At 71.6% G+C, this 56,535-nt stretch carries 52 protein-coding genes (1 of these 52 only partly in view); 17 read left to right on the forward strand and 35 right to left on the reverse strand.

Translation table 11 applies throughout. The annotated features are described in order from the left end of the window. Positions 1–394 precede the first annotated feature (394 nt). The 5 genes from ACIBP6_RS44475 to ACIBP6_RS44495 all read right to left on the reverse strand — a co-directional run bounded on the left by ACIBP6_RS44475 (position 395) and on the right by ACIBP6_RS44495 (position 3,865). The gene (locus tag ACIBP6_RS44475; protein WP_397060985.1) at positions 395–613 is read right to left on the reverse strand and encodes a hypothetical protein; all 219 of its coding nucleotides are present in this window, start codon (positions 611–613) and stop codon (positions 395–397) included. Between the two features lie 104 nt (positions 614–717). Beyond that, complete coding sequence (locus ACIBP6_RS44480; protein WP_397060986.1) at positions 718–1,152, reverse strand: cupin domain-containing protein; 435 nt, start codon at positions 1,150–1,152, stop codon at positions 718–720. A gap of 292 nt (positions 1,153–1,444) precedes the next feature. After that, the gene (locus ACIBP6_RS44485; protein WP_397060988.1) at positions 1,445–2,044 is read right to left on the reverse strand and encodes a TIGR03086 family metal-binding protein; all 600 of its coding nucleotides are present in this window, start codon (positions 2,042–2,044) and stop codon (positions 1,445–1,447) included. A gap of 125 nt (positions 2,045–2,169) precedes the next feature. Further along, positions 2,170–2,949, reverse strand: a complete 780-nt coding sequence (locus ACIBP6_RS44490) for a DNA-formamidopyrimidine glycosylase family protein (protein ID WP_397060990.1) — start codon at positions 2,947–2,949, stop codon at positions 2,170–2,172. Between the two features lie 37 nt (positions 2,950–2,986). Next, entirely contained in the window at positions 2,987–3,865 is an 879-nt protein-coding gene (locus tag ACIBP6_RS44495; RefSeq protein ID WP_397060992.1) for a DUF72 domain-containing protein, read from the reverse strand. Positions 3,866–3,985: 120 nt separating this feature from the next. Here ACIBP6_RS44495 and ACIBP6_RS44500 point away from each other — a divergent pair, with 120 nt between their 5' ends. Continuing rightward, positions 3,986–4,345, forward strand: a complete 360-nt coding sequence (locus tag ACIBP6_RS44500) for a hypothetical protein (protein WP_397060994.1) — start codon at positions 3,986–3,988, stop codon at positions 4,343–4,345. Positions 4,346–4,553: 208 nt separating this feature from the next. Then, a complete protein-coding gene (locus ACIBP6_RS44505) occupies positions 4,554–6,536 on the forward strand; it encodes a M64 family metallopeptidase (protein WP_397060996.1) in 1,983 nt (660 codons plus the stop codon). Positions 6,537–6,583: 47 nt separating this feature from the next. Here ACIBP6_RS44505 and ACIBP6_RS44510 read toward each other — a convergent pair whose 3' ends face one another. From ACIBP6_RS44510 to ACIBP6_RS44525, 4 genes are all read right to left on the reverse strand, one after another. Further along, entirely contained in the window at positions 6,584–6,934 is a 351-nt protein-coding gene (locus ACIBP6_RS44510; RefSeq protein WP_397060997.1) for a hypothetical protein, read from the reverse strand. Positions 6,935–7,038: 104 nt separating this feature from the next. Continuing rightward, a complete protein-coding gene (locus ACIBP6_RS44515; protein ID WP_397060999.1) occupies positions 7,039–8,859 on the reverse strand; it encodes a hypothetical protein in 1,821 nt (606 codons plus the stop codon). A gap of 152 nt (positions 8,860–9,011) precedes the next feature. Next, on the reverse strand, positions 9,012–9,893 hold the full coding sequence (locus tag ACIBP6_RS44520) for a trypsin-like serine protease (protein WP_397061001.1): 882 nt from the start codon (positions 9,891–9,893) through the stop codon (positions 9,012–9,014). 72 nt (positions 9,894–9,965) lie between these two features. Beyond that, positions 9,966–11,783, reverse strand: a complete 1,818-nt coding sequence (locus ACIBP6_RS44525) for an adenylyl cyclase (RefSeq protein ID WP_397061003.1) — start codon at positions 11,781–11,783, stop codon at positions 9,966–9,968. 117 nt (positions 11,784–11,900) lie between these two features. Between ACIBP6_RS44525 and ACIBP6_RS44530 the strand changes: the two genes are divergently transcribed. After that, positions 11,901–12,416 (forward strand): XdhC family protein, encoded by a 516-nt coding sequence (locus ACIBP6_RS44530; protein ID WP_397061004.1) that lies wholly within the window; start codon positions 11,901–11,903, stop codon positions 12,414–12,416. A 157-nt stretch (positions 12,417–12,573) separates the two neighbouring features. On the opposite strand, the gene ACIBP6_RS44535 is transcribed toward ACIBP6_RS44530, so the two are convergent. After that, positions 12,574–12,717: a hypothetical protein gene (locus ACIBP6_RS44535; protein WP_397061006.1), complete on the reverse strand. Its 144-nt coding sequence runs from the start codon at positions 12,715–12,717 to the stop codon at positions 12,574–12,576. 345 nt (positions 12,718–13,062) lie between these two features. Here ACIBP6_RS44535 and ACIBP6_RS44540 point away from each other — a divergent pair, with 345 nt between their 5' ends. Continuing rightward, on the forward strand, positions 13,063–15,231 hold the full coding sequence (locus ACIBP6_RS44540; protein ID WP_397061008.1) for a WD40 repeat domain-containing protein: 2,169 nt from the start codon (positions 13,063–13,065) through the stop codon (positions 15,229–15,231). A gap of 213 nt (positions 15,232–15,444) precedes the next feature. After that, positions 15,445–16,692 carry an MFS transporter gene (locus ACIBP6_RS44545; RefSeq protein WP_397061009.1) on the forward strand — a complete coding sequence of 416 codons (1,248 nt, stop codon included), beginning with the start codon at positions 15,445–15,447 and terminating at the stop codon, positions 16,690–16,692. Here the strand turns inward: ACIBP6_RS44545 and ACIBP6_RS44550 are convergent. The 3 genes from ACIBP6_RS44550 to ACIBP6_RS44560 form a co-directional block, all read right to left on the reverse strand. Then, positions 16,682–17,077, reverse strand: coding sequence for a carboxymuconolactone decarboxylase family protein (locus ACIBP6_RS44550; protein ID WP_397061011.1), 396 nt, complete (start codon positions 17,075–17,077; stop codon positions 16,682–16,684). The genes ACIBP6_RS44545 and ACIBP6_RS44550 overlap by 11 nt on opposite strands. Further along, positions 17,074–17,466: a MerR family transcriptional regulator gene (locus tag ACIBP6_RS44555; RefSeq protein ID WP_397061013.1), complete on the reverse strand. Its 393-nt coding sequence runs from the start codon at positions 17,464–17,466 to the stop codon at positions 17,074–17,076. Before ACIBP6_RS44555 ends, ACIBP6_RS44550 begins: the two co-directional genes overlap by 4 nt. 360 nt (positions 17,467–17,826) lie before the next feature. Beyond that, complete coding sequence (locus ACIBP6_RS44560) at positions 17,827–18,339, reverse strand: phospholipase (RefSeq protein WP_397061015.1); 513 nt, start codon at positions 18,337–18,339, stop codon at positions 17,827–17,829. A 361-nt stretch (positions 18,340–18,700) separates the two neighbouring features. Between ACIBP6_RS44560 and ACIBP6_RS44565 the strand changes: the two genes are divergently transcribed. Next, entirely contained in the window at positions 18,701–19,171 is a 471-nt protein-coding gene (locus tag ACIBP6_RS44565; protein WP_397061016.1) for a DoxX family protein, read from the forward strand. A gap of 22 nt (positions 19,172–19,193) precedes the next feature. Here ACIBP6_RS44565 and ACIBP6_RS44570 read toward each other — a convergent pair whose 3' ends face one another. After that, entirely contained in the window at positions 19,194–20,270 is a 1,077-nt protein-coding gene (locus tag ACIBP6_RS44570) for a hypothetical protein (protein ID WP_397061018.1), read from the reverse strand. Between the two features lie 197 nt (positions 20,271–20,467). On the opposite strand from ACIBP6_RS44570, the gene ACIBP6_RS44575 reads away from it, so the two are divergent. Beyond that, on the forward strand, positions 20,468–20,905 hold the full coding sequence (locus ACIBP6_RS44575; RefSeq protein WP_397061019.1) for a DUF1772 domain-containing protein: 438 nt from the start codon (positions 20,468–20,470) through the stop codon (positions 20,903–20,905). Between the two features lie 66 nt (positions 20,906–20,971). Here ACIBP6_RS44575 and ACIBP6_RS44580 read toward each other — a convergent pair whose 3' ends face one another. Both ACIBP6_RS44580 and ACIBP6_RS44585 read right to left on the reverse strand, forming a co-directional pair. Next, the gene (locus tag ACIBP6_RS44580; RefSeq protein ID WP_397061020.1) at positions 20,972–22,006 is read right to left on the reverse strand and encodes an NAD(P)-dependent alcohol dehydrogenase; all 1,035 of its coding nucleotides are present in this window, start codon (positions 22,004–22,006) and stop codon (positions 20,972–20,974) included. A gap of 107 nt (positions 22,007–22,113) precedes the next feature. Continuing rightward, positions 22,114–23,472: an acetamidase/formamidase family protein gene (locus ACIBP6_RS44585; RefSeq protein WP_397061022.1), complete on the reverse strand. Its 1,359-nt coding sequence runs from the start codon at positions 23,470–23,472 to the stop codon at positions 22,114–22,116. A 139-nt stretch (positions 23,473–23,611) separates the two neighbouring features. Here ACIBP6_RS44585 and ACIBP6_RS44590 point away from each other — a divergent pair, with 139 nt between their 5' ends. Together ACIBP6_RS44590 and ACIBP6_RS44595 are read left to right on the forward strand one after the other, a co-directional pair. Further along, entirely contained in the window at positions 23,612–24,577 is a 966-nt protein-coding gene (locus tag ACIBP6_RS44590; RefSeq protein ID WP_397061024.1) for a hypothetical protein, read from the forward strand. Between the two features lie 48 nt (positions 24,578–24,625). Next, positions 24,626–25,093, forward strand: a complete 468-nt coding sequence (locus ACIBP6_RS44595) for a PPOX class F420-dependent oxidoreductase (protein ID WP_397061026.1) — start codon at positions 24,626–24,628, stop codon at positions 25,091–25,093. Between the two features lie 4 nt (positions 25,094–25,097). Here ACIBP6_RS44595 and ACIBP6_RS44600 read toward each other — a convergent pair whose 3' ends face one another. Continuing rightward, positions 25,098–26,141 carry a tartrate dehydrogenase gene (locus tag ACIBP6_RS44600; protein ID WP_397061027.1) on the reverse strand — a complete coding sequence of 348 codons (1,044 nt, stop codon included), beginning with the start codon at positions 26,139–26,141 and terminating at the stop codon, positions 25,098–25,100. A 242-nt stretch (positions 26,142–26,383) separates the two neighbouring features. Between ACIBP6_RS44600 and ACIBP6_RS44605 the strand changes: the two genes are divergently transcribed. Then, positions 26,384–27,982 (forward strand): SLC13 family permease, encoded by a 1,599-nt coding sequence (locus tag ACIBP6_RS44605; protein WP_397061029.1) that lies wholly within the window; start codon positions 26,384–26,386, stop codon positions 27,980–27,982. Positions 27,983–27,986: 4 nt separating this feature from the next. On the opposite strand, the gene ACIBP6_RS44610 is transcribed toward ACIBP6_RS44605, so the two are convergent. The 8 genes from ACIBP6_RS44610 to ACIBP6_RS44645 all read right to left on the reverse strand — a co-directional run bounded on the left by ACIBP6_RS44610 (position 27,987) and on the right by ACIBP6_RS44645 (position 36,601). Further along, positions 27,987–29,177, reverse strand: coding sequence for a hypothetical protein (locus ACIBP6_RS44610; RefSeq protein ID WP_397061030.1), 1,191 nt, complete (start codon positions 29,175–29,177; stop codon positions 27,987–27,989). After that, the gene (locus tag ACIBP6_RS44615) at positions 29,174–29,728 is read right to left on the reverse strand and encodes a DUF6879 family protein (protein ID WP_397061032.1); all 555 of its coding nucleotides are present in this window, start codon (positions 29,726–29,728) and stop codon (positions 29,174–29,176) included. Before ACIBP6_RS44615 ends, ACIBP6_RS44610 begins: the two co-directional genes overlap by 4 nt. Positions 29,729–29,803: 75 nt before the next feature. Beyond that, on the reverse strand, positions 29,804–29,935 hold the full coding sequence (locus tag ACIBP6_RS44620) for a hypothetical protein (RefSeq protein WP_397061033.1): 132 nt from the start codon (positions 29,933–29,935) through the stop codon (positions 29,804–29,806). A gap of 63 nt (positions 29,936–29,998) precedes the next feature. Beyond that, on the reverse strand, positions 29,999–31,060 hold the full coding sequence (locus ACIBP6_RS44625) for a HesA/MoeB/ThiF family protein (protein WP_397061035.1): 1,062 nt from the start codon (positions 31,058–31,060) through the stop codon (positions 29,999–30,001). Between the two features lie 132 nt (positions 31,061–31,192). Further along, on the reverse strand, positions 31,193–33,016 hold the full coding sequence (locus tag ACIBP6_RS44630) for an ABC transporter ATP-binding protein (protein WP_397061037.1): 1,824 nt from the start codon (positions 33,014–33,016) through the stop codon (positions 31,193–31,195). After that, a complete protein-coding gene (locus ACIBP6_RS44635) occupies positions 33,016–34,848 on the reverse strand; it encodes an ABC transporter ATP-binding protein (RefSeq protein WP_397061039.1) in 1,833 nt (610 codons plus the stop codon). The genes ACIBP6_RS44630 and ACIBP6_RS44635 overlap by 1 nt, the downstream gene beginning before the upstream one ends. Before the next feature lie 95 nt (positions 34,849–34,943). Next, positions 34,944–35,753, reverse strand: a complete 810-nt coding sequence (locus ACIBP6_RS44640) for a fumarylacetoacetate hydrolase family protein (protein WP_397061040.1) — start codon at positions 35,751–35,753, stop codon at positions 34,944–34,946. Continuing rightward, positions 35,750–36,601: a dioxygenase family protein gene (locus ACIBP6_RS44645; protein ID WP_397061042.1), complete on the reverse strand. Its 852-nt coding sequence runs from the start codon at positions 36,599–36,601 to the stop codon at positions 35,750–35,752. Before ACIBP6_RS44645 ends, ACIBP6_RS44640 begins: the two co-directional genes overlap by 4 nt. Positions 36,602–36,672: 71 nt before the next feature. On the opposite strand from ACIBP6_RS44645, the gene ACIBP6_RS44650 reads away from it, so the two are divergent. Then, complete coding sequence (locus tag ACIBP6_RS44650) at positions 36,673–37,368, forward strand: FadR/GntR family transcriptional regulator (protein ID WP_397061044.1); 696 nt, start codon at positions 36,673–36,675, stop codon at positions 37,366–37,368. A 5-nt stretch (positions 37,369–37,373) separates the two neighbouring features. Here ACIBP6_RS44650 and ACIBP6_RS44655 read toward each other — a convergent pair whose 3' ends face one another. Beyond that, a complete protein-coding gene (locus tag ACIBP6_RS44655; protein WP_397061045.1) occupies positions 37,374–37,928 on the reverse strand; it encodes a YceI family protein in 555 nt (184 codons plus the stop codon). A gap of 123 nt (positions 37,929–38,051) precedes the next feature. Between ACIBP6_RS44655 and ACIBP6_RS44660 the strand changes: the two genes are divergently transcribed. From ACIBP6_RS44660 to ACIBP6_RS44675, 4 genes are all read left to right on the forward strand, one after another. Then, positions 38,052–40,031: a hypothetical protein gene (locus tag ACIBP6_RS44660; RefSeq protein ID WP_397061046.1), complete on the forward strand. Its 1,980-nt coding sequence runs from the start codon at positions 38,052–38,054 to the stop codon at positions 40,029–40,031. Continuing rightward, positions 40,028–41,434, forward strand: a complete 1,407-nt coding sequence (locus ACIBP6_RS44665) for a hypothetical protein (RefSeq protein WP_397061047.1) — start codon at positions 40,028–40,030, stop codon at positions 41,432–41,434. The genes ACIBP6_RS44660 and ACIBP6_RS44665 overlap by 4 nt, the downstream gene beginning before the upstream one ends. Positions 41,435–41,537: 103 nt before the next feature. Beyond that, positions 41,538–42,065, forward strand: coding sequence for a hypothetical protein (locus ACIBP6_RS44670; protein WP_397061048.1), 528 nt, complete (start codon positions 41,538–41,540; stop codon positions 42,063–42,065). Between the two features lie 117 nt (positions 42,066–42,182). Continuing rightward, on the forward strand, positions 42,183–43,475 hold the full coding sequence (locus tag ACIBP6_RS44675) for an ArsB/NhaD family transporter (RefSeq protein WP_397061050.1): 1,293 nt from the start codon (positions 42,183–42,185) through the stop codon (positions 43,473–43,475). A gap of 16 nt (positions 43,476–43,491) precedes the next feature. Here the strand turns inward: ACIBP6_RS44675 and ACIBP6_RS44680 are convergent, their stop codons facing one another. Further along, positions 43,492–43,950 carry a nuclear transport factor 2 family protein gene (locus ACIBP6_RS44680; RefSeq protein ID WP_397061051.1) on the reverse strand — a complete coding sequence of 153 codons (459 nt, stop codon included), beginning with the start codon at positions 43,948–43,950 and terminating at the stop codon, positions 43,492–43,494. Between the two features lie 80 nt (positions 43,951–44,030). On the opposite strand from ACIBP6_RS44680, the gene ACIBP6_RS44685 reads away from it, so the two are divergent. Then, the gene (locus tag ACIBP6_RS44685; protein WP_397061053.1) at positions 44,031–44,585 is read left to right on the forward strand and encodes a TetR/AcrR family transcriptional regulator; all 555 of its coding nucleotides are present in this window, start codon (positions 44,031–44,033) and stop codon (positions 44,583–44,585) included. On the opposite strand, the gene ACIBP6_RS44690 is transcribed toward ACIBP6_RS44685, so the two are convergent. The 3 genes from ACIBP6_RS44690 to ACIBP6_RS44700 are packed head-to-tail and all read right to left on the reverse strand — an operon-like array spanning position 44,563 to position 48,241. Next, positions 44,563–46,800 carry a xanthine dehydrogenase family protein molybdopterin-binding subunit gene (locus ACIBP6_RS44690; RefSeq protein WP_397061055.1) on the reverse strand — a complete coding sequence of 746 codons (2,238 nt, stop codon included), beginning with the start codon at positions 46,798–46,800 and terminating at the stop codon, positions 44,563–44,565. The two genes, ACIBP6_RS44685 and ACIBP6_RS44690, sit on opposite strands and share 23 nt — an antisense overlap. Beyond that, positions 46,797–47,792, reverse strand: a complete 996-nt coding sequence (locus ACIBP6_RS44695; RefSeq protein ID WP_397061056.1) for an FAD binding domain-containing protein — start codon at positions 47,790–47,792, stop codon at positions 46,797–46,799. Before ACIBP6_RS44695 ends, ACIBP6_RS44690 begins: the two co-directional genes overlap by 4 nt. Beyond that, the gene (locus tag ACIBP6_RS44700; protein WP_397061293.1) at positions 47,789–48,241 is read right to left on the reverse strand and encodes a (2Fe-2S)-binding protein; all 453 of its coding nucleotides are present in this window, start codon (positions 48,239–48,241) and stop codon (positions 47,789–47,791) included. The genes ACIBP6_RS44695 and ACIBP6_RS44700 overlap by 4 nt, the downstream gene beginning before the upstream one ends. 123 nt (positions 48,242–48,364) lie before the next feature. Here ACIBP6_RS44700 and ACIBP6_RS44705 point away from each other — a divergent pair, with 123 nt between their 5' ends. Next, on the forward strand, positions 48,365–49,018 hold the full coding sequence (locus ACIBP6_RS44705) for a TetR/AcrR family transcriptional regulator (protein WP_397061058.1): 654 nt from the start codon (positions 48,365–48,367) through the stop codon (positions 49,016–49,018). Here ACIBP6_RS44705 and ACIBP6_RS44710 read toward each other — a convergent pair whose 3' ends face one another. The 5 genes from ACIBP6_RS44710 to ACIBP6_RS44730 all read right to left on the reverse strand — a co-directional run. Continuing rightward, entirely contained in the window at positions 49,019–49,873 is an 855-nt protein-coding gene (locus tag ACIBP6_RS44710; protein WP_397061060.1) for a LysR family transcriptional regulator, read from the reverse strand. Beyond that, on the reverse strand, positions 49,870–50,565 hold the full coding sequence (locus ACIBP6_RS44715) for a CTP synthase C-terminal region-related (seleno)protein (protein ID WP_397061061.1): 696 nt from the start codon (positions 50,563–50,565) through the stop codon (positions 49,870–49,872). Before ACIBP6_RS44715 ends, ACIBP6_RS44710 begins: the two co-directional genes overlap by 4 nt. A gap of 69 nt (positions 50,566–50,634) precedes the next feature. Next, positions 50,635–52,683 (reverse strand): sensor histidine kinase, encoded by a 2,049-nt coding sequence (locus ACIBP6_RS44720; RefSeq protein ID WP_397061063.1) that lies wholly within the window; start codon positions 52,681–52,683, stop codon positions 50,635–50,637. Positions 52,684–52,870: 187 nt separating this feature from the next. After that, complete coding sequence (locus tag ACIBP6_RS44725; protein WP_397061065.1) at positions 52,871–54,085, reverse strand: MFS transporter; 1,215 nt, start codon at positions 54,083–54,085, stop codon at positions 52,871–52,873. A gap of 145 nt (positions 54,086–54,230) precedes the next feature. Then, a protein-coding gene (locus ACIBP6_RS44730; RefSeq protein WP_397061067.1) for an Ig-like domain-containing protein crosses the window boundary here: on the reverse strand, positions 54,231–56,535 show its 3' portion. 1,694 nt of this gene lie beyond the right edge of the window; only the last 2,305 of its 3,999 coding nucleotides appear in the window; the start codon falls outside the window, past its right edge; its stop codon occupies positions 54,231–54,233.

A 56,535-nucleotide genomic window follows, 5' to 3' on the forward strand; every position in this document is an offset into this window, starting at 1 on the left:
ATAGGCATGCTGGTCCGCCTCATCCGGCTCCGGTGTGCCAAGGCGGCGCCCGGACAGCTCGCCAGGGGTCCAGCTCATGCACTCGGGCCTCTGCCTGGTGCCGTTGCGGGAGAATTCCTCCACCGCGGCGCGGATCTGGCCGCCGGCAGGGTGCGGCGGGTGATGGTAGCCGGGGGAATCCCGACAGCAAGTTCCGCTTCCCTCAAGGACGCCCTTGACCAGATCGGCGCGGCCCTGTCCCTGCAGCGGGCGGCCACGGCGCACTCCGACTGAGGCGACGACTGAGGCGACGACTGATCGCGCCGGGCTTCTCCGGCCTGAGCGCCCGCATCGGCCAGGTCCTTTCGGCAGGGCAGAAGGCGGGAACCGAACCCGGTTCCCGCCTTCCTCACCTTCAGCGTGCGGTGGTGAACAGGAACGCGCAGTCCTCCACGGCCTCCACACGGTGGCGGCGTTCAGGCATGACCAGCAGATCGCCGGGCAGCCCGTCCCACGAGTCAGGCCCGGCGACCAGCCGCACCCGCCCGTGCAGCACGTGCACCGTCACCTCGCCGGGATGCTCGTGTTCGTGTATGTGCTCGCCCTGCCGCAACGCCATCACGGTCTGCCGCAAGGAACGATCATGTCCACCGTGGACCGTGGTGGCGCCGCGGCCGCTGTCCGCCTCACGGGCTTGCGCGAGCAGACTGCCGGCGAGCGCGGTCAACGAGACCTTGGTCACGACCGCGGCGCCCGACGGTCGCGCCGAGCCTCCAACTCCTCCGGGCTGACCACGGTCAACATCGGCTGCCCGGGCGCGCAGAACATCGTCACCACGAACGCCGACTCCTCGTCGGCGAGGTGGTTGCCGTCCTGGTAGTGGATCACGTCCCCACCGGGCTCCCAGAACGCCTCACCAGCCCGGACGACCCGGACGGGTTCCCCTTCGAGCTCGAAGTTCACGGCCCCCTTGATCACGTATCCGTACGCGGGCCCGGAGTGCCGGTGCGGCGGCGCACCGGGGCTGTTCGGCGGCAATGTGACCAGGATCGTCATGGCCTCGGCCCCCTCCGGCGCAGGCGGCGCCCCCGGCACGGTGGCGACCACGTCGATTTTCGGCGGTGGCCCGCTCTTGTCGGGGTTCTCGAGCTGGTGAGCGTGATCGGTGTTCATCAGGCTTCCTTCGTGTGACGGCGGCCGGCTCCGATCCGGCCGTGCACCAGCTCAGACCAGACAGCACCCGGATGTGTGACAACGCTGCGAAAAGCGCGCCCGCCGTGGACGCCCCCGCCCGCGGACGACATGATCACGGGCCTAGGCACGGCATGCTCGACGCGTCTACGTCTAGACGCCGTTCGCACCGAAAGATCAAATATCCGATCTTTGCTGAGGGCCGGAGGCAGGGGGTGGCCTGGGCGGTTCCCTGCCGTGGCGAAGGGCATGGGCTTTCGGGCTCACGGCGAGGTCACGCCGGCTTGGGGGTCCACGCTGGGTCGCGGCCTGCGAAGCCGAGTGCGCGGTCGAACGCCGGCGCGTCCTCGGGGACCTCGACCACCGGGCCGAAGAGACCTTCCCGGCCGGCTGCCTGCTCCGGTCGCGCTGCCTCGCTGGTGAACGCGAGAACGGCCGCCGTGTCGGCCGGGGCGCACGTGAACGGCTGGCCGGTCGCGCGGGCGAGGTCCCAGCCGTGCAGGACCAGTTCGTCCAGTGCGACCACGACCATCTGCTCGGCGGGCATCGTCACGCCGCCGGCCTCGGTCATCCCCTCCCGGGCGGCCGGGGCGCGCCAGGCCTCCACCAGCTCGTCGAGTCGCCGTGGAAGCAGCGTGCGCCACTGCGGATCGAGACGTTCGGCGCTCTCCGCTCCCGGCCGTGGTCCGCCTTCGGGCGGGGGTGTCTTCCGGGCCGCCCAGGTGAACGCCAGTGACAGGCCCATGAGGTGGTCGAGCAGTGCGGCGACCGAGGTGTCAGCGCACGGCGTCGGATCGTCCATCCGATCCTCGGTGACACCGTCCAGCAGCCGCACCACCTCGCGGGCAGCGGACTCCAGATCGATCGTCGGCATGGCGGTTCCTCTCCTTCGTACCTGACTCGTCGCTCTACCGTGCTGACTTCCCGGGATCGCAGAAGTCATCGGTCCGCGCCGGCTCGACGGTTCGTCGCCATGGGTGGATCGATGCCGGTGGGGAGCTACGCTCCGGACGCCGGAGAGGCCGGTCGACGCTGCTCCGGCTGATCCACGGGACAACAGTAGGCGGTTCTGCCGGCAAGTTGCCAGGTCAGTACGGGCGCAGCGCACCTGCGGCAGTGCTCGCGCCGGTAGACCCAACGCTCCGAGGGCGCTCCCGGGTCGCTGACCACCTGCCCGGCGTCCCGGCCGAGCGCGAGGTACGTGACCGCGATGTCCCAGAGCCGCCCTGCGGTGCCAGGAGAAACGTGGCGGGCGTTCGGATGGAGGCCGGCGAGGAAGAGCAGCTCGGCCCGCCACGCGTTGCCGATCCCGGACCAGACCTTCTGGTCGAGCACGGCCGCGCCCACCGGCCCGCGGAAGGCGATCAGCCGGGTGACGGCCTCGTCCGCGAACGCGTCCGAGCGCAGCGGATCCGGCCCGAGCGACTCCCGCAGCGCCGCCACCTGCGCCGGAGACAGCGCCTCGCAGCGGGACGGGGCGATGAGGTCGTACGCCACCTCGTGGGTCGCCAGCCGGAGCCGGGTCCCGGCCCGCGGCGGCGTGCCGGGGTCGTCGTACCGCAGGAAGATCCCTCGCATACCCAGATGTACGTGCACGGTGGGCGCGTCCTCGAAGTGGTAGAGCAGGTGCTTGCCTGCTGCCTCCACATCCGTGAGCGCCCGCCCGTCCCACGGCCGCGCGTCGAACCGGCCCTGCGGCCCGGATGCGCGCACCGCCCGGCCGGCGAGGTCCGCGTGCTGCGCGGCGGCGTGGCGGTGGATGAGGTGTCCTTCCGGCATGCCCTACGACGTACCCGGTGAGCTGGGGCGACGTCGGTCAGGCGTGGGCGAGGAGGCGGGCGAGCTGGGCGGCGTTGACCTGGGCGTGGTCTCGGTAGCAGTTGTTCATCAGGACGTGCGTGGTCTCGGTGTCCTCGGCGAGCCGCCGCAGCTTGGGCGCCCAATCCCGGAGCTCGTCCTCGCTGTAGAGGTAGCCGAACCGCTCATGGATGTCCTTGCTGGTCCACTTGGCCGAATGGCCGTGGAAGCGCACGACCGCCAGGCCGCCGGTGGCCGCCAGCACGGGCGGGATCGAGGTGGGATAGCCCTGCGGCATGTCCACGCTCACGTACGGCACCTCGTGTTCGCGCAGGAAGCCCAGGGTCTCGGCCTGGTTCTCCTCGCTCATCCATGTGTGGTTGCGGAACTCCACACTGATCGGCACCGGAGCGCAGCGTTCCTTGCACTCCACGATGTATTGCTTGTTGCTCCGGGCGATCGGGAACCACTGCGGGAACTGGAACAGCACCGCGCCCAGCTTGCCCGCCTCGCGCAGCGGCGCCAGCGCGGCGAGGAACCTGTCCCACACCTGCTCGGCGATATCGCGGTCCAGGTCGCGCAAGTAGACGTTCTTCTTCGCTTCCCCGATGCGCTCCCGCAGGTCCTTGTACAGCGCGCCGGGGCGGGTGGGGTGATGCGTCAGCAGCGAGAACGCCTTGACGTCGAAGGTGAACCCGACGGGGGTGCGATCGCGCCACAGGGAGACGGTGTTCTCCGCCGGTGGCGAGTAGTAAGAGGAGTCCACCTCCACCAGCGGAAACCGGCTGGCGTAGTAGCCGAGCCGCTCCTGCGCGGAGGTGACGTCACGGGGATACCACCCCGACTCCAGCAGCGTCTTGTCGGTCCAGGACGCGGTTCCCACCAGGATGGAACCCATGTGTCGCTCCTACCCCGGCAGGGAGGTACGACGCGCGGCCCGAGCGGGCTCGCCATGTCCGAGCTCCGGGGCGGCGTCTCACCGACGTAGGCTTGGGGCGCGTTCCAATCTTCGTCACCGATGCCCAGGCTCGGGAGTGTCCATGACGCACAGGAGCACGTTCACGCCCTCGGCCTTCAGCGGCCGCGCGCCGTGAGGCAGGAGAAGGAGCGAGACGACTCCGACGATTTCGGCGGGATGAGCCTCGGGAACATGATCCTGATGTTCGTCCTGGTGGCTCTGTCACGCCCCTGGGAAACGCTCAGGGCTCTCGTCGAACTGGCCCTTGGGCTTGGAGCCCGTGCGGGTCGCCGGCTGCTCGATCTCGTTCTCCTCCCTTTCCGATGGGCGGCCTTGATCATGTGGTCGCGTCGGGCGGACCGCCGCCCCACCTTCGAGGATTTCCTGCACGGCGACGAGGAGGACCGAGACCCCTCATGACCGAGCCGGCGGTCGCCGTGGAGGACAGCTTGGTACGACGCCGTCGGCATGGTGGCGCTGTGGTTCCTGCAGACGATGGAAAAGGGTGGGGGAATATCCGTCATCTGTCCGGTGATGTCCTGATGCATGGTGGCTAGCGTCCCTCTCGGGGGACCGAGGCTCGCTCTCCGCGTGGCTGGCCGTCTCTCTCAAGTGAGGGTGAGGTGCCATGGCCAAGCGGAAGGTCGCAGCCGCCGTGGGGGCGTTCGGGCTGATGGGGATGTTGCTGACGGGAGCGCCGCCGGCGGTCGCGGCGGCGGCGGCGGAGGTCGGGTCGGCGACGGTGGTGCCGTTGCAGGTCACCGGGCCGCCGCAGGACCGGCTGAACCTGATCATTTTAGGCGACGGCTACACCGCCGAGGAGATGCAGCAGTTCCGCGACGATGTGGAGCGGCACCTCAACGTGCAGTGGAGCATCGAGCCGTTCCGCAGTTACCGCGACTACTTCAACGTGTACATGGTCGAGGTCGTGTCGGGGGTGTCCGGCATCAGCTGTGATCCCGACGATGGCAACGTCCGCCGCGACACGCCGTTGAAGCTGCAGTACGCGGCCACCTGCCCCGCCGACCCGAACGCCCGCGGTGTCACGTTCGGGGCCGGTGGTCAGCAGGCGCTGGAGCAGTACGTCTCGATGATCCCGGGGGTGACGGCGCAGAACCGGCAGACGCTGACGATCGCCAACACCAGCACGTACGGCGGCATCGGCGGCCGCAACGCCACGACGACCGGGCAGGCGCCGCAGGGCCCGCTGGTCAGCCCGCACGAGCTGGGCCACTCGCTCGGCGGGCTGCAGGACGAGTACCCGTACAGCGCCCGCAACGTCCCCGGCGGCCGGCACCCGGACAGCGAGCCGTCGTCGATCCACCACACCCGGCTGACCGAGGAGGAGATGCGGGAGCAGCAGGCCAAGTGGTTCCGCTGGCTGGGTGAGGAGAGCCTGTCCGGCGGGACCATCGGCCGGTACGAGAGCGGAATGACCCGTTCGTCCAACGTGTGGCGGCCGAGCGAACACTCGATCATGCGCTGGATCGGCTTCCACTTCGACCAGGTCGGCCGCGAGCGGATGATCGAGCGCATCTCCGGCCGGCGCGACGTCGCCCAGATGACGGTGCACTCCACGCCGACCGACCAGCCGGTGTACGCGGGAGACGTGCTCTGGGTCGAGACGATGCACCCGCTGTACCACGAGCTCACGGTCACCTGGGCGGTCAACGGCAAGACCGTCAAGAACACCAGGAACAGCCGCGACTTCGACCTGGACGAGCAGCACGTACGGCCGGGCGACACCGTCACCGTCACCGTGTCCGACGACACCGAGGACGTGCGCGACCCCGCCGTGGCCGACGGCGGCGCGCTCACCCAGACCCGCGAGTGGGTCGTCGCCGAGGGGGCGGCGCCGGCGACGCCGAGCCCGTCCGCGGTCGAGTTCACGTCGTCGACGGCGACCACCCACCCCGTCGGCGGCCAGGACGTCGTCTACGTCGAGACCACCCACCCGCGTGACCGCGTCCTGGACGTCACCTGGGCGATCGACGGCAAGCCGCTCAACGTCAACAGGACCAGGAACAGCCGCAACCTCGACCTCGGCGAGCTGAAGCTGAAGCCCGGCACGTACGAGCTGACGGCGACGGTGTCCGACCCGGCGGTGCCCGGCTCCCCGACCGACACCCTCACCTGGACCGTCGACAACGTCGCGCCCGAGGTGACGTACGACTTGTCCGACCCGGTCTCCTCGGCCCCCGCCAAGGGTTCGCGTGCGCCGCACTACGCGTTCAAGGAGTGGTTCGAGATGGGGCTGGAGGCGACGGACGACCAGGAGGGCTACGTCGTCATCGAGTTCCGGCTCGACGGTGACGGCTGGTTCAACTACCACGGCTGGCCGGACGCGCCCGAGGGCACGCCGTACCGGTTCACGCCGTCCGGCACGGTCATCAAGGAGATCGCGTACGGCAACCTCGGCACCGGCGGTCTGACCAAGGCGCCGTTCGAGCAGTTCTACCCGGACTTCAAGCCGGGCTACGGCGACCACACGGTCGAGTACCGGGCCATCGACGCCGCGGGCAACATCAGCGAGCCGAAGAAGTTCACGGTGACGGTGAACGACACCGACGGCGCGACGCCGCTGCCCCCGGGCGCCATTGTCGTCGACTGACAGCCGTTCTCAGGTGGGCATCCCCGTACCCGCGGGGGTGCCCGTGGTCAGCCGGTGAAGCGGATCTTGGCGCCCTGGTCCGTGATGGACACGACGCGGAAGTTGAGCTTGTTGGCGGAGCCGCTGGCGCCCTCGCTCATCAGGACGTTGCCGTTGGGCACCGTCACCTGGACCACGTCCGTGCCGGCCCAGTCGCTCCACACCTTGGCCACGCGTACCCAGGCGAGACCGTACTTCTTGGCCACGCGGAACTTCACCGGCTTGGTGAAGGTGAACTGGCATGTGCCGTCGTAGCAGCCCCGGAGGGCCGGCGCGGCGGCGGCCGGGGTCGCGGCGAGGGCCGGGGCCGCGACCAGTGCGCACGCGAGGGTCAGGGAGCTGAGGGCAAGCCGGTTCACGGGCTTCTCCTTCTTCGGGGGGCGGCGCTGCTTTTGTCACATCCGCGTAGATCGCGCGGATGTGACGCATTTTTACGGCCGCGCCTCGGGAGGGGTCCCAAGGGTCAGCTCCGGGCCGCCGGGATGCCGCCGGCCGGGACGTCGCGCAGCAGCCATACGGGGTTGGACAGCGCGATGACCCGCCCGGTCCTGTCACGCACCTCGAGCCGCACGAAACGGGGTGAGCGGGTGTCGACGGGAAGGTCGACGTAGCCGCGGGACCACGCGGAGGCCGGCATCTCGGTGAACGTGGTCCCGGGCTCCGGCTTGGCGGGTCCGGCGAGGTCCACCGTTCCCTGCACGATGCGCACGACGCCGTCGGCGGGCAGGCCGGTGAGGATGGCCCGTACGGCACGGGTCGCGGCGGCCGATGTGGTGACGGACCCCATGGGAGCACCGCCGTCCACCTGGAGGTCGATGACGCCGGAGAACCGGGCGGGGTCGCCGAAGAAGACCCGCCCGGAGGCCAGGGCGGCGAGCAGGTCGGCGAGCTCGCGGCTGGGCGAGTGCGCCCAGGTGACGAAGTTGGACTCCTGGCCGAGCCAGTCCTGCCCGGAGTGGTCGTCGCTGACGCCGGTTCCGGTGAGGAAGACGGCGTTACGGGAGCAGACGTCCCACAGCTGGGAGTGCCGCTCGAGGTCGACGCCGCCGCGGCTGGGGTAGCCGACCTCGAGGATGTCGCAGCCCATGGCCCGGTCGGCGAGCACGGTCTTGGCGACCTTCGCGCGGAGGGCGTCCTGCTCGGCCGGCGGCAGCTCGGCGGGGTGCGAGGTGCCGAAGGGATGGTTGTAGGAGGCGAGGCCGCCGGTCGAGTGGATCATCTCGACGACCGCGAGCCCGGCCGCCGGGTCGGGGTCGGCCACCGGCTGCGGCTTGGCGAACGCCGGCATGGTGATCTCGGGCCCGAACCAGTTGACGTGCGTGGGCTTGACGAGGGAGACCTCCAGGCCCTGGTACTGGCGTACCGCGGGGAACCGCGCGGCGTAGCCGGCCATCAGCGCCGCCTGGACCTGCAGGACGGCGTCGGCCGAACGCGCCGGGCGGGAGATGCGCAGCAGGTCGAACCAGCCGTCGGCGAGGCGACCCTTCTCGCTGACGGCGCCGAGCGTCAGCGAGAGCATCGCGGCGTCACGGCTCTCCAGGTCCGGCCAGAATCGCGCGATGTCCTCGGCCGGGGACATCCGCACGGTGTTCCACCGTCCCTGCCGGGCGGGCAGGTGCACCACGCCTTGCAGCCCGGACGCGGTGCGGGACTTCCCCTGGGTGCCGTTGATGACGTAGGTGAGCTTGTACTGGCCGGCGGGGCGCCCGGTGGTCGCGGGCCGCCAGCTGGTGGTGATCTCCACGGTCAGGTACGCGTGCGGCGACACCTCCGCGGGGTAGACGTCGACCTCGATCGTCTGGTCGTACACCGATCTTTGGTGGACCGTGTTCGCGGCGGTGCCGGAGACGCGCACCGCGGCGGCGTCGGGGCCGGCGGAGGTCGCCGTGAGCCGTACGGAGCCGGGGGTGGCCGCGTCCGCCGGCGAGGCCGTCGTCCGGTCCCACCGGACCTGCGAGGACGCGAGGGTGCCCTGCCGCTGTTCGGCCCACGACCAGGCCACGCCGTTGACCTGCTCGGCGGGGCCGTTCATGTGGACGAGGCCGGGGTATCCGTGCTCGGCCATGCGGAAGTCGTGCTCGGTCCACCACATCACGTCGATGCCGGCGCGGGTGGCCTGTTCGAGGTGGCCCTGCATGCTGCCGACGCCCTCGCTCCAGGACGCGTGGATGTGCATCGCCATCGAGATCGGGCGGCCGGGAGCGCCGGCCGCCGCGGCGGGCTGGGGCCCCAGCGCGAGCCGTCCCGCGCCCACCGCGGCGACCGCCGCCGTGGCCTTCAACATGCTGCGCCGCGATAGCCGGCCCATCTTGCTCCCCCCGGTTCGTCTGTTGCGGGGAGAGCGTGGCAGGGACGAGTGAAAGCGACATTTCTCTATAAATAGGGATCTGCGAACACAGGATGACCGTTACGGGAGGGCCCTCGATCAGGAAACCCTCATGGCAGGGTGACGAACCGCTGGAGGAAGTTCCGGGCGCCGGTGGTGTCGGTGCGGTAGACCACGTTCGTGGCGTAGCAGGGGATGTCGCCGCTGATGGTCGTGGCGGCGAGCACCAGGTCGCCGCCGAGCGTGACGAAGTTCGGGCCGCCGGAGTCGCCGTAACAGGCGCCGCCGAGTTCGCGGCTCTCGTTCATCGCGAGCCGGACCCACGTCTTGTTGAGGGCGTTGAAGTCGACCGGGGCCTTCCTGCGCACGCCGCCGCCCGGGTGGGTGTGCCCGCCGGGGCCGGTCACCGCCTCCTGGCTGCCGTACCCCACGACCAGCCAGTCCTGGGCGTCGAGGGCGCGTGAGCCGAGTTCGGAGAGCTGGTCGTGCCGGGGCAGGGTCGCGGGGACGAACGTCCAGCGGCGCGCGAGTTCGGCGCTCCGGCCGGCGTCCAGCTTGATGACGGCGATGTCGCGGGAGTCCGCCTGGTTGCCGGGGTAGCCGGGATCGGCGTGGGCGACCCCCTGGACGCCGACGCGGGCGGCGATCTGGTCGGGCGTTCCGCCCTGGGCGGTCGAGGCGTCGATCTCGGCCTGCGCGTCCTGGGCGAGGGAGACGTAGAACTTGGTGCCGGGCGGCCGGCCGACGGTGCAGTGGGCGGCGGTGAGGAAGACGTCCCTGGCGATCATCGTGCCCGTGCAGCTCCACCGGACGGTGTCCGGCGTGGCGGGGTCGCGGTCGCCGTCGGACTGGACGATGAGCGCCCCGACCTCCGTACGCTCGGGCGCCGGCGCGGAGTTGTAGGAGTTGATCGCCGACGCGGGTCCGGGGGCGCTGAGGACGAGCGCGGTGGCGGCGGCGGTGATCGAGGCGAGCAGAGCGGGGCGTCGCACGTCTTTTTCTCCACTCATGAGGGGGTACGCCAGAAGCTGATCACATCTGACACAGAAAGTGAAGATTTGTGGCTAGGGATAGTCGAGGACGTACACCGGTGAGCCGACCCGCGTCGTGTCGGCCGCTTCGCCGACGCCGTTGACGACGTGGTCGATCGTGCCGGCGTCGAGGTTGACCGTCATGACGTGGTGCAGTCGGACGCCCGGCGTCTCGGGGACCTCGAAGCCGTTCTCGGTGTGGATCGACGGGTTGTTCTGGTTGAAGACGTACACGCCGCCGGCGTACAGGTGGTGGCGCTGCACGTCGTCGGCCACCTTGTAGCCGGCCCAGCCCTGCACGTCGCCGTTCATCCAGTCGGCCTGGGTCGGCGGGTCGTACGGGAGCTCGTTCTGGTAGAGGATCGTGGTGCCGTCCTCGCCGTTCCAGACGGTGTTGTGCTGCTGGAAGTGCTCGACGAACAGCCCTGTCGCGGTCACGTCGTCGCCGTTGACGACGACGCCGTTGCGGCCGATGTTGGTGTTCCAGCGTTCGGTGTCGGTGAAGCCTTCGACGCCGTGGTCGGCGCGCCACACCCAGGCGTGGTCGATGAGCACGTTGTCGCTGTTGACCTCCAGCGCGACGCCGGTCTTGCCGACGTGCGGCCCGCCGACGCGGAAGTACACGTCCGAGAGGGTCGTCGGGTCGTCGGGCGCGCTCGGCCGCTCGCCGTGCGGCTTGCCGACGCGGAGCAGCACCGGCGACTCCTCCAGGCCCGCGTCGATCGTGACGCCCGCGACGACGACGCCGGGGACGTCCGCGACGTCCAGCGGGGTCGAGCCGCCGGCGGCGGTGAGCGTGGCGTGTCCCAGGCCGAGGACGACCGTGCCGGGGCGCTTGACCTCGATGCTCCGCGCGATGTCGTACACGCCCGGCGTGAGCAGCAGGTGTTTACCGCGCGCGAGCTGGTTGTTGATGACCCGCACCGGGTCCGACGGCTTGGCGACGAAGAAGTCGGTGATCGGTAACGTCCGGCCCGGCGTCATGCCGCCGTCCCATGAGACGCCGCGGGTGTCCCGCCGCGCCGCGGGGACCCGCACGTTGTACGCGCCGTCCGCCCCGACGAACAGGTACGGCTTCTCGCGGCTCAGCGGCGTCGTGTCGAACGTCGTGTACGGCGGCGTCGGGAACGCCGTGTCGTCCGGGGCGCCGGCGACTCCGGTGAACACCTGGTTCCACACCCCGTTGGACCATCCCGCGACCTCGCTGTTGCGGGTCAGCCACTGCTGCTGCGACCCGTTGGTGACGGACGGCAGCCGCGAGTCGGCGATGAACCCGCCGCTGGCGTACTGAGGGCCGGCGGTGCAGTAGTCCATCAGCGACAGGGCGCCGCCGCTGATGTCGAGGCGGCGCATGGACACCGCCTGCGAGACGGCCCAGAAGTTCGCCGACGCCCGGCAGCCGTCCTGGCCGAGCGTGTCGATCCTGATCGACAGGTTGGACAGGGTGCGCCAGAAGTTCACCAGCGCCAGGCAGTTGCCCGTGCCGCCGTCCGCCAGGCAGCGGTTGTAGACCTCGACCTTGCCGTTGATGACCACGTCCGAGGGCGAGGCGCCCAGACCGGCGATCTCCGTGTAGTAACCGACCTTGATGTGCAGCGGGTCCTGCGCGGTGCCGTACGTTCCCGGTTCGAAGAGGTACGCGTGGCGCTCGCCGCCCATCTCGTCGTCGACCTGGGCGGCGTGGGCCGCGTCGAGGGTCGCTTCGATCTGGCTGACCGGCATGCCGGGGTGGAAGACGGTGACGTTCGCCCCGAGGGACGGCGCGTCGGCGTCCGCCGGGGCCGCCGTCGCGACGACGCCGGTCAGGACGAGGCCGAGCGCGTACATCCACCTGCCGGGCTTGGACGTCATCTGGTCGGCCTTTCGCCTCGGACGGCTGGACTTGGCCTGTTTCTACCGTGTGATCCGTTCTTCGACCAGACCCATTGCTGCTTGGTCGTGGGCGGCCCGGGATGTCAGAGTGCGGGTATGACGCACCTGCATGACGAAGATCCAGCGTGTGAGGTCGCCCACGGAGGCGGCCCCGAGGAGGAGAGCGGGCGGACGCTCGTGGCGGTCTTCGCCTCGCCGGTGGCCGGGTTCCTGCTGAAGTTCGGGGCCGACCTGGGGTTCCGTACGGTGCTGGTGGAGCCCGACCCCGAGCGGCGCCTCGACGGGTTCACGGCGGTGACCGAGATCGGCGACCACGTGGACGCCACGGCCGACGTGGTGCTCACCGACCATCACCGCGCGGAGATCGGGCCCGTCCTGCGCGACCTGCTCAAGTCGCCGGCCCGGTGGATCGGCATCATGGGCAGCCCGCGGCACACCGGGCCGCACGTGCGGGCGCTGACCGACCTGGGGGTGCCGCCGGAGGAGATCGCCCGCGTGCACCGGCCCATCGGGCTCAACATCGGCTCCCGTACGCCCGCCGAGATCGCCCTGGCCACCCTCGCCGGCCTCGTCGCCGACCGCAACGCCCGCCCCGGCGGCTTCACCTTCTGAAGGCTCCGGGTGGCGCCACCGCGCGGCGCGGAAGTAGGCGCGAGGTGCCCACCAGCCACAGGACGGCGGCGGCCAGGCCCAAGCCAGATCTTGATCGGGTGCGCCGGCGTGGTCTCCGCGTGAAGCGGACTTCACGTCCACGGGCGCCGTGTACGGATCAACGGCGCAGAAGAAGCCTCAGAAGTCGCAGGGCCCGAGAGCGGCGGCCGGCATCCGCCGAGAACAGGTGGACCAACGCGAGGGTGATCAGCAGCAGCGCGCCGAGCACGGCGAACGCGGTCAGGTTCAACATGATCGTCATGCCGTTTCATGAGGACGAAGAGCCCGCGTTCTTGCGAAGGGGCCCGCCGGCGGCCGGAATGCCGTGGCTCACGACCAGGATGGGGGCCGTACGAGCCCCGTTGACGATCTCTGCCAAGCTCTGACATGAATGGACCAAGAAGGACGTCAGCTGACAGCGGGCCGGCAGATTTGACAATTTCTGCCACTCCGCTCGCAACGCGTTGCGATGATCGCAGGCATGACGTGGCGGAGCCCACTGGGCGAGCACGAGGACGCCTTGGTGATCCTCCGTTCTCGCCTGGGAGACCTGTATCTGCGGGCGGGCGAACCGAGCTTTCGTACATTGGCCTCCCAGACGCACGCCATGAGTCACACGACCGCACATGCGGTGATCCGCTGCAAGAAGTTGCCGCGGTGGAACAACCTGGAACTCGTCGTCGAAGCGCTCGACGGCGACGTCCGGACCTTCCACGCCCTGTGGCTGGCCGCCCGAGCCGAGCGGAAGGAGCCGGCACCCGCTCCTGAGCCCGATCTCGTGAGCCCTGTGCGGCAGGACGAGGAGCGGCGCTGTCGGCCCACAGTGCGGATCGGCGACCGCACCCTCACCGTGGTGAGAGACATCGCCTTCCACCCGGACAAGGATCTGCTGGCCGGCGCGGGCGATGACAAAGCCGTACGCCTGTGGGACGCGACCACGGGACAGGCACGCGGCGAGCCGCTCACCGGCCACACCGCCGTGATCCGGGCCCTGGCGTTCCACCCTGACGGACACCTGCTGGTCAGCGCTGGTGACGACGCGACGGTTCGGCGGTGGGACGCGGAGAACGGACGGCCGGTGGGCAGCCCGCTGCTCGGTCACAGCAATGCCGTCATGGCACTGGCGTTCCACCCGGAGGGACGTCCGCTGGCCAGCGCGGGTGACGACAAAGCCGTACGCCTGTGGGACGCGACCACGGGTGAGGCACGCGGCGAGCCGCTCACCGGCCACACCGCCGGTTTGTGCGCGCTGGCGTTCCATCCGGACGGCCACCTGCTGGCCAGCGCCGGCTACGACAGAACCGTACGGCTCTGGGATGCCCTGGCTCGGCGGCCGGTGCGCGCGCCGCTGACCGACCATCCGGCGGTCCTGCGAGCGCTGGCGTTCCACCCCGACGGACATCTGCTGGCCAGCGCCGGCTACGACGGCACCGTACGCCTGTGGAACACGAGGACCTGGCGGACCGAGGGCGCCCCGCTCACGGCCAGGACCGCCCGGATCGTCGCAGTGGCGTTCCATCCGGACGGGCACCTGCTGGCCTGCGCCGATCGCGACGAGGGTGTGTTCCTGTGGGATGTCTCCACAGGGCAGCAGGTTGGCGGCCCGCTCGTCCCCCATGTCGGTCCCGTCAGAGCAGTCGCCTTCCACCCGGACGGCGTGCTCCTGGCCAGTGCCGGCAACGATTCGGTACAGCTGTGGAAGAGCGATCCGCCGGAGGCCGAGCAGCCGCTGCGTCAGCGGATCACGGGCTTGCGGGCTCGCCTGAGGGCCGTACGACGCGAGCGCGACGAGCTGGCGGCGCTGGTCGAACGACTCACCACCGCTGACCGACCGCGTCCTGCCGAGCGAGCTGTCGCCGCCCCCGTCACGAGGCATGTCCTGGCCGGCCACACTCCGCTGCGGGCGGTGGCCTTCCAGCCAGGTGGAGACCTGGTAGCCGCGGGAGGCTACGACACGGTGGTGCGGTTGTGGGACGTAGACACGGCTCAGTCGACCGGTCGTCCCCTGTTGGGGGCCACCGGCCCTGTCAGAGCGTTGGCGTTCTCCCCTGACGGGACGGTACTGGCCGCCTCCAGCGACGACGGGATGGTGCGGTTGTGGGACACCGCCAGCGGACGGCAGGTGGGCGATCCGCTCACCGGTCATACCGATGCCGTCATGGCGCTGGCCTTCCACCCGGACGGCATGGTGCTGGCCAGCGCAGGCTTCGACAAGAGGGTGCTGTTGTGGGACCCGGCCGGCGGGCGACCGCTGGGCGACCCGCTGACCGGTCACACCGCTCCCGTCCGAGCCGTGGCCTTCCACCGAGACGGAGCCTTGCTGGCCAGCGCGGGCGACGACCGAACTGTGCGGTTGTGGGACAAGGAAACGGGACAACCGGTAGGCGGCCCGCTCACCGGCCATACGGCCGATATCCGCGCGATGGCCTTCAACCCCGAAGGAACGTTGCTGGCCGGCGCCGACCTCGACGGAACGGTGCGGTTGTGGGACCCCACCAGCGGACGGCAGGTGGGCGATCCGCTCATCGGTCACAGCGATGCCGTCATGGCGCTGGCCTTCCAACCCGGCGGGAGTCTGCTGGCAACCGCGAGCGACGACAGAACGCTGCGGTTGTGGGACACGGAAACGAGGCAGCGGGTGGGCGGCCCGCTCACCGGCCATACCGCTGACGTCCGGGCAGTGGCCTTCCGCCTGGACGGGACATTGCTGGCCAGCGCCGGCAGCGACCACACCGTACGGCTGTGGGAAGTGCCCGGTACCCAAGAGCGGCAGTGACGCCGACGCCGGGCCGCAGGGACCACAGTGTGACGAGCGGCGACGCCTAACGCTGTTCGCCTTGCGGACATTCGTCCGAAAAGGCTCCCCGACGAGACCTTGACACGTGTGCGGGGGCAGATCATGCTGAGGCCAGCTCGCGTGCGACCGCTGTACGGACGAATGTCCGGTGGTCCCGTCCAGCCTCTGCCCCCCAGCTCAGAGGAGCGCTGAATGAGCAGCACCACCGGGCATTCCCCGGGCGACACCTCCCCCACGACCTCCCTGACGAAGACCTCGATCGCGATCGGGTTCGCGGTGCTGTGCGCCTCGTACATGCTCAACGCGATGGACCGGCAGATCTTCTATCCGCTCCTGCCCGAGATCCGTGCCGAGCTGGGTTTCTCCCTCGAACAGGGCGGGCTGCTCGCCACCGGGTTCACGCTGGGGCTGGCGCTCGCCGGACCGCCGGCCGGTTATCTGGCCGACCGGCTCTCCCGCAAGGCGATCATCCTGGTCAGCGTGCTGGTCTACTCCGTCGGCACGCTCGCGATCCCGCTGGCCGTCGGGTTCGCGGACATGAGCGTCTACCGGCTGGTGTCCGGGATCGGCGAGGGCGTCCAGGCCACCGCGCTGTACGCGGCGATCGGGGCGTTCTTCTTCCACCGGCGCGCGCTGGCGGCGGGCGTCGTGGGGGTCGCGTTCGGGCTGGGCGTGTTCCTCGGGCCGCTCATCGGGTCCGAGCTCGCCGAGGGCTGGGGGACGTGGCGGGCGCCGTTCTTCGTGTTCGCCTCCGCGGGTCTCCTGATGAGCCTGCTCATCGCGGTCACCGTGTCGCGCAACATGACCGAGGCCGTCACCGGCGCCGCCGCCCCGGCCGCGGGGACGTACGACCACGTGCCGGCGTCCCCGTACAACCGCAACACTCTGGGCGTGGGGATCGCCTGTGCGGTGTCCGGGCTGGTGTTCTACGGGTACCTGGGGCTGTACCCGACGTTCCTTCGCGAAGCGCTCGCTTTCACCGCGGACCAGGCGGCCTTCGCGGTGTCCATGGGCGGTCTGGGCGCCATGATGGCCCTGCCCGCCGGATGGCTCGGCGACCGGATGAACCAGGCCCGTCTCCTCATGCTCGCGATGGTCGCCACCGCCGTGACCGCGTACCTGATGTACCGGGTCGCCACCACGCCCTCGGCGCAGTACGTGCTCTCCTTCCTGATGGGGACGTTCGCCAGCGGCTTCCTGTTCACCAACTGCTCCACGGCCATGCAGCGCGCCGTACGCCCGGAGAGTGTGGGCCGCGGCGCAGGGCTGTTCATGTTCACCTACTACGTCGCCGCCGCGTTCTCCGGGCTGCTGTTCGCCCGCCTGGTGGGCTCACTCGGCTGGGGCGGCGCCGGCCTCTGGCAGCTCACCCTTCTGCCCGTCGTCGGCATCCTCGGCCTGCTCCTGGTCGACCCCTCGAAGATGGTGGTCAAGAGGTGACGGGCAGCAGGCCGCGTTCGGCGAAGACCTTCTTGGCGACGAACGTGGCGTTCAGTGACCGGGGCATGCCGCAGTAGACGGCGGCGTGCAGCAGCGCCTCGACGACCTCCGCGGGGCTGAGGCCCACGTTCAGCGCGGCCTTGATGTGCACCTCCAGCTGGGGTTCGCAGCCGCCGAGCGCGGTCAGCACGCCGAGCGTGACCAGCTGGCGGTCGCGCGGGGGCAGGTTCTCTCGGGCGTACATCTCGCCGTACGCCCAGGAGACGATCTGGTTGCCGAGTGCGGGAGAGACGTCGTCCAGGGAGTCGATGACCTGCTGCCCGGTCTCGCCGTTGACCTGCTGGAGCAGTTCCAGTCCGCGTTCGTACGTTTCGTCGGCGTTCATGTGTCCTCCAGGAGGCGCTCGTAGTGGTCGATCTTGTCGTCCAGCGCGCGGCCGCTGACCTGCAGGCCGTGGATCCGCCGGTGGAGGCGGACGCGATGCTCGCGGAGCATGGCCAGCCGGTCGGCGGTGGTGGCCGCGCCGTTGCGGCGCAGCTCGGCGAAGCGCTGCATGTCGGCGATCGACATGCCGGTGTCGCGCAGGCGCAGCAGGAAGTCGATCCAGTTCATGTCGGCGGCGGCGTACCGGCGCCTTCCGGACGTGGACCTGCCGACGGGGCTGATCAGCCCGGCCTTCTCGTAGTAGCGGAGGGTGTCGGGGGACAGCCCCGTCCGTCCCGCCACTTCGGTGATGCTGAGCGTTTCCGCTGGTAGCGGCGTGGCGCTGGTCATGAGAAGAACAGTAGGAGTTGGAGTGCACTCCACCGCAAACCGGCCCCAACGGGAGCGCGGTGCGGACGGGGGCAGGGCGGCGAGGTCGGTGGCGGCGTCGGGCACGCCGGTGTCGAGGGCCTGGCGGTAGAGGTCGGCGGCTTCGACCGGGGTGCGCCGACCGTCGGCCAGGCGGGGCCCGGGACAGGGAACGGGACGGCGTCGCGCAGGGCGTGAGGGAAGGCGGCGAACTCGAAGGCGATCAGGCGGGCCTCGGGATCGTCCGCGTGGAGGAGGACGTTGCCGGCCTCCAGGTCGCCGTCACTGAGCACCAGGAACGGCGACCGGACTGAGACGACCGGACTGAGACGGCCGGACGACTCAGTGGCCGGGTGCCCTTTCGGTGTCGTGGACGCGGGCGAGGCTGCCGAAGCGGTGGACGGCCTGGTAGTACGACCAGGCGATGCCGCGGCAGGTCGCCTCTCGGACTCCCCTGACGCGGGCGCAGACGGCGCGCATGTCGACGAGGAAGGCGCTGTCGACGCGCGCCTTGTGCTCGGCGAACAGGCCCACGTTCCGGTAGTTGCGGTACCCGAAGTCGTGCCGCCGGCAGGGCATGCGGAAGTCGAAGGTGAGCGGCATGTCGAGGCTGCCGGAGCACAGGTCGCTGGTCCAGTCGAAGCCGAAGTCGGTGAGGGCGGCCCGCTGTCGCCAGGCGGCGCGCCAGGTGATGGCGCTGGAGGTGGTGGGCTGGGTCAGCACCGCCAGCGCGGCGAGCTTCTGCTCCGTCGTCACCACCCGCGCCTGCGACTCGGTCGCGTGGGCGGGCGGCGCGATGACGGCCGTGGTGATCAGAGCGGCGGAGGCCAGCGCGGCGCGGGATCGTCCCACCATGAGAAACCTGCTTCGTGTGCCGGGAACCTGTCTCGGCCAGCTTCGCCCGGCTCCCCCGCCACACGGCCGAATGCCGCGTAATGCCGGAGCAGGTGTCCTCCAACGATTTCGTCTCAGGGCCAGGCGAAGGCCAGGACGACCTTTGTCCTCTCCGTTCGGCATATTTCACAACAAAGGCGGGCGTACGCGGCCGGTTGCGGGCTACTGCGCAGGACGTACGCGAGGAGACGGGACACCCGACAGGGGCGTAGCCGAAGGGCCGCCCACGGGGCGATGCCGGGAAGGGCGCGGCGGACGACGCTGGTCATGCAGGCAACCGGTCCAGGCGGACAACTGGACACGACAGGAAAGAAGGCACGTCATGAACGCCGCGTACACCAAGATGATCTCGACCGTCACCGACTGGCTGGCCCGTCACAGCGTCGACGCCCTGCGCGTCAGCGTGGGCCTGGTCTTTCTCGCGTTCGGCAGCCTGAAGCTCTTCCCGGGCGTCAGCCCGGCGGAAGGGCTGGCCGTGGGGACGCTGGAACGGCTGACGTTCGGCGTCGTGTCCGGGGGCGCCGCGCTGCTCGTGGTGGCGGTCCTGGAGGTGGTGATCGGCCTCACGCTGGTCACCGGGCGCTTCCTCAAGACGGGGCTGGTGCTGATGGCGGGCGCCATGGTCGGGTTCCTGGCGCCGCTGGCGCTGTTCTTCACCGACATGTTCCCCGGCGGGCCGCCCACCTTGGAGGCTCAGTACATCCTCAAGGACATCGTGCTGGCCACGGCGGCCATGGTGATCGCCGCCCGCGCCCTCGGCGCCCGGATGGTGGCGGCCCGTGAAGCCGTGTAAAGCCCGCCGCGAGGCCCGCTCCTCAGAGCAGGGTCTCGCGGCGGTTCGCGGCCTCCTCCCGGAGGTCGGCGAGGAACGCGCCGGTGTGGCCGTGCGGCCGCGGGTCGCCGGTGCGCCGGCCGTAGAGGATCCAGCAGCTGTGGATGCCCGACAGGAGGTTCTCCACCAGGTCGGGAGCCGGGCGGGCGGGGTTGAGCGACGTGATCGGCAGGTAGACGGTGTCGAGACTGAGGTCGAGGTCGTGGTGGTCGGCGTGTGCCTTGGCGATGAGCTCTTCGGCCGCGTCGATGCGGCGTTTGGCCGCCCTGATGCCGTACAGGTGGCCTTCGGCGACGTGCAGGGTGTGGCGGATCAGCGGCATGACGGCCTGGCGGGGCGCCGCGCCCGCGCTCATCACGCCGATGACCTCGGCGCAGCTGTCCTGGGCGAGGGCCTTGAAGCGATCGGCCTTCGCGACGGTCTGCACGGGTTGCAGGCCGGTACGGCGAGCGGTGACGGCGGCCGCCGCGTGCAGCCAGTGGGCGGCGGCGATGGCCGCGGCGGTGGGCTCGACCTGCGTGATCAGCGCTTCGGTGCCGAACGGCTGCCGGTGGAGCAGGGTGTCGGCCTGGGCCACCTGCAGCGGCGAGGCGTCCTCGCGGCTGAGGGTGACGGCCTGCTGGGCGCGCGCGGACAGGTCGCCGAGCTCGGCGTGCTCGACGGCGAGCAGCTCGTGGCCGATCTCGGCGGTCACGTCGGCGACGAGCCGCGGCAGGTCGATGGCGTGCAGGACGCGTCCGACGCGGTGGGCGGCCTGCTCGATCCGGGTGGCGGAGGACGGCGCGTCGGGCGTGGACAGCGCGGGCAGGACGCCGGCGAACGCGTCGCGTTCCCGCTGCCGGTGCCAGCCGACGCTGTGGGGGCCGTGCTGGTCGGCGGCGCTGGCCGGGTGGGTGTAGCAGCGCCAGCAGGTCTGCGACAGGTGGGTCAGGCACGAGGCCAGGTGCAGGGCGTCGCGGGTGGCGGGGAGCTCGGCCACGTTGGTGGCGATGTCGCCGATCCCGGTGCTCCAGTGCGCGACGAGGGTGTTGCGTGCCGGGTCGACGGCATACCGGGTCACGGAAGCTCCTCGAAACAGGGGTTGCCCTCAGGATGCTGGATCCGTGGAGGCCGTGGAGGGCGATCGCCGCTGTTGCGGTCACCGACCAGGGCTTTTGTACGAAATGCCGGGTAAATTCTCGCGGGCGTGGACGTACGCGTATGCGCCTGAGCGCACCGGCCATGGCGGTCCGGGCCGGCCGGCCGCACGATAGGGGCATGTTGATCCTCGCTCTGGTCACCCTCGTGCTGCACGGCGCCCTGGCGGGCCTGTTTTATGCTTTCTCCATGTCGGTCATGCCGGGCCTGAACGCGGTCGAGCCCGCTCAGGCCGAGGCGGCGATGCGGAGCGTCAACCGGAAGATCCTCAACCCGTGGCTCTTCGTCGTGTTCATCGGCTCGCCGCTGGCCGCGCTGGCCGCCGGGCTGCTCGCGGACGCTCCGGCGGCGTGGTGGTTCTTCGCCGCCGCCGGGGTCAACGCCATCGGTTCGTTCCTGTTCACGGTCGCGATCAACGTGCCGATGAACAACGCGCTCGACGCCGGCACGATGGCGTGGAAGGACTACTCGCCCCGGTGGACCACGCGGAACACCGTGCGCACGGTCGCCTGCCTGGCGAGCCTCGTCCTCGTCGGGGTCGCTCTGACGCAGCTGTGAGCCACCGCGAGGCGTCCTCCGCCGGGGATGGGCTCGCCCCGCTCGTCCAGCAGCTTCTCGTACGTCTCAGCTCTCGCCCGGTACGAGGATGCCGCGGCCCTGCAGCCGGCCGTTGTCGAGGTCGTCCATGGCCTCGTTGACCGCGTCGAGCGGATACGTCCTGGTGTGCAGGCGCACCTTGCCCTGCGCGGCCAGGGCCATCAGCTCGTCCAGGTCGTTGTAGGAGCCGACCAGGTTGCCGATGACGTTGATCTCGCTGGAGATGATGTCGATCGTCGGGATCTCCACCCGGCCACCGTAGCCGATCACGAAGTACGAGCCCGCGCGGCGCAACATCGCCACCCCTTCGCGCTCGGCCCCGCCCTCGCCGACGAAGTCCAGCACCACGTGGGCGCCCTGGCCGCCGGTGAGGTCGGCGACCGCGTCGACCTGGCCGCCGTCGGCGAGCACGGTGTGCGCGGCCCCGAGCTCCTTGACCAGGCTCAGCGCGGCCGGTGAGCGGTCCACGACGATGACCTCGGCCGGGGTCATGGCGGCCAGGCACTGCACGCCGATGTGGCCGAGCCCGCCGGCGCCGATCACGACGACGCGGGTGCCGGGGTAGAGCAGCGGCACCGCCTTGCGTACCGCGTGGTAGGCGGTCAGGCCCGCGTCGGCGAGCGCGGCGACGTCGGCGGGACGCAGGCTCTCGTCGAGCTTGACGACGGAGCGGGCGCTGGTGAGCAGCAGCTCGGCCATGCCGCCGTCGGTGTCGATGCCGGGGAAACGCTGGTTCGCGCAGTGCACGTCGTCGCCCGCCCGGCACGCCCGGCACAGGCCGCACGTGACGATCGGGTGCAGGATCACCGCGTCGCCCGGCCGGACGTTCGTCACAGCCGGGCCGATCTCGCGGACCCAGCCGGCGTTCTCGTGCCCGATCGTGTACGGCAGGCGCACGCCGGACTTCTCCGCCCACTGCCCCTCGACGATGTGCAGGTCCGTACGGCACAGCCCGGCTCCGCCGATCTCGACCAGCACGTCCAGCGGCCCTCGCACCTCCGGCTCCGGAACGTCCTCGACGACCGGACGCTTGGTGTACTCGTGCAGACGTACGGCTTTCATCGCCACTCCCTGGCCCGCGAAAGACTCTCTTTCGATCGTTGGTTCGGCCGGCGGCGACGGTCAACCCCGAAATCTCATAACACGGTAATTTCGGGCTGATTGCAGCTTCAGTCGGAGAAGTGTTCTTTGGGAATGACGCCGTGCACACCGGTCGTCCGGTCCACCACCTGCGACACCTCGAAGTTCACCGCCGCCGAAAGGTAGGCGTACGCGACGGCCCGGTCCATGCCCTGGTCCTGCTCCAGGAAGTCGAGCGCGTTCACCACCGCCCGCCGCATGGCGGTGTCGAGGTCACCGCCCTGGCCGTCGAGCGAGCCGTCGGGGTCGGACAGGCCGATCGGCAACCACGCCTCCGGCGTCTCCCCGAACGGATAGCGGAAGGCCACCTCCGGCGCGTCGCCGGACCCCGGCCTGCACACGCTGAGCCGGAACGTCACCCGCAACGACCCCTCCATCGCGGTCAGCGCCGCCTCGCCGCCGCCCATCGCGTGGTGCGGGTCGCCGGTGTAGAAGAGCGCGCCGTCGGCGAACACCGGCAGGTAGAACGTCGCGCCCGCGCCGAGCAGGTTGATGTCGATGTTGCCGCCGCCGAGGGTGGGCGGGATGGAGTTGAGCGCCGGGTCAGTGGGCCCGCTCCCCCGCGTGAACGCGACGCCCATCATGCCCATGAACGGCCGCAGCGGGAACGTCACCTCGCCGCGCCTGCCGCGCTTCATCACGCCGCTCGCCAGCCCTCGGCGGCCCCGCCGTACCGGGGTGAACACCGACACGTTGCCGTATCTGAGCGGGTCTCCGGTGGGGCGTCCGTCGGTGGCCACCGGGGGCATGACCTCGTCGAGGGTGATGCCGTCGGGCGCGCCGCCGCCCGCCGTGCGGGCCAGCGCGCCCTTGCCGTGACGGCTCGACACGACCCCGTACGGGACGCGCGGCACGAGCGAGAGGATCTCGACCTTCAGGACGTCGCCGGGGCGCGCGCCCTCGACGGCGATCGGTCCCGTCACGACGTGCGGGCCGTCCACGTCGAAGTCGCGGGGCGTACGGGCGTAGTCGCGGGCGATCGCGACGGCGTCCTGGAGCACGTCCGTGCGGCGCACGCCGTGCTCGCCGAAGTACGCGACCGGGTCGCGGCCCTGGTCCTCCAGGATGCCCTCGTGCGAGACAGAGTCGACCGTGACCGTCTCACCCGAGCGCACCCGCAGCACCGGGCGGGCGTCCAGCGCGGGGACGTAACCCCACGTGACCTGCTCGGGCGTCGAGGGCAGGTAGTGCCTGCCGGGGATCGGGCCCTTGCGGGGCTGCAGGATCTCCCGGGGAAGCGTCACCGGCGGGGTCGCGGCGGCGGCGCGCGCGCCGAGTAACGTCCCGCCGGCTCCGGTGACGACCGCGGCCGCCCGCAGGAAGTTCCGCCGCCCGAGTCCGGTGATCAGCGCGTCCCGTACGCCGGCGGGGCTTTTCGGCTTTCTCATGACACTCTCCCTCTGGCTCTTGCGGGCAGGTCGTCCTCGATCATGAACGACGCGCGTTACGACCGCGTTTCACCCGCCATGCGCAGCTCTGCGCACGCCAAGCGGCAGTCAGGGACGTCCGTCACCCGTCCTGCTGCTCGTGCTCACCCTGCCCGCCGCCGCCTGCGCCGTCGAGGGACGGGCGGCCTCCTCGCCCGCCTCCCCTGAGGCGGCCCCGCCGGCGCCGGCCGGCGTCGTGTCCGAGAAGGAGGCGCAGACCGTCCTCGACCAATGGGAGAAGGCGAGGGCGGCGGCCGTGCGCAAGGGCGGCACGGACTGGAGCCCGGCGGAGGCCGGCATGGCCGCCGAGATCACCACGGCGCAGTCCAAGGTGAACAAGATGATCGGCGAGCGCGTGGGCGGCACCCGCGAGCCCATTGTGAAGCCGCGCTTCGCCATCCCGGCGAGGGCCTCCGGCGAGCCCTGGTTCATGGCCGACTTCGCCCGCAAGGGCTCCTCCACGCGCTACCAGGGCATCTACCGCAAGACACCCGCCGGCTGGCGCCTGGTCGCCATGTCCGTCACCGCCGGCGAGTCCCGGCCGCCCGCCGTCGCCCGCGACCGGAACGGGCTCGCCACCGCGGTGGCCGCGGGCGACGGTGACGGACTCATCGCCTCGCCGCGGCGCATCGCCCAGGCCCACGCCCGCGTGGAGGGCACGTTGGGCGAGAACCGTGACGTCCGGCGGCTGTTCGCCGCCGACTCCCACGCCAGGCGGGACGCCGACGCCCTCCGCGACCAGCGCGCGCAGTTGGCACGCGGCAGGTGGACCACGACCGTGCGCACCGAGGTCGCGCCGGAGATCTACGCGCTCAGGACGTCCGCCGGCGGCGCCCTGGTCTGGTACGGCCTGCGGACCCGGCAGACCTTCACCGCGCGCCCCGGCAGCACGCAGACGCTGGGCTTCAAGGAAGCGGAGACCGCCGCCCTCAGTCACGGAAAGCGCTTCACCCGCGAAGCGGTCTACACCTCGGCCGCCCTCTACCTCGCCGTGGTGCCACGCTCACCGGGTCTCGTCCGCGTCCCCACCGCGTGGCACACCGAAGTCGCCGTCACCGGCTCATGAGCGGAGTGGAAGGATCAGAGGGTCAGTCTGATTCGAAAGGCATCTGAGATGGCTCCGAACATCGCGACCGCACGCCGGGTCGAACTGCCCGAACTGCTCGACTTCCTCCGTCCCCGGCACCACGGCCTGCTGTCCACCGCGCGCGCGGACGGCCGCCCCCAGCTGTCACCGGTCACCTGCGGTGTCGACGAGGACGGGCGGATCGTGGTGTCCACCTATCCCGACCGGGCCAAGGCCCGCAACGCCCGTCGTGACGACCGCGTGTCGATCTGCGTCCTGTCGGACGACTTCAACGGCCCCTACGTCCAGGTCGACGGGCGTGCGGAGGTGCTCGACATGCCGGAGGCGCTCGACGGGCTGGTGGACTACTACCGCTGCATCGCCGGCGAGCACCCCGACTGGGACGAGTACCGCGAGGCCATGCGCCGCCAGGACAAGTCGCTGATCCGCCTGCACATCGACCGTTGGGGCCCGATCGCGACGGGCGGTTTCCCCGCCCGCCTGGTCAACGACTGAACGCTCACAGGTGCGAGAGCACCGCCTGGGTGAACTCCTCGGTGCCCGCCGTGCCGCCCAGGTCGCGGGTGCGCACGTCGCCCTTGGCCAGCACCGCCGCGATGGCCGCGACGATCTCCTCGGCCGCCTGCGGATGCCCGAGGTGCTCGACCATCAGGGCGGCCGACCAGATCGCGCCGATCGGGTTGGCCACGCCGCGGCCCGCGATGTCGGGCGCGGAGCCGTGCACCGGCTCGAACATGGACGGGAACTCGCGCTCCGGGTTGAGGTTGCCCGACGGGGCGATGCCGATGCTGCCCGCGACCGCGGCGGCCAGGTCGCTGAGGATGTCGCCGAACAGGTTGGAGCCGACGATCACGTCGAAGCGGCCGGGGTCCAGGACGAGCTTGGCGCACAGCGCGTCGATGTGCTCCTGGTCCCACCGCACCCCCGGGTGCTCGGCGGCGCGTTCCCTGACGAGCTCGTCCCAGAACGGCATGGTGTGGACGATGCCGTTCGACTTGGTGGCCGAGGTGAGGTGGCCGCCGCGGCGGGCGGCGAGGCCGAAGGCGTAGTCGAGCACCCGCGTGACACCCGCCCGGGTGAACACCGACTCCTGCACCGCCATCTCCTCCGGGAAACCTCGGCTCATCCGGCCGCCGATCTCGCTGTATTCGCCCTCGGTGTTCTCCCGGACGACCACGAGGTCGATCCGGCTCCGTACGGGGCTGTCCAGGCCCTCGAAGAGGCGGACGGGCCGGAGGTTGACGTACTGGCGGAAAGCGCGGCGGATCGGGATGAGCAGCCCCCACAGGGAGACGTGGTCGGGCACCCCGGGCGCGCCCACCGCGCCGAGGAAGATCGCGTCGTGGCCGCTCAGCCGCTCCAGCCCGTCAGGGGGCATCATGGCGCCCTCGCGGCGGTAGCGCTCGCACGACCAGTCGTACTCGGTGAAGCCGAACCCGAAGCCGTGGCGCCGGCCTGCCGCTTGAGCGACCTGCAGGGCCGCCGGGGTGACCTCGAGCCCGATGCCGTCGCCGGGGATCACCGCGATGTCATGCGTCGTCATGCTGTCGATTCAACCGGGAGCCCGCCGAAAGGTCCAAGACGGGCGGGCGATCTCCTCCATGCGCCAGGAACACGGCCGTCGCGCCCGTGTCGAAGCCGCCGTGACCGACGACGGCAAGGAGACGCCCGGGCTGGCCGCTGCAGGCTCCTTATGAGTGACTTTCCTGACACCCATAGTTAACTGGTCCTGGACCTCCGCGTCATCCTGATCCTGTAGGGCGGCCACGACATGAGGAGCAGACCATGAACTCCGCCGGCCCGAGGACAGACGTCGACCAGGCCCTGCTGGGCCACGCCACCTACCGCAGCCTCGGCGAGCAGAAACTGAGCCCCGCCGAAGAGCGCTTCGAGAAGGGACGGCGCACGACCGGCATGTGGCTGGCGCCGCTCGTCACGGTCGTCTTCGCCCTGCTGCCGATCGGCATGCCCGCCCAGCAGCAGACACTGGCGGCCGTGCTGCTCGGCGTCATCGTGTTGTGGATCACGGAGCCGGTGCCCATCCCCGTCGGCGGGCTCATCGGCGTCGGCATGATCGTGGTGCTCGGGGTGGTGTCGGCGACGGACGCGCTGGCGCCGTTCGGCTCTTCCACGATCTTCACCTTCATCGGGGCGTTCATCCTGGCGCAGGCGATGCTCAAACACGGCCTCGCGCGCCGCTTCGCCTTCCGCATCCTGTCCCTGCCCGGCGTGGGGCGCTCGACGGTCCGGCTCGTCGTGGCGTTCGGCCTCATCACCGGCCTGCTGTCGGCGTTCGTCTCCAACACCGCGACCGTGGCCATGCTGCTGCCGACGGCGCTCGGCATGCTCGCCGTCATCGCCAAGCTGCTGCAGGACCGCGGGATGGTCGCGCCCGACTTCAACCCGCTGCGGCTGCGGGTCGGCGCCGCGCTCGTCCTCATGCTCGCGTACGGCGCCAGCGTCGGCGGCCTGCTCACGCCCGTCGGCAGCCCGCCGAACCTGATCGGGCGCGGCCTCATCGAGGAGGCGACCGGCCGGCGCATCTCGTTCGCGCAGTGGATGGTGACCGCGCTGCCGATCTGCGCGCTCATGTTCGTCGCGCTCGCCGCCGTGCTGCTGCTGCTCAACCGGCCGGAGATCCGCCGCATCGAGGGCGTCGAGGAGTACGTGCGCACCGAGCGGGCCACGCTCGGCAGGCTGTCGCGGGCCGAGAAGAACACGCTCGTCGCGTTCTCCGTCACCGTGTTCCTGTGGATCTTCCCCGGCGTGGTCGCGGTGTTCGCCGGCACCGACTCCGCCCTCTACACCACCGTCAGCGGCCGGCTCAACGAGGGCATCGTGGCCGTGCTGGGGGCGTCCCTGCTGTTCCTGCTGCCGACCGACTGGGGCAGGCGCGACTTCACGCTCAACTGGAGCGACGCCGCCCGCATCGACTGGGGGACGATCGTGCTGTTCGGCACCGGCATCATCTTCGGCTCGCTGCTGGAGGACACCGGGCTGGCCGAGACCATCGGCTCCTCGGCCGCGTCGGCGCTGGGGCTGAGCAGCGTGTTCGCGATCACGGCGTTCGCCGTGGCGCTGGCGGTGGTGGTGTCGGAGACCACCAGCAACACGGCCTCGGCCGCGGTGGTGGTGCCGATCGTCATCCCGATCGCGATGGCGGCGGGGGTCAACCCGTTCGTGCCGGCGCTGGCGGCGACGTTCGCGGCGTCGTTCGGGTTCATGCTGCCGGTCTCGACCCCGCAGAACGCCATCGCGTACGGCTCCGGCGTCGTGCCGATCACCAAGATGATCCGCTCGGGGGTGAGCTTCGACGTGCTCGGCGCGATCCTCATCGTCGTGCTCCTGCCGGTCCTCGTCACCCTCACCGGCATCGGCGGCTGAGCGGTCAGCCCGTCGCCCCGCCCCGCCGGGGCAGCCACCTGCCGAGCCACCTCACGGCGGCCACCCGGCGTCCGTGCCTGCGCCACCAGACGCGGGCCCACAGCAGGTCGGGGACGACGATGATCGCGAGCACCACGAGGGCGTCGGCGACCCCCGCCACGTCCTCCGCCGCCAGCAGGCTTTCGACCGCCCGCACGACCAGCGTGAGCATCAGCGGCACGGTCACCAGGACGGCGACCGCCAGGCAGACGACCGTGCCGACGGCCTGGAGCACCGCGTAGACCCGCACGCTGCGCCTCTCCCGCGGCGGCAGCGCGGCCAGGCTGCCGCGCCGGCCGCGCAGCAGGTGGCGTACGTACGCGGCGCCGTCGCCGTACAGGTTCCGGCAGCCGGTCAGGTCCTGCAGCAGGAAGTACAGGTCGGTACGCATGAACACGAGCAGCTGGCCGGCCACGCGGACGAGCTGGATGAGGATGACCAGCGAGGTGAGCGGGTGCGGGCCCGCGACGTACGCCCACACCACCGCGACCCCGCACAGCGCCAGGTCGAGGACCGTTCCCGACAGGTAGACGACGACGCGCACCCGCCTCGGGGCCGGCCACACGCCCGAGACGTCGGTCTGCGCCACCAGGAACTGCAGGCGCGTGCCGAGGCTCATCCGCGCGGGCACCCCGGCGGCGCGGGCGGTGACCAGGTGGGCCAGCTCGTGCAGGCCGATCGTCAGCCACAGGATCGCCGCCCACGTCAGCAGGACGACCGTGCCGGTGTCGCTCCAGAAGGCCGCCTCCCAGTCCGGGAAGATCGACGGGCGCAGCGCCAGGCAGACGGCTCCGGCCGCGATCGGCACCGCCAGGGCCAGGTGGAGCGCGGGGCTGAGCGTCCAGCGCAGGTGCCGGGGGCGCAGCCACGGCAGGCTGGGCCGCAGCGGCGGCGGGCTCGGCACCGGGCGTCCGCCGACCTCCGCCACCAGGCCGGCCTCCGACAGGGCGGCGACGAAGTCCGCGACGTCGAGGTCGGCTCCGGTCTCCCGCAGCAGGCGGGCCTCGACCTCCTCGACGTCCATCCCGTCCTGCAGCAGGCGGATCGCCCGCAGCCCCTCCTCGGGGACGGCCACGAAGTCGCCCGAGTCCACCCGCCCGACGATCCACTCGTCGCCGTCCCGGCGGACGCCGAGGGGATGGAAGGCGACGGTCAAGCCGCCCTCGTCCGCGTGCGGTAGGCGCGCAGGTCCTCGCCCTGCTCGAACAGGCCGGCCAGGACGGGGACGCAGGGCTCGATCACCTCACGATCGGTGATCCGGCGCGCGCCGGTGTGCCGGCCCGTCTCGTCGTAGAGCACCTCGTAGACCAGCTCCGGCCCGAACAGCACCAGCTCCGGCACCGGCCCGGCGCTCTCGTACGACCGCACCGCCGAGGCGGGCACCACCCGGCTGTTCTCGCCCTCCTCGGCCCGCATCGCCAGCAGCTCCAGCTCCCACCGCAGGTAAGGGGTGAGCGGCTCCTCGATGACCCTGATCCGCCGGAAATCCATCCGGCCCGGATTGTCTTCGCGGAAACCGGGGCGCATCTGCTCGGCCAGCTCGACCGCACGGTCCCAGTCGCCCGCGACCATCGCCAGATAGCTCGGCAAATCACCCTCGTCGAAATGCTGGGCGCGCTCGAGTTTCCACACGATCCCGCTCGTGGCCTCGAACTCGCGGGCGAAATCGGCGCCGTAATCCGCCGCGTCCATTGTTTTGGCGGGCACGGATCGCAAGCGATTCAGAACATCGTTCATCTGGTCTCCTGAAAGTGCGGGCAGGTCGCCCTGCCCGCACGAGAATCAGTTGGAGCTGCCGCCACTGGGCTGCGACCAGCCGGTGGTTTCGATCTTGTCAAGCCTGCGGACGGCGATCTTCTTCCGCGGCTTCTTGTCCTGCTGCGGCTGGGGCTCAGGTGCGGGGCTGCTGCTCATGGAACTCCTTACTGATGGAGTCAACAACGGTCAGCGGAAGAATATGATCGTTCAGCCCTTTGATCAAGAACAGAATTCGCAATCCGCTCTTGACGGGTAACGGGCGTACACGTGTTCGTCCGGGTCAAAGAGGGTGAGCCCGTGAAAATATCCGGGCGGTGTGACCATGAGCCCGGTTATGAGCGCGACCACATCATGGGCCACCAACTGACCGGAAATTCCGGCCGACGCCCCGGTGACCCCCGGCCAGGCGTAATCGGCTCCCGGTCGCGGCGGTATGCCGGCGCGTACACACTCGAAACACGGGCCGCCGGGGCCGAACACGCCCACGCTGACGAGCGGCCCGTCGTAGCCGCCGCTCACCCAGGGGATCCCGGCCACGGAGCAGACGCGGTTGGCCCAGGTACGGATCCCGCCGGGTTCGCGCGGGTGGTCGGCGCAGAGCGCGAGCACGTCGAAGCCGTCGACCAGCCGGGCCAGCCCCGCGGGGCCGTCCACGCGCGCGGCCGACGCGGTGACCTCGATCTCGGAGTTCACCGCCCGCAGCCGGTCGGCCGCCACCTCCGCCTTCGGCCTGCCGACGTCCGCCTCCGTGTAGAGGACCTGCCGGTTGAGGTTGGACAGCTCCACGACGTCGGGATCGACGAGGTGGAGGCGGCCGACACCCGAGGCCGCGAGCGACCAGGCCACGTGGCTCCCGGTGCCGCCCAGGCCGAGCACCAGGACGCCGGCGTTCTTGAGCCGCACCTGTGGTTCCCAGCCGTGGTCGCGGGGCGTCACGTCCACCCAGCGGAAGTAGTCGCGGCTGCGACTGTAACGTTCCTTCTCCCGCTCGCTCAGCGCCTCGCACGGCCCGGGAGCGGCCTCCTCCACATGCCCGGACCCGATCAACGTGGCGACGACCTCATCGGCCTCTTCCGCCGACAGGCCCGCGCAACGGGACCGCAGCTCGGCGGCGATCTCCGCGGGCGAGCGGGTGCCGTCCATGAGCGTCAACGCCGCCCAAGCCCACCCATCGGCGTCCGCGATCTCGGACGCGATCCCGTACAGCACACCGCCCAGCCGGACGCTCCCATCGCCGAGCCGGTGCGGGGCGTGCTCGGGTTTGACGCGAGGTAAGCGCATCCCCCGATGCTCAACACCGACGCCCCGCCCGTCAAGATCGGATCCACGCCCCATCGTCCCGCCCTCCGGCGCCGCCCTTCGACCAGCCGCCCGTCGACCAGCCGCCCGTCGATCAGCCGCCGGAGAAGGCCGTCAGTCGCCGCCGACCTGGACGAAGCCGGTGCCGGCGCGGTAGTTGGGGGACTGGTGGCGGAAGTAGGTGTTGTAGACCTCGCAGTAGCGCCCGCCGCGGGACAGCAGCGTCTGGTGGTCGCCCTCCTCCACGATGCGCCCGTGGTCGAGCACGATGATGCGGTCGACGTGCTCGATCGTGGACAGGCGGTGGGCGATGACGATCGACGTGCGGCCGGCCAGCACCACGTCGAGGCCCTCCTGGATCTGCGCCTCGGTCAGCGGGTCGACGCTGGCCGTGGCCTCGTCGAGCACGACGATGGCCGGGTCCTGGACGAGCAGCCGGGCCAGCGCCACGAGCTGCCGCTGCCCCATCGACAGGGCGCGGCCGTGCTCGCCGACGTCGGTCTCCAGGCCGTTCGGCAGGGCCTCGACCCAGTCGCCGCCGCCGACGGCCGCCGCGGCCGCCCGCACGTCGTCGTCGCTCGCGTCGGGGCGGGGGTAGCGGATGTTGTCGGCGACCGTGCCGCTGAACAGGAAGGGCGCCTGCGGCACCGCGCCGATCTGACGGCGGTAGGAGGTCAGGTCGAGGGTGCGGATGTCGCGCCCGTCGATCAGCAGGCTGCCCGCCTGGAACTCGTAGAAGCGGGTGATGAGCTTGCCGAGCGTGGACTTGCCCGCGCCCGTGTGGCCCACGAGGGCCACCGACTCGCCGGCCTCGATGGCCAGGCCGAAGTCGCGCAGCACGGGGTGGTCGGCGTCGTAGCCGAAGGTGAGGCCGCGGAACTCGATGCGGCCGGCCAGCCGACCGCACTCCTGGGAGTCGGTCTGCACCACCCGCGGCGGGGCGTCGATCAGCGCGAAGACCCGCTCGGAGGCCGACAGCCCCTGCTGGAACTGCGACCAGAACGCGGCGATGGACGTCAGCGGCATCCAGAACATCGCCACGCCCTGCAGGAACAGGTACCAGTCGCCGGCCGAGAGCCCGCTGCCGAGCACCGCCACGCCGCCGAACTGCACCAGCGCGACCGTGGCGAGCCCGGCCACCAGGAACAGCACCGGGAAGATGGCGGAGAAGACGAAGCCCTGCCGCAGCGTCACCTGGTAGCTCTGCCGGTTGATCGGCCGGAACTCGTCGTAGACCTGCCCCTCCTGGCGGAAGTTCTTCGCCACGGCGATACCGCCCATGGTCTCCTGCAGGTTGGCGTTGACCCGGCTGAGCGAGCGCTGCGCCCGCCGCGTGCTGAGCCTGGCCAGCCGACGGAAGACCAGCGCCAGGCCCACCACGATGGGCGCCACCAGCAGCGTCAGCAGCGCCAGCTCGACGCTGCGGGCGAACAGCAGGGCGGTGACGAAGCCGACCATCAGCACCTGGCTGATGAGGTCCATCGTCAGGGTGGAGACGGTGGCGAAGTCGTCGGTGTCGGACGTCACCCGGCTGACGATCTTGCCGGACGGCGTCTCGTCGTAGAAGGACAGGTCGCGCGCCAGCACGGCGTCGAAGGCGTCCTCGCGCAGCCGCAGCACCACGTCACCGGTGACCTGGGCGCTGTGTTTCTGCCGGATGTAGTTGAACACCCACGACACCGCGCCGGTGACGAGCACCGCGAGGACGAGCAGCGGGCCCACCTCGCCGATGGTGCCGTCGGCGATCGCGTCGACCGCGACGCTGACCAGCGTCGGGATGGCCGCCTGGCTCGCCGACACCAGCACGATCATGGCGGCGACCAGCAGCATCGCGCCGAGCTTGGGCCGGAAGTAGGACATGATCCGGCGCAGCAGGTCGCGGTCGTCATAGGTGCGGTCGTAGTCCTCGGCGTCGAGGCCGTCCATGATGAAGCCCATCAGCGCACCCCTCCCTGCTCGTTCGCCAGCACGGGCCCCTCCTCGACGGGGCCCAGCCCGGCCTCGTCGTAGTGGGCGAACACCCGCCGGTAGAGGCGGCTGCGCGCGATCAGCTCGTCGTGGGTGCCGAAGTCGGCCACCTGGCCGCGCCGCAGCAGCAGCACCTTGTCGGCCCAGCGGATCTGCGAGAGCCGGTGGGTGATCAGCAGCGTCGTGCGCCCCTCCTGGATGCGCTCGATGGCCTGCTGGATCTTGTCTTCGGTCGCGGAGTCGATCGCGCTGGTGGAGTCGTCGAGCACGAGGATCGCGGGGTCGGTGAGCAGCGCCCGCGCGATGGCCAGGCGCTGCCGCTGCCCGCCCGACAGCGTGACGCCGCGCTCGCCGATGACGGTGTCGTAGCCGTCGTCGAGCTCGGCGATGAACTCGGCGGCCTGCGCGTCCTCCGCCGCCCTGACCACGGCCTCGCGGTCGGCCCGCTGGCCCATGCTGAAGCCGATGTTCTCGGCCACCGAGCGGGAGAACAGCACGATGTCCTGCTCGATCGTGGAGATCTGGGAGCGCAGCGAGTCGAGGTCCCACTCGCGTACGTCGACGCCGTCGACCAGGATGCGGCCCGAGGTCACGTCGTAGATGCGCGGCACCAGCTTGGTCAGGGTGCTCTTGCCCGACCCGGTCTCGCCGACGACGGCCACCGTCTCGCCCGGCCGCACCGTGAACGACGCCCCGCGCAGCGCCGGCTCGCCGCCCTCGTCGTAGGCGAACGTGACGTCGTCGAAGACGATCTCGCCGCTGATCGGCGCGGCGTGCCCGGCGGCGGGCTGCTCGATCTCGCTGTCGGCGGTGATGATGCCGAGGATGCGGCGCGAGGAGACGATGCCGATCTGGATCAGCGAGAACGTGAAGATCGACATCTGGGTCGGGAAGCCGAGCTGCCCCATCAGGCCCATGAAGGCCACCAGCTCGCCGATGCTGATCGCCCCTGAGGCGTGCAGCGCGAGCGCGTGCCACAGCGCCGCGGCCATCGCGAACGCGAACAGCAGCGTCGGCAGGTAGCGCGCCTGCACCAGCCCGTTGCGCACGAACGAGTCGCGGTAGCGGCGGGCGCCGGCACGGAAGCGCAGCCGCTCCTGCCCCTCCTGCGCCGTCACCTTGATCACTTCGATGCCGCGCACGGCCTGGTTGAGCCCGGCGTTGAGGTCGCCGAACTCCTCCCGCATGCGCGTGGCCACCGGGTTGAGCCTGCGCATGTAGAGCCAGAGCGCGAGCACGAACACGATCGCGTAGACCCCGGGCACGAGCAGCAGGGACGGGTCGATGGCGGCCATGAAGAACAGCGGCACCAGCCCGGTCAGCCCGGAGTCGACGATGAGGTCGAGCCCGGGCGTGACCATGATGGACAGCTGGCGGATGTCATTGGCGGCCCTGGCCATCAGGTCGCCGACCCGCTGGCGGTTGTGGAACGTCTGGCTCTTGCCGAGCAGGCTCACGTAGAGCTCGTCGCGGGCGTCGCGCTCCAGCCGTTTGGCCAGCACCTCGCTCGACAGCCGCGCCACCATGTCGAGCGCCCCGCGCCCCACCACCACCGCGAGCAGCGTCAGCGAGATGGCACCGAGCAGGCCCATCGCCTGGCCGCGCTCGCCCAGCACGGCGTCGAAGGCCTCGCCGGTGAGCTGCGGCACCATGGCGTTGAGCACCGTCATCACCAGCGAGCCGCCGAGGAAGCCGAGCAGGTGGAGCGGATGGCGGCGCAGATGGGACCAGAGCCAGCGCACCGGACCACGCGGGTTGTACCGGGGGCCGGAGACGGAGAACTCCGAGCTGGTGGTAGTCACGGGCGTGGCCTCCCGGCCGGAGGTGGGTGGTGTCGGACCTGCTTTCTACCACCGGGGTCCGACAGTTTCCCAAGGATTTTCCGGCGGGCCCGCCCCTACACGATCGGGGTGCGCAGCGTGCCGAGCCGGTCGATCTCGACCTCCACCACGTCGCCGGGGCCGAGCAGCCACGGCGGCGTCCTGACGTACCCGACCCCCTCGGGCGTGCCGGTGGCGATCACGTCGCCGGGGTTGAGGGTGAGCGTACGGCTGATCAGGGAGAGCACCTCGCCGACCGGGAAGATCATGTCGCGGGTGTCGCCGTCCTGCACGATCGTCCCGTTGACCCGGGTACGCACCCGCAGCCCGTCCCGCAGGTCGCCCACCTCGTCGGCGGTGACGATCGGCCCCATGGGCCCGCTGCGGTCGGCGTTCTTGCCCAGCGTCCACTGGGAGGTGAGCTTCTGGGCGCGGCGCGCGGTCAGGTCGTTGAACGTGGAGTAGCCCAGCACCGCCGCGAGCGCGGTGCCGGGGTCGGCGTCGCGGACCGGCTCCGCGACGTACGCGGCCACCTCGCCCTCCCAGTCGAGCCCCGCCTCCCCGGACGGCACGGGAACCGGCACGTCGCCCACGCTCAGCGAGGCCGTCCACCGGCCGAACAGCGTCGGATGCTCCAGCACCTCGAAGGAGCCCTCGGCGGCGTGCGCCCGGTAGTTGAGCCCGACGCAGATCACCCGCGCCGACGCCGGCACCGGCGGCACGAACCGTACGGAAGCAGCGGGAACAGGGGAGCCTTCCCTGGCGAGGCAGCCGCGCGCGTCCGCCCAGAACTCCCCCACCTCGGCCAGCACCATGACCTCGTCGCCGGACAGGCGCGCGACGCGCACCGCGTCGTCGCCCGGCAGCAGCACTCCCGCGAGCTTCACCGGCCGTCCTTCCAGTCGAGCGGCACCATCCTGAGGTCGAACTCGATCTCCTCGTACGGGCCGTCCATCTCCCACCCGTCCGTACGCGGCCGCGGCTCGACGACGAGCTCCTGCTTGACCGCGTACGCCGCGTCGGACTCCAGGTACGGGTCGCCGGCCAGGAACACGTGCGTGGTCAGCGGGCGGTGGCCGCCGGCCGTGACGCGGTAGTGCAGGTGGGCAGGGCGCATCGGGTGGCGTCCGACGGCGCGCAGCAGCCTGCCGCCGGCGCCGTCGGTGGGCACCGGGTAGCTGCTCGGCCGGATGGTGCGGAACGCGTAGCGGCCCTCGGCGTCCGTGGTGAACAGGCCGCGCAGGTTGCCGGTGTCCTGGGCGTCGTCCTGCGTGTCGTACAGGCCCATGTCGCTGGCCTGCCACACGTCCACCCGCGCGCCCGCGAGCGGCGTGCCGTCGCAGTCGAGCACCCGCCCGTGCACCACTGTCGCCACCCCGCGCTCGCGCTCGGGGCCCGTGCTGATCCAGGCGCCGGGCTCGCGCTCGGGCGCCGGCGAGTGGAACGGCCCCTCGACCGACGACGGCGTCATGCCCTCGGGGCCCTCGTTGTTGACCTCGTCGACCGCGCTGGTCAGGCCGAGCATGTCGGACAGCAGGATGAACTCGTTCCTGTCGGGCGTGCACATCTTGCCGGTCTCGATGAGGAAGCCGATCCCCGCCAGCCATTCCTCGTCCGTCGGGCGCACCTCCTCCACGAAGGCGTGCAGGTGCTTGACGAGCCCGGAGACGAGCTCGTTCACGCGTGGGTCGGGCCCGTCGATCTGGCTCAATACCTGTCGTAGCAGCGGGGTCACGGCGTTTCTCCTCTGTCCAGTCCAGGCGGGAGCGTATCCCGAAATGACCACTGATAAATAGAATGGTTCGGGTGTTTACCGGAGTACCCCCCACCCGTGCCGAAGCCCTCGCCGCCGACATCGAGACGATGATCGGCGAGCGCGGCCTCGGACCGGGCGACCTGATCGGCACCCTCGACGACTTACGCGAGCTGTCCGGCTACGGCCGCGCGACGATCAGCGAGGCGGCCCGGCTGCTCAGCGACCGCGGCACGGCGGAGATCCGCCTCGGGCGCGGCGGCGGGCTGTTCGTGACCGATCCCAACCCGGTGGTCCGGCTGCGCCACACCCTGCTCACGGTGCGCTCGCAGCCGACGACGGTGGCCGACGCGATCGCCGTACGTGAGGCGCTCGAACCCCTGATCGCCGCGGACGCCGCCCGCCACCGTACGAAACGGGACGTCGCGGACCTGCGCCGGCTACTCACCGCGCTCGGCCGGGCGACGTCGAGCACCGACGCCTTCATGCGCGCCAACTGGGCCCTGCACGAACGCATCGCCGAGATCACCCCGAACCACCTGGCCAGGGCGGTCTACCTGGCGATGACCCGATACGTCCGCGAGCAGTCCGAGCACGCCGCCCCCGCCGCCCGCCCCGCCGGCTACCTGGAGCACCGCCTGGCCGTCCACACGGAACTGGTCGAGGCCGTCATCGACGCCGACCCCGCCCGCACCCAGACCGCCGTCACCCGCCACCACTCCCCCGGCGATCCCGGCACCACGTCGTGAGCCGGTCAGCCCTCCGGTGTGAGGTCGGCCTCGAAGCGGATCTCGACCTCGTCGTTGAGCTTGAGGGCGCCGAAGAACGCCGAGTACGGCTTGATGCCCCACTGGGACTGCACGATGACGGCGGAGCCGCGGGCGTGGGCGGCGTCGAGCGTGCCCTCCACCACGAGCGGCCGGGTCGCGCCGGCCAGCTCCAGGTCGCCCTCGATCCGGAACGACTCCGGGGTCCCCCCGATCCCGCGCGACCGGAACGTGATGGCCGGATGCCGGCCGACCTGCAGCACCTTCTCCCGCATGGCCTTCTCGATGTCGCGGCGGTCGGAGTCGGACAGCGGCTTGACGCCGCCGGTCCCCTCCCGAACGGCCAGCGACCCGGCCTCGACCTCGACGGTCACCGACGAGCCGGCCGGGTCGGCGGGATCGACCATGGCGACGCCGTGCCAGCGGGTGGCCTCGATGGTGAGATCGTGGCCGGCCTTCGCCCCCAGCCCCGTGCGGGTGGTGAGCACGACGAGCCGCCCCGTGTCGGGCCCCAACGCATAACGACCAGCAGAAATGCTCACACATCCAGCGTAACCGGGCGCTGACCGCAGGCAAGGGGCGGGGACTCACCGGCTTCACAGTCCAGAGGTGAAGCAATCGCACTAGTCTCGAAGTGATCCCGGTCACATGGAGGCGATCGGTGCATGGGCGATCTCGATGGGAACGAGGCTCCTTCGCAGGAGAACGGGAGCCCGCCGCGGGAGGACGGCTCCCCTTCACCGGGTGAGGCTTCGCGGCGGAACGAGGCCTCCTCATGGGAGGACCTCGGCACGGCCGTGAAGGTCGCGCTGGTCGGGGCGCTGGCGAGCGCGGTCGTCGGCCTGCTGCTGGCGCCGTGGACCAGCCTGTTCCGCGGCCTGCCGGTGCAGGCGCAGCTGTGGCTGCCGCTCGGCGTCCTGATGGTCGCCGCATGCCTGATGTCCGGCCCCGTGCTGCGCCGGTTAGGCCCCCGGTACAAGCCCCAGCTGCGGCTCGGCCTGTGGGCGCTCGGCGGGGCGGGGCTGAGTCTGCTGGTCTGGGTCGTCTTTCCGGTGGTCACCGCGGAGGAGCGGTGCCCGGTGCCGGCCGAGTTGCGGCTCGTCACCGCGCCAGAGACCGTGGCGGCGCTCACGGCGCGGGCGCAGCGGTACGTGCGGGAGAACCTCCGCGACGGCTGCCCCCTCGTACGGATGACCGTCGCGCCGGCGCCGCCGCCCGTCCACCTGGAGGACGCCTTCAGCAACGACTGGGAGTGGAACGAGGACCGCCGCGACCAGCCGTACGCCCGCCTCTACGACCTGCAGCCCGACGCCTGGGTCGCCACCACGCGGGCCGAGCCCGACGAGCTCAGGAGGAACGGCCACAAGACGATCGGCCCGCCTGAGCTCCAGGTGGGGCGTGACCAGCTCGTGCTGGCGATGACCGAGCGGCGCCGCGACGAGCTCGGCAGGCACATGGACGACCCCGCCGCCTACTCTCTCAGCCAGGTGTGGGACGTCCTGACCGACAAGATGGACATGTCGGTCGCGCGGCCGTTCCCCGAGACCTCCGTGGCGGCGCTGATCGGCACCGGCGACGTGTTCGAGCGGGCGCTCCGCGTGGCCCCCAACCGCGAGGCGGAGAGCGGGCTGGTCTCCGCCGGGCTCGGCGCCGACACGGTGCCGTCGCTGCTGTGCTCGTTCGGCCGGCTCGCCGACGAGGTGCCACCGCCGACCTCCGGCGGCGCGACCCGCGGGGGGACGGGCGCGATCTCCGACCCCAAGGTCGTGCTGCTGGTGCCGGGGCACAGCGTCGACGACTACAACGCCGGCCGCGTGGCGGGCTGTCCCGGCGAGACCGGTGACGGCATCGACCTCGTCGCCGTACGCCACCAGGAGCTGAGCACGCTCGACTACCGCTACGTCAAGGTGATGTGGCAGGGCCAGCGCTCGGCGGCGCGGGAGGCGATCGTCGACCACTTCGGGGCGTGGCTGAGCCGCAATCCGCTGTTCCCCGGCATCCAGGTGTCGAGCGAGTTCCCGGTCGGCGGGGAGTCGCTCGGTGAGCTGAGGACGCGCCTGCTCGACGAGCTGCGTCCCCGCCTCGACCTGCGGGTGATCGTGGACACCTCGGGCTCGGCGGACCGCCCGGTGCGCGTCCAGGCCGCCGAGGCGCTGCGCGCGCAGAGCCGGATGCTGGGGCCGCGCGACCATCTGCAGGTGTTCGGCCTGCACAGCCTGACGCCGGACGGCGAGGCCCGGGTGACCGAGCTGACCGGGCGCAACCAGCTCGGCGGCAGGACCGAGCTCGACCGGCTCGGCACGGTCGCCACGACGATCGAGCACACCCCGTTCGACCAGTGGGACGCCCCCGTCTCGGCCTCGCTCCGCAAGCTCGGCGACGGCGAGGAGGCGGTGGCCGCGCCGGTGGTGGTGCTGACGGACGGCCGCCTGTTCGACAACGAGGGGCCCGCCGCCGCCGAAGTGCTGGCGGGAGCGCTCCAAGAGGCCGGCGCGGTCTCGGGCCTGTACGTCGTCGTCTTCGGCCAGGACCGGTGCGGGGTGACCGAGCTGCGGGCGGCGAAGCCGTACCGGTGCGCGACAGCCGGCACCAGTGCGGAAGAGGCGATCACCAGGGCCATCATCACGGTGAGAGGGTGGCGATGACAGCGACCGACCACCGGCACACCCTGCTGGCGGCCGGCCTGGGGGCCGCGCTGATGGCGGTGGTCCTGCTGGTCAACTCGTGCCTGGCGGCCGGCGCCGCGGCGCCGGGGCCGCCGGCGCCCTCGATCACCCCGATCACGGTGCCGGCGACGTCCCCGGAGGACTGCGGCGCGCGCGACGACGAGCTGGTCGTGGCGACAGGCGACGACGTCAGCACCGGCAGCGTGCGGCGCGAGGTGATCCACGAGTGGAACGAGCTCGTCATCCCCTCCGACCCCGACTCCAGGCTGCCCGGAGACCCGCGCGCGGAGCTGCTGGAGCTCTCCGGCAGCACCGACGTGCGGCGCGCCCAGATGGCGGCGCTCGCCCAGTCGGGCAGCTGCCAGTACGACGTGCTGGTGCTGGACGTGGCGTGGGTGGCGGAGTTCGCCCGGCACGGCTACATCCGCCCCATCGACCTGGACACCGGCCCGCGGAGGGCCGACCGGTTCCTGCCCGGCCCCCTGCGGGCCGGGCAGATCGACGGCGAGCAGTTCGGCGTGCCGTTCGCGGCGGACGCGCCGCTGGAGTTCCGCCGGCGGGACGGGCAGCCGGGCGGCTACCTGCTGCAGCTGGTCGACAGGGAGATCGGCACGATCAACTACCTGGAGATGATCGAGCTGGGCGGCGGGAGGGTGCTCGACGGCGACGACCGCACCCGCGTGGCCCTGGACGACGACCCCGACGGCACGTGGAACGCGCTGAACTCCACCGGCGCGGAGGCGGTGATGCGGGAGTCGCTGACGATGGACGAGGACCGCAGCATCGTGGCGTTCAAGGAGGGCCGGATCGGCGACCGGCCGGTGTCGGCCATGCGCAACTGGCCTTTCGCGTTCCACCAGCTGGCGGCCGATCCGCGCATGCGCGGGTCCGACCAGCGGCTGCGGTTCGAGGTGCGCGCGCCCGGCACGGACGGCGGCGTGCTGGGCGGCTCGGTGCTGGCGATCTCGGAGCACATCAGGCCGGACAAGGTCGCGCCCGCCATGCGCCTGATCGGGCGGCTCACCGGCGAGGAGGCGCAGGGCCGGCTGTTCGCCTGCGGCGGCTACGGGCCGGTGCTGACCTCGGTGTACGAGCGGTACCGCGCCGGGGGCGGGCCCACGTGCCCGCGTCAGGACGGCTCCGACATCACCAACCCGAGCCTGGCGGAGCTGGCCACGCTGGCACAGGAGATCAGGCGGTCGATCGAGCTGGCCAGGCCGCGGCCGAAGTCGCCGTACTACGCGCAGTTCAGCGAGGCGTTCCGGCGTTGCGCGCGCGGCGTGTGGGAGAGCAGGGTGCAGCGGGAGACCTTCTTCTCGGCGGCCCCCTCGTTGCAGGAGACCCTGAACGGCCGGCTCCCTGCCGGTCCTCCGCTCTGCTAGTCACGCAGAGTGGCGGAAAATGTGCGACGCGTGCGGCGCGCGGGCTATCTTGGGGGCGGATTCGCCGTACGGCCGGCGAGAAGACGAGAGCGCACGGGTCGCCATGGACGAGCACGTCATCACCATCCGCTGGGTCGACGCCCCCGACGAGGTCGCCTTCCACGACTTCGCCCAGGGCACCTACAACACCTTCTCGTGCAGTTGCGGGCTGCCGCTGGACGGCCGGGAGGCCGCCGCCCGGCACGCCGCCGAGCACGGCCAGTGCCCGATGTGCCTCGGGGCCGGCACGATCTCCATCAGCCCGCACGACACGGGCGGCTGTGACGGCTGCGGGGGCTCGGGCAGCACGGAGTCGCGCACGGTGACGGTCGAGGCGCGGGTGACGGAGAGCTTCGTGCGGGAGGTGGCCGAGCTGCTGCCCGACGAGTTCGGGCTCACCGACGTGGTGGCGGTGCTCGAAGGACGGCTGCGCGGCGGCGTCGAGACCGTGCTGTCGGTGGCGGCGGGGCTGATCCGCTATCTGGAGGTGCAGGGGCGGATCGTGTTGTGCACGGCGCCCGACCACCTGCCGGCCGACGGGGTGCGGCAGCACTACGACGACCCCCGGTGGATCCGCATTCGAGCAATGTGACCGTTTTGCGGCAATTGATAGGTTAGTGACGGTTGCGTCGGGAATGATCTCGACGGCCCCCGTTCACCGACCCCGAGAGAGCTCTCCCATGCCCGCTGACGCCCCTCTGGTCCTCGCGTGACGGTCACGGCCTGGGTGGCGGTGGCCGCGTTCCTCGGGGCGTACGCGCTGATCGCCACCGAGAAGGTGCACCGCGTCGCGGCGGCGCTCGGCGGAGCGGGCATCATGCTGCTCATCCACGCCACCGACGCGGGCGCGGCGTTCTTCGACGAGCGCTCCGGCGTCGACTGGAACGTCATCTTCCTGCTGCTCGGCATGATGGTCATCGTCGGGGTGCTGAAACAGACCGGCGTCTTCGAGTACCTGGCCATCTGGGCGGCCAAACGCGCCAAAGGGCGGCCGTTCCGGCTGCTGGCGCTGCTCGTCCTGCTCACCGCGGGCGCTTCGGCGATGCTGGACAACGTCACCACCGTGCTGCTGATCGCGCCCGTGACGTTCCTGGTGTGCGAACGGCTGGCGCTGCCGGTGGCGCCGTTCCTCATCGCCGAGGCCATGGCCTCCAACATCGGCGGCGCCGCCACCCTGGTCGGCGACCCGCCGAACATCATCATCGCCAGCCGCGGCGGCCTGACCTTCAACGACTTCCTCGTCCACATGGCCCCGCTGATCGTGGTGCTGGTGGCGGTGTTCCTGGGGCTGTGCCGGTGGCTGTTCAGGAAGTCGTTCCACTACGACGCCGAGCGGGCGGCGGCGGTGATGGCGCTGAACGAGCGCGAGGCCATCGGCGACCGGCGGCTGCTGGTGCAGTCGCTGGTCGTGCTGGCGCTGGTCATGGCGGCGTTCGTGCTGCATCCGGTGCTGCACTACGAGCCCTCGGTGGTCGCGCTGCTGGGCGCCGGCGTGCTGGTCGCGGCCACGAAGGTGACGACCGAGGACGCGCTCCGCGAGGTCGAGTGGCCGACGCTGGTGTTCTTCGCCGGACTGTTCGTCATGGTGGGCGCGCTGGTCGAGACCGGCGTCATCGGCCAGATCTCGCAGGCGGCGGCCGAGGCCACCCACGGGCAGCTGGGCCTGACCACGATGCTGCTGCTGTGGGCCTCGACCGGCCTGTCGGCCGTGGTGGACAACATCCCGTACGTCGCCACGATGAGCCCGATCGTCGCCGACCTCGTCCAGGCCAACGGCGGGAACGGGCCGGCGCAGGTGTTGTGGTGGGCCCTGGCGATCGGGGCGGACCTCGGCGGCAACGCCACGGCGGTGGGGGCGGCGGCCAACGTCGTCATCATCGGCATCGCCGCCCGCAACGGCACCCCGATCACGTTCTGGCAGTTCACCCGGTACGGGGTGGTCGTCACGCTGGTGACCGTGGCGCTGTCGGTGCCGTATCTGTGGCTGCGTTATCTCATCTGACAGGTCATCTGACGGGTCATCTGAGGGGCAGCACGTCCACGCCGCGGTCGGCCTCGCCGCGGGAGCCGAAGAGGCGGCGCTCCGACTCGTCGATGCGCACGTCGTTGATGCTCGCCTCCCTGCGGTGCATCAGGCCCTCCTCGTCGAACTCCCACAGCTCGTTGCCGTAGCTGCGCCACCACTGGCCGGAGGCGTCATGGCACTCGTACTGGAAGCGGACCGCGATGCGGTCGCCGGACCAGGCCCACAGCTGCTTGCGCAGGGCGTAGTCGAGCTCCTTGTCCCATTTGCGGCGCAGGAAGGCGCGGATCTCGTCGCGGCCGGTGACGAACTCGTGGCGGTTGCGCCAGACGGAGTCCACCGAGTACGCCTGCGCGACGAGATCGGGGTCGCACGTGTTCCAGGCGTCCTCGGCCGCCTGGACCTTGATGAGGGCGGTCTCCTCGGTGAACGGCGGGACGGGCGGGCGGGACATGGTCGCCTCCTCGGCGGTCGGAGAACGGGCGTTCTCCCCCTATCCTAGAGAACCACCGTTCTCCATCCGCGCGAGGAGTCATGGAACACGCCGAACGCCTTCTGGCCGCGGCCTCCGAGCTGTTCTACCGGCGCGGGGTCCGCGCGGTCGGCATGGACGACGTCAGGGCCGCCTCGGGCGTGTCGCTCAAACGCCTCTACCAGTGTTTCCCGTCGAAGGAGGCGCTGGTCGTGGCGTACCTGGAGCGGCGCGACGAGCGCTGGTTGTCGGCGCTGACGGGCTACGTGGCCGAGCACGAGGGCTCGGTGGAGGCGGTGTTCGCCTGGCTGGAGCGATGGTTCGCCGAGGACGACTTCCGCGGCTGCGGCTTCGTCAACGCCCACAGCGAGCTCGGTGCGACCTCCGAGACCGTCCGCGACGTCGTGCGCCGGCACAAGCAGCGGCTGCGCGACCACCTGCGCGGGCTCGCGGAGGCGGCGGGCGCGCGCGATCCCGGCGTGCTGGCCGAGCAGCTGCTCGCCCTGGTCGACGGGGCCACGGTGACCGCGATGGTCGACCCCGGACGCGCGACGGCGGCGGCGCGGGCGGCCGGGCAGGCCGCCCGCGCGCTCGTCACAGCAGCTTGTCGAGGGTGATGGGCAGGTCGAGCACGCGCCGGCCGGTGGCGTGCCGCACGGCGTTGGCCACCGCGGCGGCCGCCCCCGTGATGCCCACCTCGCCCACCCCGAGCAGCCCGAGCGGCATGGTCGGGTCGGGGTCGTCGAGATAGTGCACGTCGATGCGGGGGATGTCGGCGTGCACGGGCACGTGGTACTCGGCCAGGCTCGGGTTCACCACCCGGCCCGTACGGGGGTCGACCAGCGCCTGCTCCGACAGCGCCATGCCGATGCCCATGACGATGCCGCCGCGCAGCTGACCGGCCGCCGTCTTGGCGTTGACCACCCGGCCCACGTCGAAGACGCCGAGCCAGCGCGACACGCGTACCTCGCCGGTGTCGGGATCGACGCGCACCTCGCAGAACTGCGCCCCCGACGCCGCCCGCACCCACCGCCTGCCGTCGCGGGCGGTCCTGGCGAGGAACCCCGTCCAGCCGCCCTTGACCGCCGCCTCCACATGGTCGCGCCCGGCGGCTGCCAGGATCTCCGCGTACGTCCGCCCGCTCCCGCCGTGGAACAGGCCGCCGTCGCGGGCCTCCACCTCCTCCGGCCGCCGGCCGCGCAACGGAGGCCCGGCCAGCGCCAGCACCTGCCGCTTCAGCTTGTCGCAGGCGGCCAGCACGCTCCCGGCCGCGCTCACGGTCTGCCCCGACCCTGCCGCCATGGGGCCGTTCGGCAGATCGGAGTCGCCGAGTTCGACGCGTACGGACTCCAGCGGCACGCCCAGCTCGTCGGCGGCGATCTGGGCCTGCACGGTCGCCGCGCCCACCCCGATCTCGTGCAGGCCGCAGCGGACCACGACCGTGCCGTCGGCGCCCAGCCGCACGGTCACGCTCGCCGGCATGCGCAGCGTCGGATGGTAGGCCGTGGCCACCCCCATGCCGACCAGCCACCGGCCGTCCCGCATCCTGCCGGGCCGCGGGTCGCGCTCGCGCCAGCCGAACCGCTCGGCTCCCAGCGCGTACGCCTCCCGCAACATCCGGTGGGAGAACGCCTTGCCGGTGAGCGGGTCGCGATCGGGCTCGTTGCGCATGCGCAGCTCGATCGGGTCCATGCCGAGCTCCCAGGCCAGCTCGTCCACGGCCGACTCCAGGGCGAAGGTGCCGATCGACTCGCCCGGGGCGCGCATCGCGGTGGGGGGCAGCAGGTCGAGGCGGACGAGGCTCTGGCGCAGGTGGATGTTCTGGGCCGCGTACAGATGGTGGGAGGCGGAGGTGATCTGCTCGGGCATGCCGCCCGAGCGGGCCACGCTGGTGTGGATCAGCGCCGTGAGCCGTCCGTCGCGGCCGGCGCCGAGCGCCACCCGCTGCGTGCTCGGCGTGCGCCCGCCGACCGTGTGGTAGACGGCCTCGCGGGTGAGCGCCAGCCGCACCGGGCGGCCGGTCGCCCTGGCGGCCAGCACCGCCAGCAGCGTGCCCGCCCAGACCATGCCCTTGCCGCCGAACCCGCCGCCGATGTACGGCGCGATCACCCGGACGTTGCGCTCCGGCACGCCGAACCGCATGGCCAGGTGTTTGCGCAGGAACGCGATGGACTGTGTGGCGTCGTGCACGGTGAGCCGGTCGCCCTGCCAGACGGCGGTGGTGGCGTGCGGCTCGATCGCGTTGTGGTTGTGCGGCGGCGTGGTGAAGCGCAGGTCGACCTTGACGGGCGCGTCGGCCAGCGCGGCGTGGGCGTCGCCCTTGTCCGCCGCGCTCCGCATGATCGCGTTGCCCTTCTGCGGGACGGCGTCCGGTTCCGCGGCGGCGAAGTCGCACGCCGCGGGCGACTCCTCGTACGTCACCCGCACCAGCGAGGCCGCGTGCCGCGCGGCCTCCGGCGTCTCGGCCACCACCACGGCGATCGGCTGGCCGTTCCAGTGGACCTCGTCGGTGGCCAGGTAGTTCACCGTCGTGCCCTTGATGAACGAGCCCAGGTTGAGTCTCGACAGAGGGCGCATCGCGGGCGCGTTCTCGTGGGTGAGCACGTCGATCACGCTTCGCACGGCGCGGGCCGCCTCGGTGTCGACGGCGGTGACGCGGCCCCGCGCGATCGTGGCGTGCACGAGGGCCGCGTGCGCCAGGTCCGGGTACGGGAACTCGGCCGCGAACTTGGCCTCGCCGGTGGTCTTGGCCGGGCCGTCGGAGCGGTCGACCGGGCGCCCGACGTGCCGGACGGCCTCCGCCTGCCCGGCCTCGGCGAGTTTCGTGCTCATCCCGCGTCCCCTTCCGTGCTCAGCTCTCTCAGCGTGGCGACGATCGTGGCCTCGGCGAGCCGGCTCTTGAACGCGTTGCCCGGCCGGACGTTCGCCGTCGCCAGCTCGGCCTCCGCCGCCCGGCGGAACGCCTCTTCGCCGGCCGGGCCGCCGAGCAGCGCCTCCTCGGCCGCGCGGGCCCGCCACGGCTTGGCCGCGACCCCGCCGAGCGCCAGCCGCACGCCCGTCACCGCGCCGTCGCGCACCTCCAGGGCCGCCGCCACGGAGACCAGCGCGAACGCGTACGACGCCCGGTCGCGGACCTTGCGGTAGCGGGAGCGGGCCGCGACCGGGACGGCGGGCAGCTCCACCGCCGTGACCAGCTCGTCGGGGGCGAGGGCGGTCTCGACCTGCGGGGTGTCGCCGGGCAGCCGGTGGAACTCCTCGATCGGGATCCGCCGCGTGCCGCGCACGCTGCGCGCCTCGACGACGGCGTCGAGCGCGGCCAGCGCCACGCACATGTCGGACGGGTGCGCGGCGATGCAGCTCTCGCTCACGCCCAGGATCGCGTGCCCCCGGTTGAACCCGCCGAGTGCGTCGCACCCGGCGCCCGGCTCGCGCTTGTTGCAGGCCGAGGCGGTGTCGTAGAAGTACGGGCAGCGGGTGCGCTGCAGCAGGTTGCCGCCCACGGTCGCCATGTTGCGCAGCTGGGGCGAGGCTCCGGCGAGCAGCGCCTGCGACACCATCGGGTAGTGGTCGCGGACGCGCGGATCGGCGGCCAGGGCGCTGTTGCGGACGAGCGCGCCGATCCGCAGCCCGCCGTCCGGCAGGTCGTCCACCGTGTCGAGGGGCAGGCCGGTGACGTCGACCACGGTGTCGGGCCGCTCGATGCCCTCGCGCATCAGGTCGACCAGGTTGGTGCCGCCGCCGAGGAACTTCGCGCCCGGCTCGGTGGCGACAGCGTGCACGGCCGCCTCGACGTCGGCGGGCCTGACGTACGCGAAGGGTCTCATCTCACTTCCATGATCGCGTCGAGGATGCCGTTGTAGGCGCCGCAGCGGCACAGGTTGCCGCTCATCCGCTCCCTGATCTCGTCCTCGGTGAGCCCGGTCGCGCCGACCGCGGACGGCATGCCGGCGGCGTGCTCGGCCAGCATGCCGATCGCCGAGCAGATCTGGCCGGGGGTGCAGTAGCCGCACTGGAAGCCGTCGTGGCGGATGAACGCCTCCTGCAGCGGGTGGTCCACGCCCTCGATGGTGGTGATCTCGCTGCCGTCGTACTGGACGGCCAGGGCCAGGCACGCGTTGATCCGCACGCCGTCGGCGAGGACCGTGCACGCGCCGCAGGCGCCCTGGTCGCAGCCCTTCTTGGTGCCGGTCAGCCCGAGGCGCTCGCGCAACGTGTCGAGCAGGCTGGCCCACGGCTCCACGTCGAGCGACTCGTCGGCGCCGTTCACCTTCATCCGTATCTCGGTCACTCGCCGTCCTCCCAGAAGCCGATGTCATGCCGGACGCTAACAGAACGCTGTTTCCTTAACAAGGCAACGGTGTTCTCTTAAATGGGCCCACGTATGCTGTGGAGCGTTATGACCAGGTCGGACTTTCTCCGAGCCCGGCGGCCCGAGCACAAGCAGCAGCGGCGCGAGGCGATCCTCGCCGCCGCGCGCGAGCTCGCCCGCGGCTCTGGCGTACGCAACGTCAGCCTGGGGGCGGTCGCCTCGGCCGTCGGCCTGGCGAAGTCCAACGTCGTCCGCTACTTCGGCACCCGCGAGGAGATCTACCTGGAGCTGGCCGCCGACGAGTGGCGCGAGTGGGCCGCCGAGGCCGGCGCACGGGTGGCCGCGGCGGGCGGCACGGCGCAGGCGATGTCCGCGCTCGCCGAGACGCTGGTGGAGCGGCCGCTCTTCTGCGACCTGCTCTCCCACACCGCGACGACCCTGGAACACAACGTGTCCGTCCCGGCCGCCCGCGCCTTCAAGCACACGGTGCTGAGCACCGTCGCCGAGCTGGGCGCGCGGATCGCCCGGGGGACCGGCCTGACCGAACGCGAGGGTCAGGAGCTGGCGGCCGTGGCCACCGGGATGGCCGGCATGCTCTACCCCGCCGCCAACCCCTCCCCCGCCCTCGCCCAGGTCTACGCCGAGGACCCGGAGCTGGCCGCCAACTGCCCCGAGCTGATGCCCACGCTCGTCCGCGCCCTGTCGGCCTTCGCCGCCGGCCTGCCCGCCCTGCGCGACTGATCACGCGAAGGAACGTGCCAGCTCCGCGAAGGCGGCGGCGACCGGCAGCGGGTCGGCAGGAAGGGCGAGCAGCACCGTACGGACGGCCTGCGGCACGACCGGCAGCACGGCCACGCCGGGGAACCGGGCCGGCAGCGACAGCTCCGGCATGATGCTCACCCCGAGGCCTTCGGCCACCATCGCGAGGATGCTGCCCGTGTCACGTACCCGGTAGTGGCAGCGCAGGCTCGCGCCCGCCTGCCGGGCCAGCTCCGCGATGAACGGCTCGCACCCGCCCGTCGACATGATGAACGGCTGCCGCGCCAGATCCGTCACCGCCACCTCAGGCCCCGCGCCGAGCCCGTGACCGCTGGGCAGCACGGCCAGCAGCCGGTCCCTGGCCAGCGGGAACGTGGTCAGCCCCGGCCCAGTGACGGTCACAGTGGCGACGTCGACGGCGCCGGTCACCAGCCATTCCAGCACCTCGTCGTCCGAGCCCTCGATCACCGTGAGCCGCACGCGCGGATGCGCCTGCCCGTACGCCCGCAGGATGGGCGGCAGCAGGCGGGCGTTGGCGCTCGGGATGACGCCGACGCGCAGACTGCCGGCGTCGTCCCCGCGCGCGGCGGCGGCCTCCTGCTCCAGGGCCTCCAGCTGGGTGAGGATGAGCGACGCCCGGTGGCACACGGCACGCCCGGCCGCCGTCAGGCTCACCCCGGCGCCGCCCCTGACGAGCAGGGTGACGCCCAGCTCGCGTTCCAGGGCGCGCAGCGCGTGGCTGACCGCCGACTGCGTGGTGTCCAGCTCCTCGGCGGCCCGCGTCATGTTCCCCGTACGCGCGACCGCCCGCAGGATCCTGAGCTGGGTGAACGTCACAGCGCCGCTCGCAGCAGGCCGACCACCAGCGGGTGCGGGGCGTCCGGAGTCGAGCGGGTCTGCGGGACGTACAGCGTGGCCAGGTAGAACGGGTGGTCGGGCAGCTCCAGGACGCGGGCCTCGCGGTCGTCGTCCTCGCCGGTGACGGGGAAGCCGCCGTCGTGGAGTGTGCGCTGGTGGGCCGGGTCGATGCCGAAATCGCAGTAGTACCGCTCCTCGGTGCGCGTGCTGCCGTAGAGGGTGGCCGCCCGGGAGCCGGGGGCGAGGGTGACGGGCATCGTCTTGCCGGCGAGTGAGCAGGTCAGCTCGGAGACGAACAGGCAGGAGGCGTACGGGTCGTACTCCGCGTGCTGGGCGTCCTGCAAACCGAGGACGTTGCGGGCGTACTCGATCACCATGTGCTGGCAGCCGCCGCACGTGCCGAGCGTCGGGACGCCGTGCTCGCGGCCGTGCCGCAGCGCCGCCAGCGCGCCGGTCAGGCTCGTGTACGGGCTCCCCGGCGCGCACCACAGCACGTCGGCGGCCCGCACGCCGGACAGGTCGGTGTCGAGCGGCGCGGTCGGGAGCCAGCGGATCTCCACCTCGACGCCGAGCGCGGCCGCGGCGTGGCGCAGCGCCTCGTCGGTGGCCACGTGCGGGCGGAACGTCTCGTCGCGGTCACCGACGACCGCGACCTTCAGCGAACGGTGCATGCGATCCACTATGGGAGCGGCACCCTCATGACACCAATACATGATCGCGCGCGTGGCATGAGCGAATGCTCATGGCCCGACGGAGACGGGCAGGGGCAGCATGACCTCGACGCGGGTGCCCGCGCCCGGCTTCCCCGTCACCACGCAGATGCCGCCCAGCTCGGCCGCCCGTTCGCGCATCGAGCCCAGGCCGACGCCGGCGTGGGGCGCGGCGGGCAGGCCCCGGCCGTCGTCCTCGACCAGCACGCGCAGCACCTCCGGCTCCCGCTGCAGCATGATCCGGGCGTGCGTGGCGTGAGCGTGCCTGCGGACGTTCGTCAGCGCCTCCTGGACGATCCGGTAGACCGCCACCTCGACGGCCGCGGGCAGGTCCGACAGATCGCCCTCGACGTCCACGACGTCGGCGGGGCCGGCCAGGTCGCGGATCGCGCGGGCCAGGCCGAGGTCGTCGAGGGCAGGCGGGCGCAGGCCGTGGACCAGCTCGCGGATGTCCTGGGTGACCGCGCTCATGCCGGCGTGCAGGTCGCCGAGCAGCTCGTCGGCGGCCTCCGGCGACTTCTTGAGCGTCATGCGGGCCATGGTGATGGTCATCGCCAGGGACGACAGCGTCTGGCCGAGGCCGTCGTGCAGGTCCCGGCGCAGCCGGCGGCGCTCCTCCTCGCGGGCCGTGAGGATGCGCTCCCGCGAACGTTGCAGGTCGGCGGCCATCCGCACGGCGTGGGCCACGTCCGCCGCGTACGGCGTGAGCGTGGCCAGCACACGCTCGTTGTGCGCGGCCGGGAAGCGGCGCGGGCCGGGCGGGCCGACGAGCAGGCGGCCGACGCGGGTGCCGTGCCACACCAGCGGCACCTCGCGGGGACGGCCGCCGGTCCGGCCGCTCTCGACGTAGCGCGGCTCGCCGTCGGCCACCTCGACGGCCACGCCCTCGACCGCCAGACCGTCGCGCAGCACGCTCACCACCGAGGTCAGCGCCCTGGCCGGGTCGCCGCGGCGGACGGCCTGGGTCAGGCGCTCGGCGAGCACGCCGGGGTCGCCGACGGGGCCGTACAGCAGCCGGTCCACGGCCCGCTGCAGCGCCCGGCGCAGCGGCTGGAAGAACGCGCCCGCGAACAACGCCGCGGCGACCCCCGCCACCTGGTCGTAGCCGGAGACCAGCAGGCTCGACAGCGTGCCGGCGCCGAAGTAGACGGCGCTGACCACGACCACCACGCCGGTCGCCACGAAGGCGCGGCTGACCACCGTGTCGATCCCGTACAGGCGGTACCGCATCACCGCGAACGCCACCGCGAACGGGATCACGGCCGCCCACGCGACGGCCGGCCATCGGAAGTCGTCCGAGACCCCGCTCGCGACCAGGAAGACGATGTAGCCCGAGAACGCGAACAGCGGCCAGCCGATCTGCCGCCGCACCACCGGGTCGGCCCGCCGCATCCGCACCGCCATCGACAGCGCGGCCAGCGCCATCGCGGTGTAGATGCCGGCCCACCCCACGGTCGCGATCACGTCGGAGTACGGGTCGAGCGCCGGGACACTCAGCGGGTTGGGGATGACCTGCGGGTAGGGGTAGCCCTCGGCGGGCGGGGGCGAGCGGAAGACGTTACCGACCGTCGCCGCGGTGATCGCGACGCAGCCCAGGAGCAGCGCCGGCCACCAGCGCGGCGACGCGAGACGGCCGTCCGGGGAGTACAGCGGCAGCAGCATCGTGAGGGTCAGGCCGCACACCGCCCATCCGACGTGGGTCGGCAGCCGCAACCAGCCCGCGACGGCGAACTCGCCGTCGGCGGCGGCCCGGAACATCAGCGCGTTGGACAGGTCGCTGACGGCGGCGCCGAAGCCGCCCGCGCACATCAGCCAGGCCATGTTGAGCCGGGGCCGGTGGTAGAGGAGGAACGCGCCGACGGCGGGGAAGGTCACGGTGACGGCCGACTGCGGGGAGACGGTCCTGGCGGGCGTCCACTCCGGCGGCAGGCCGGCCCAGAGGAGGACCGCGGCGACCCCGAGCACCGGCGAGGCCGCCGCCATGGCGGCGGCGACGACGAGCGCCGCCGTCACCCGGGGACGCCTCCGCTCGGCCGAGACCGCCGAGCCGTCCCCACCAGCCCTCCCGTCGGAGGTCACTGAGTCAGGCCGCGCGGCAGGGCGCGCTGAGCCGGGTTCCCCGCTCGTGGTGTCGCGTTCCACCGGGGTCTCGGCCATGTGCGCTTGCCCGCCTCTCCGGTCCCGGCTCCCGCCTCCCACCGGACAGGATTATGACGCCTTGTCGGCATCGATCCCCTCGGCGTTTCCACCCCGTTACCGCGGATTCTCAGTCGTCGTGGGCGATGAGCATGAGCTGCCGCCACAAGAGCACCACGGACACCGCGGAGCCGGCGAAGGCGAACCAGAAGGGCGCCGCGACACCCAGGCGGCTGGCCAGGACACCGCCGATCAACGAACCGACCACCAGACCGGCGTAGACGCAGACGGTGTTGACGCTGCCCACCCGGCCCTGCAGCTCGTGCGGGACCGCGCGCTGGCGGACGGTGACCGAGGTCGTGCCCCAGATGAACGCGTGCGCGCCGAAGACCAGGAAGATGCCCCCGGCGACCCACGGCGAATGGGTCAGTGCCAGGCCCAGGTGCGTGAACGTCTCCACGATGAGTCCGATCCGCATCAGCGCGCCGAGGCTCACCCTGCGGGTGATGGCTCCGTACAGGCCGGTGCCGATCAAGCCGCCGATCCCGCCGATGGTGGTCATCAGACCGAAGCCCAGGGCGCCGAGGCCGAGTTGCTCCTGCGTGTAGAGGACGAGAACCGACCAGGCCGCGCCGAACGTGAAGTTGAAGATCAGGATGGTGAGCGCCAGCGTGCGGACCGCCGCGTGCCGGCGGGTCCAGCGCAACCCGGCGATCAGTTCCCGCCCGGCGTCAGGGGTGAGATCGTCGGCCTGTCGGCCGCGCGGCGGCAGCGTGATCCTGGAGACCAGGACGATCCCCGCCACCACCAGGAGCAGCTGGCCCGCGAACGGCCAGGTCAAGCCCAGGCCGAACAGCGCCGCGCCGATGGGCGGCCCGGCGAGCTGGTTGAGCGTGATGAACCCCGTGCCCAAGCGGGCGTTGGCGACGACGAGATCGTCCTTGCTGACCATCATGGGGGTCAGCGTGGCCGTCGCGTTGTCGGCGAACACCTCGGCGATGGACCGGAGTGTGAGCGCCACCAGCGCCGTCGCCACGGTCACGGTGCCGGTCACCATGAGCGCGACGAGCGCCGCCAGCACCACGGCCCGCACGGCGTTCGCGACGAGCACGATGCTGCGCCGGTTGTACCGATCCGACAGCACGCCCGCGTACAGGCTGAACACCAGCGGCGGAGCCCAGCTCACCAGGGCCGACAGCGCGATCATCAGCGGGTCGCGAGTCAACGTCGCGATCAGCAGTGGACCCGCCGCGGCCGCGACCCCGTCACCGAGATTCGTCAGCCAGCTCGAGGCCAGCAACCACCGGAATCCTGCCCCCAGCCGGGCAGGCAGGACTCGCTCCACCACTGTGATCACAAGCGCACAACCATACGTTCTGCGAACAAGCGCGGCAATGCGTTTTCGCGTTTGCCGAGAAGGGTCACGCGACAGGATGGAACGAGCTCCCTGTCCTGGCGCCCGCGCGTGGGGGCCAGGACAGGGAGAGGGGTCAGCGGACGGTCACCGTCGCCTTGGCGGGGACGGTCGTCCCCGCCACCTGGCCGGTCACGGTGAACACGCCCGGCTGGGCGTACCGCTCAGGGGCCACGGGCTCCCAGGTGACGGCGACCGAGCTGTCCCTGGAACCGTCGTTGTACGTCGCGACCACGGTCCCCGGCAGCGCCGGTGCGACCCCGGCCCGGGTCGTGACGGCCTCCTCCGCGATCGAGGTGATCGTCACCGCCGACGTGGCGCGGACGTACACCGTGGCCTGGGCGGGCCCGCGCACGCCCTCGGCCAGGCCGCTGACGGTGAAGCTGGTGCCCGCCGTGTCGACCTGGCCGGGCGTCACCTGCTGCCAGGTGACGGCGGCCCGGCCGCGGGCGCCGTCGGCGTACTGCGTCTCGACGGTGTCCGGCAGCTCGGGCAGCGTGTCCACGAGCGTGGGCACGTGCACCGGGCGCACGGAGTCGGGCGGGACCGCGTACGCCTTGACCTCCAGCAGCCCGACCGACGCGCCGCCGGACTCCAGCTGGACCCGCAGCCGCGACGTGGTCACCGTGTCGAACGAGACCGCGTTGTACGCGTCCACCGCCCTGGGGTAGGACTCGACGCCGGTGACGTCCTCGAAGGAGTCGCCGTCCCAGTGCTGGATCTGCCACGAGGCGGGCACGCGCACCCCGCCGCCGTCGTCGAAGAAGTACACCTCGGCCTTGTCCACGCGGACGGGCTCGTCCCAGGCGAGCTGCACCCACTGCGTGCCCTGCTGCGGCCAGGTGCCCCAGCGCGGGTTGGCGCCGTCGTTGGAGCGCGGCGGGTCGATGCCGTCGTTGACCGCGGTGACCTGCTCCCACGGCGAGGTGTAGGAGGCGGTGGGCGTGGCGTACGGGGCCACGTTCGCCTGCTCGCCCTGGGCTCCGGCGGTGACGGTCACCCTGGCGGTCGTCCGCTTCGCGCCGTCGCTCGCGGTCAGCTCCAGCTCGTACGTCCCCGGCTCGGAGAAGGCGGCCACCGTGGTCGTGCCGGCCGGCTCGGTGAAGAACACCTCGCCGGGCCCCTCGGCCTTCGACCACTGCGTGGTGAGCGTGCCCTCCGGCAGGCCGTCGTCCTTGACCACGGCCTCGATCCTGGCCTGCCCCGGCCGGTTGAAGGCCGGGTCCGGCACGGCCAGCACGTACGGCGCCCGGTTGGCCGCCGAACCCGGCTTGCCGCCGGCCTCGTACGCCTGGACCTCCTTCAGCCCGGTCGCGTGGCCGGGCCGGTGGGTGACGAGCACCCGGAGCCTGTCGGCGGTGACGGCGGGGAAGCGGACCTCGTTGAGGTTCGCCCTCGGGTAGGCCGGGCTCCTGACCTGGCCGGGGACGTCCTTCCAGGTGTCGCCGTCGCGGTACCGCACCGAGTAGAACGCCGGCTCGCTGTAGCCGCCGGGCCGGCGGTCGTTGACGAAGTACAGGTTGACCTGGTCCACCCTCTTCGCCGTGCCGAGGTCCATCTCCAGCCAGTCCCGCGGCTCGCCGGAGCCCTGGCTCCCCCAGTACGGCTCGTTGATGGTGAACCCGTCGACCGCGCCGGCCGGGTCGCCGTGGGAGGCGGTGGCGGACTCGACGAGGTTCGGGCGGGTGGAGGTCAGGTCCACGCCGGCCTTCTGGAACAGGTCCTCGACCCGCTCGCCGCGCAGCCTGACCTCGGCGGGCGTCTTGAGCGAGGGCGCCTTCTCGGCGTGCACGACCTGGCCGCCCTCGACGCGGCCGGTGGCCGGGTCCCAGACGGCGTGCGCCAGGCCCGACAGCGTGACCTTGCGCTTGCCGTCGACCAGGATCGAGTAGCCCTCGGGCACGCCCTTGTAGTGGACGGCCCCGTCGCCCGGCTTGTCCCAGACGATGGTCAGGTCGGCGCCCCGGTAGTTGACGCCGTTGACGGTGAAGTGGTCCCAGCCGATGTCGACCGGCCAGAGCTCGACCTTGCCGTCCGAGCGCGGGCGCAGGCCCATGACGTCCTCGATGACCGTCCAGTTGCTGCTGCCCAGGATCGTGTGGTGGATCCAGGAGCGGTAGCCGATGGTCTTGGTGTCCTGGTCCCAGTCGGCCCAGAACTCGTTCGCGTCGGGGTAGCGGGTGTCGCCGCCGACGAACTGCGCCCAGGCGTTCCAGTACAGCAGCTGCTTGTACTGCTCGGCGGTGATGTACGGGTTGGCGTACTGGCGCATCGCCTTGGAGAACAGCGCGAAGTTCCGGGTGGAGTTGATCTGCGAGAAGTTGTTCGAGCCGGGCTGGCCGGCCTCGGCGGCTTCCGCCTTGTCGCGCTGGTTGGCGGTA

It is taken from the genome of Nonomuraea terrae, assembly GCF_044465245.1.
Classification (GTDB): domain Bacteria; phylum Actinomycetota; class Actinomycetes; order Streptosporangiales; family Streptosporangiaceae; genus Nonomuraea; species Nonomuraea terrae.

Bases quoted from the DNA above. Each gene is read 5' to 3' on its own strand.
- ACIBP6_RS44695 (WP_397061056.1), bottom strand. From the start codon at position 47,792: ATGAGACCCTTCGCGTACGTCAGGCCCGCCGACGTCGAGGCGGCCGTG.
- ACIBP6_RS44665 (WP_397061047.1), top strand. From the start codon at position 40,028: ATGACAGCGACCGACCACCGGCACACCCTGCTGGCGGCCGGCCTGGGG.
- ACIBP6_RS44480 (WP_397060986.1), bottom strand. From the start codon at position 1,152: ATGAACACCGATCACGCTCACCAGCTCGAGAACCCCGACAAGAGCGGG.
- ACIBP6_RS44705 (WP_397061058.1), top strand. From the start codon at position 48,365: ATGACCAGGTCGGACTTTCTCCGAGCCCGGCGGCCCGAGCACAAGCAG.
- ACIBP6_RS44625 (WP_397061035.1), bottom strand. From the start codon at position 31,060: ATGCGCTTACCTCGCGTCAAACCCGAGCACGCCCCGCACCGGCTCGGC.
- ACIBP6_RS44560 (WP_397061015.1), bottom strand. From the start codon at position 18,339: ATGGTGGGACGATCCCGCGCCGCGCTGGCCTCCGCCGCTCTGATCACC.
- ACIBP6_RS44685 (WP_397061053.1), top strand. From the start codon at position 44,031: ATGGAACACGCCGAACGCCTTCTGGCCGCGGCCTCCGAGCTGTTCTAC.
- ACIBP6_RS44485 (WP_397060988.1), bottom strand. From the start codon at position 2,044: ATGCCGACGATCGATCTGGAGTCCGCTGCCCGCGAGGTGGTGCGGCTG.
- ACIBP6_RS44700 (WP_397061293.1), bottom strand. From the start codon at position 48,241: ATGAAGGTGAACGGCGCCGACGAGTCGCTCGACGTGGAGCCGTGGGCC.
- ACIBP6_RS44670 (WP_397061048.1), top strand. From the start codon at position 41,538: ATGGACGAGCACGTCATCACCATCCGCTGGGTCGACGCCCCCGACGAG.
- ACIBP6_RS44525 (WP_397061003.1), bottom strand. From the start codon at position 11,783: ATGACGTCCAAGCCCGGCAGGTGGATGTACGCGCTCGGCCTCGTCCTG.
- ACIBP6_RS44505 (WP_397060996.1), top strand. From the start codon at position 4,554: ATGGCCAAGCGGAAGGTCGCAGCCGCCGTGGGGGCGTTCGGGCTGATG.
- ACIBP6_RS44585 (WP_397061022.1), bottom strand. From the start codon at position 23,472: ATGAGAAAGCCGAAAAGCCCCGCCGGCGTACGGGACGCGCTGATCACC.
- ACIBP6_RS44680 (WP_397061051.1), bottom strand. From the start codon at position 43,950: ATGTCCCGCCCGCCCGTCCCGCCGTTCACCGAGGAGACCGCCCTCATC.
- ACIBP6_RS44540 (WP_397061008.1), top strand. From the start codon at position 13,063: ATGAGTCACACGACCGCACATGCGGTGATCCGCTGCAAGAAGTTGCCG.
- ACIBP6_RS44600 (WP_397061027.1), bottom strand. From the start codon at position 26,141: ATGACGACGCATGACATCGCGGTGATCCCCGGCGACGGCATCGGGCTC.
- ACIBP6_RS44495 (WP_397060992.1), bottom strand. From the start codon at position 3,865: ATGGGTTCCATCCTGGTGGGAACCGCGTCCTGGACCGACAAGACGCTG.
- ACIBP6_RS44620 (WP_397061033.1), bottom strand. From the start codon at position 29,935: ATGAGCAGCAGCCCCGCACCTGAGCCCCAGCCGCAGCAGGACAAGAAG.
- ACIBP6_RS44660 (WP_397061046.1), top strand. From the start codon at position 38,052: ATGGGCGATCTCGATGGGAACGAGGCTCCTTCGCAGGAGAACGGGAGC.
- ACIBP6_RS44550 (WP_397061011.1), bottom strand. From the start codon at position 17,077: ATGAACGCCGACGAAACGTACGAACGCGGACTGGAACTGCTCCAGCAG.
- ACIBP6_RS44605 (WP_397061029.1), top strand. From the start codon at position 26,384: ATGAACTCCGCCGGCCCGAGGACAGACGTCGACCAGGCCCTGCTGGGC.
- ACIBP6_RS44490 (WP_397060990.1), bottom strand. From the start codon at position 2,949: ATGCCGGAAGGACACCTCATCCACCGCCACGCCGCCGCGCAGCACGCG.
- ACIBP6_RS44690 (WP_397061055.1), bottom strand. From the start codon at position 46,800: ATGAGCACGAAACTCGCCGAGGCCGGGCAGGCGGAGGCCGTCCGGCAC.
- ACIBP6_RS44555 (WP_397061013.1), bottom strand. From the start codon at position 17,466: ATGACCAGCGCCACGCCGCTACCAGCGGAAACGCTCAGCATCACCGAA.
- ACIBP6_RS44575 (WP_397061019.1), top strand. From the start codon at position 20,468: ATGTTGATCCTCGCTCTGGTCACCCTCGTGCTGCACGGCGCCCTGGCG.
- ACIBP6_RS44565 (WP_397061016.1), top strand. From the start codon at position 18,701: ATGAACGCCGCGTACACCAAGATGATCTCGACCGTCACCGACTGGCTG.
- ACIBP6_RS44530 (WP_397061004.1), top strand. From the start codon at position 11,901: ATGACGCACCTGCATGACGAAGATCCAGCGTGTGAGGTCGCCCACGGA.
- ACIBP6_RS44545 (WP_397061009.1), top strand. From the start codon at position 15,445: ATGAGCAGCACCACCGGGCATTCCCCGGGCGACACCTCCCCCACGACC.
- ACIBP6_RS44580 (WP_397061020.1), bottom strand. From the start codon at position 22,006: ATGAAAGCCGTACGTCTGCACGAGTACACCAAGCGTCCGGTCGTCGAG.
- ACIBP6_RS44500 (WP_397060994.1), top strand. From the start codon at position 3,986: ATGCCCAGGCTCGGGAGTGTCCATGACGCACAGGAGCACGTTCACGCC.
- ACIBP6_RS44595 (WP_397061026.1), top strand. From the start codon at position 24,626: ATGGCTCCGAACATCGCGACCGCACGCCGGGTCGAACTGCCCGAACTG.
- ACIBP6_RS44515 (WP_397060999.1), bottom strand. From the start codon at position 8,859: ATGTTGAAGGCCACGGCGGCGGTCGCCGCGGTGGGCGCGGGACGGCTC.
- ACIBP6_RS44715 (WP_397061061.1), bottom strand. From the start codon at position 50,565: ATGCACCGTTCGCTGAAGGTCGCGGTCGTCGGTGACCGCGACGAGACG.
- ACIBP6_RS44535 (WP_397061006.1), bottom strand. From the start codon at position 12,717: ATGACGATCATGTTGAACCTGACCGCGTTCGCCGTGCTCGGCGCGCTG.
- ACIBP6_RS44630 (WP_397061037.1), bottom strand. From the start codon at position 33,016: ATGGGCTTCATCATGGACGGCCTCGACGCCGAGGACTACGACCGCACC.